Annotated in this window: 39 protein-coding genes (2 of these 39 cut by a window edge); 34 read left to right on the forward strand and 5 right to left on the reverse strand. The window is 75.0% G+C overall.

The genetic code is table 11. The annotated features are described in order from the left end of the window. The 4 genes from R2737_05285 to R2737_05300 all read left to right on the forward strand — a co-directional run. On the forward strand, window positions 1-318 hold the 3' end of the coding sequence (locus R2737_05285) for a primosome assembly protein PriA (protein MEZ5115667.1). The gene continues 1,812 nt to the left of window position 1, outside the view; 318 of the gene's 2,130 nt are visible here — the last part of the coding sequence; the start codon falls outside the window, past its left edge; its stop codon occupies window positions 316-318. A gap of 162 nt (window positions 319-480) precedes the next feature. Further along, window positions 481-1,026, forward strand: coding sequence for a peptide deformylase (gene def, locus R2737_05290; protein MEZ5115668.1), 546 nt, complete (start codon window positions 481-483; stop codon window positions 1,024-1,026). A 2-nt stretch (window positions 1,027-1,028) separates the two neighbouring features. Continuing rightward, window positions 1,029-1,967 carry a methionyl-tRNA formyltransferase gene (fmt, locus tag R2737_05295; protein ID MEZ5115669.1) on the forward strand — a complete coding sequence of 313 codons (939 nt, stop codon included), beginning with the start codon at window positions 1,029-1,031 and terminating at the stop codon, window positions 1,965-1,967. A gap of 5 nt (window positions 1,968-1,972) precedes the next feature. Further along, window positions 1,973-3,397, forward strand: a complete 1,425-nt coding sequence (locus tag R2737_05300; GenBank protein ID MEZ5115670.1) for a transcription antitermination factor NusB — start codon at window positions 1,973-1,975, stop codon at window positions 3,395-3,397. On the opposite strand, the gene R2737_05305 is transcribed toward R2737_05300, so the two are convergent. Continuing rightward, window positions 3,394-4,767 carry a diguanylate cyclase gene (locus R2737_05305; GenBank protein MEZ5115671.1) on the reverse strand — a complete coding sequence of 458 codons (1,374 nt, stop codon included), beginning with the start codon at window positions 4,765-4,767 and terminating at the stop codon, window positions 3,394-3,396. The genes R2737_05300 and R2737_05305 overlap by 4 nt on opposite strands. 95 nt (window positions 4,768-4,862) lie before the next feature. Between R2737_05305 and rpe the strand changes: the two genes are divergently transcribed. The 7 genes from rpe to hisG are packed head-to-tail and all read left to right on the forward strand — an operon-like array spanning window position 4,863 to window position 10,207. After that, window positions 4,863-5,546, forward strand: a complete 684-nt coding sequence (rpe, locus tag R2737_05310; protein MEZ5115672.1) for a ribulose-phosphate 3-epimerase — start codon at window positions 4,863-4,865, stop codon at window positions 5,544-5,546. Between the two features lie 58 nt (window positions 5,547-5,604). Then, window positions 5,605-6,642 (forward strand): bifunctional diaminohydroxyphosphoribosylaminopyrimidine deaminase/5-amino-6-(5-phosphoribosylamino)uracil reductase RibD, encoded by a 1,038-nt coding sequence (ribD, locus tag R2737_05315; protein ID MEZ5115673.1) that lies wholly within the window; start codon window positions 5,605-5,607, stop codon window positions 6,640-6,642. Next, window positions 6,639-7,274: a riboflavin synthase gene (locus R2737_05320; GenBank protein MEZ5115674.1), complete on the forward strand. Its 636-nt coding sequence runs from the start codon at window positions 6,639-6,641 to the stop codon at window positions 7,272-7,274. Before ribD ends, R2737_05320 begins: the two co-directional genes overlap by 4 nt. Continuing rightward, window positions 7,271-8,602, forward strand: coding sequence for a bifunctional 3,4-dihydroxy-2-butanone-4-phosphate synthase/GTP cyclohydrolase II (locus tag R2737_05325; protein ID MEZ5115675.1), 1,332 nt, complete (start codon window positions 7,271-7,273; stop codon window positions 8,600-8,602). Before R2737_05320 ends, R2737_05325 begins: the two co-directional genes overlap by 4 nt. Next, entirely contained in the window at window positions 8,599-9,084 is a 486-nt protein-coding gene (gene ribH / locus R2737_05330; GenBank protein ID MEZ5115676.1) for a 6,7-dimethyl-8-ribityllumazine synthase, read from the forward strand. Before R2737_05325 ends, ribH begins: the two co-directional genes overlap by 4 nt. 11 nt (window positions 9,085-9,095) lie before the next feature. Beyond that, the gene (locus tag R2737_05335; GenBank protein ID MEZ5115677.1) at window positions 9,096-9,362 is read left to right on the forward strand and encodes a phosphoribosyl-ATP diphosphatase; all 267 of its coding nucleotides are present in this window, start codon (window positions 9,096-9,098) and stop codon (window positions 9,360-9,362) included. Continuing rightward, complete coding sequence (gene hisG, locus R2737_05340; protein ID MEZ5115678.1) at window positions 9,362-10,207, forward strand: ATP phosphoribosyltransferase; 846 nt, start codon at window positions 9,362-9,364, stop codon at window positions 10,205-10,207. Before R2737_05335 ends, hisG begins: the two co-directional genes overlap by 1 nt. 35 nt (window positions 10,208-10,242) lie before the next feature. Here hisG and R2737_05345 read toward each other — a convergent pair whose 3' ends face one another. Then, window positions 10,243-11,460 (reverse strand): MFS transporter, encoded by a 1,218-nt coding sequence (locus R2737_05345; protein ID MEZ5115679.1) that lies wholly within the window; start codon window positions 11,458-11,460, stop codon window positions 10,243-10,245. A 44-nt stretch (window positions 11,461-11,504) separates the two neighbouring features. Here R2737_05345 and R2737_05350 point away from each other — a divergent pair, with 44 nt between their 5' ends. The 3 genes from R2737_05350 to R2737_05360 all read left to right on the forward strand — a co-directional run bounded on the left by R2737_05350 (window position 11,505) and on the right by R2737_05360 (window position 14,692). Further along, a complete protein-coding gene (locus R2737_05350; GenBank protein ID MEZ5115680.1) occupies window positions 11,505-13,064 on the forward strand; it encodes a carboxyl transferase domain-containing protein in 1,560 nt (519 codons plus the stop codon). Next, entirely contained in the window at window positions 13,061-13,825 is a 765-nt protein-coding gene (locus R2737_05355; protein MEZ5115681.1) for an SseB family protein, read from the forward strand. The genes R2737_05350 and R2737_05355 overlap by 4 nt, the downstream gene beginning before the upstream one ends. Window positions 13,826-13,948: 123 nt before the next feature. After that, entirely contained in the window at window positions 13,949-14,692 is a 744-nt protein-coding gene (locus R2737_05360; protein MEZ5115682.1) for an aquaporin, read from the forward strand. A 16-nt stretch (window positions 14,693-14,708) separates the two neighbouring features. Here R2737_05360 and R2737_05365 read toward each other — a convergent pair whose 3' ends face one another. After that, window positions 14,709-15,134, reverse strand: coding sequence for a DUF1844 domain-containing protein (locus tag R2737_05365; GenBank protein ID MEZ5115683.1), 426 nt, complete (start codon window positions 15,132-15,134; stop codon window positions 14,709-14,711). A 311-nt stretch (window positions 15,135-15,445) separates the two neighbouring features. On the opposite strand from R2737_05365, the gene infC reads away from it, so the two are divergent. From infC to pheT, 10 genes are all read left to right on the forward strand, one after another. After that, window positions 15,446-16,027, forward strand: coding sequence for a translation initiation factor IF-3 (gene infC, locus R2737_05370; GenBank protein ID MEZ5115684.1), 582 nt, complete (start codon window positions 15,446-15,448; stop codon window positions 16,025-16,027). Between the two features lie 142 nt (window positions 16,028-16,169). Then, entirely contained in the window at window positions 16,170-16,364 is a 195-nt protein-coding gene (gene rpmI, locus R2737_05375; protein MEZ5115685.1) for a 50S ribosomal protein L35, read from the forward strand. Window positions 16,365-16,448: 84 nt separating this feature from the next. After that, complete coding sequence (gene rplT, locus R2737_05380; GenBank protein MEZ5115686.1) at window positions 16,449-16,820, forward strand: 50S ribosomal protein L20; 372 nt, start codon at window positions 16,449-16,451, stop codon at window positions 16,818-16,820. Between the two features lie 41 nt (window positions 16,821-16,861). Then, window positions 16,862-17,713: an RNA methyltransferase gene (locus R2737_05385; GenBank protein ID MEZ5115687.1), complete on the forward strand. Its 852-nt coding sequence runs from the start codon at window positions 16,862-16,864 to the stop codon at window positions 17,711-17,713. A gap of 266 nt (window positions 17,714-17,979) precedes the next feature. Beyond that, window positions 17,980-18,747: an aspartyl/asparaginyl beta-hydroxylase domain-containing protein gene (locus R2737_05390; GenBank protein ID MEZ5115688.1), complete on the forward strand. Its 768-nt coding sequence runs from the start codon at window positions 17,980-17,982 to the stop codon at window positions 18,745-18,747. Between the two features lie 246 nt (window positions 18,748-18,993). Continuing rightward, window positions 18,994-19,803, forward strand: a complete 810-nt coding sequence (locus R2737_05395; protein ID MEZ5115689.1) for a hypothetical protein — start codon at window positions 18,994-18,996, stop codon at window positions 19,801-19,803. 103 nt (window positions 19,804-19,906) lie between these two features. After that, window positions 19,907-20,809, forward strand: coding sequence for a sulfate adenylyltransferase subunit CysD (gene cysD / locus R2737_05400; protein ID MEZ5115690.1), 903 nt, complete (start codon window positions 19,907-19,909; stop codon window positions 20,807-20,809). After that, entirely contained in the window at window positions 20,809-22,662 is a 1,854-nt protein-coding gene (gene cysC / locus R2737_05405; protein ID MEZ5115691.1) for an adenylyl-sulfate kinase, read from the forward strand. The genes cysD and cysC overlap by 1 nt, the downstream gene beginning before the upstream one ends. 4 nt (window positions 22,663-22,666) lie before the next feature. Continuing rightward, a complete protein-coding gene (pheS, locus tag R2737_05410) occupies window positions 22,667-23,776 on the forward strand; it encodes a phenylalanine--tRNA ligase subunit alpha (protein ID MEZ5115692.1) in 1,110 nt (369 codons plus the stop codon). Further along, window positions 23,776-26,292: a phenylalanine--tRNA ligase subunit beta gene (pheT, locus tag R2737_05415; GenBank protein ID MEZ5115693.1), complete on the forward strand. Its 2,517-nt coding sequence runs from the start codon at window positions 23,776-23,778 to the stop codon at window positions 26,290-26,292. Before pheS ends, pheT begins: the two co-directional genes overlap by 1 nt. Before the next feature lie 64 nt (window positions 26,293-26,356). On the opposite strand, the gene R2737_05420 is transcribed toward pheT, so the two are convergent. After that, window positions 26,357-30,268 (reverse strand): Ig-like domain-containing protein, encoded by a 3,912-nt coding sequence (locus tag R2737_05420; protein MEZ5115694.1) that lies wholly within the window; start codon window positions 30,266-30,268, stop codon window positions 26,357-26,359. Between the two features lie 120 nt (window positions 30,269-30,388). Continuing rightward, entirely contained in the window at window positions 30,389-31,069 is a 681-nt protein-coding gene (locus R2737_05425; protein MEZ5115695.1) for a hemerythrin domain-containing protein, read from the reverse strand. A 169-nt stretch (window positions 31,070-31,238) separates the two neighbouring features. On the opposite strand from R2737_05425, the gene R2737_05430 reads away from it, so the two are divergent. From R2737_05430 to tyrS, 10 genes are all read left to right on the forward strand, one after another. After that, entirely contained in the window at window positions 31,239-34,151 is a 2,913-nt protein-coding gene (locus R2737_05430) for a BTAD domain-containing putative transcriptional regulator (protein MEZ5115696.1), read from the forward strand. 11 nt (window positions 34,152-34,162) lie between these two features. Then, complete coding sequence (argC, locus tag R2737_05435) at window positions 34,163-35,194, forward strand: N-acetyl-gamma-glutamyl-phosphate reductase (GenBank protein ID MEZ5115697.1); 1,032 nt, start codon at window positions 34,163-34,165, stop codon at window positions 35,192-35,194. After that, window positions 35,191-36,342: a bifunctional glutamate N-acetyltransferase/amino-acid acetyltransferase ArgJ gene (gene argJ / locus R2737_05440; protein MEZ5115698.1), complete on the forward strand. Its 1,152-nt coding sequence runs from the start codon at window positions 35,191-35,193 to the stop codon at window positions 36,340-36,342. Before argC ends, argJ begins: the two co-directional genes overlap by 4 nt. Before the next feature lie 17 nt (window positions 36,343-36,359). Next, complete coding sequence (gene argB, locus R2737_05445) at window positions 36,360-37,268, forward strand: acetylglutamate kinase (GenBank protein ID MEZ5115699.1); 909 nt, start codon at window positions 36,360-36,362, stop codon at window positions 37,266-37,268. After that, entirely contained in the window at window positions 37,265-38,491 is a 1,227-nt protein-coding gene (locus R2737_05450) for an acetylornithine transaminase (GenBank protein MEZ5115700.1), read from the forward strand. Before argB ends, R2737_05450 begins: the two co-directional genes overlap by 4 nt. Next, window positions 38,488-39,009, forward strand: coding sequence for an arginine repressor (locus R2737_05455; GenBank protein MEZ5115701.1), 522 nt, complete (start codon window positions 38,488-38,490; stop codon window positions 39,007-39,009). Before R2737_05450 ends, R2737_05455 begins: the two co-directional genes overlap by 4 nt. A gap of 94 nt (window positions 39,010-39,103) precedes the next feature. Next, window positions 39,104-40,312 (forward strand): argininosuccinate synthase, encoded by a 1,209-nt coding sequence (locus R2737_05460; protein MEZ5115702.1) that lies wholly within the window; start codon window positions 39,104-39,106, stop codon window positions 40,310-40,312. Beyond that, window positions 40,305-41,783, forward strand: coding sequence for an argininosuccinate lyase (argH, locus tag R2737_05465; protein ID MEZ5115703.1), 1,479 nt, complete (start codon window positions 40,305-40,307; stop codon window positions 41,781-41,783). Before R2737_05460 ends, argH begins: the two co-directional genes overlap by 8 nt. 4 nt (window positions 41,784-41,787) lie before the next feature. After that, window positions 41,788-42,405: a DNA-3-methyladenine glycosylase gene (locus tag R2737_05470; GenBank protein MEZ5115704.1), complete on the forward strand. Its 618-nt coding sequence runs from the start codon at window positions 41,788-41,790 to the stop codon at window positions 42,403-42,405. Window positions 42,406-42,505: 100 nt separating this feature from the next. Continuing rightward, window positions 42,506-43,523: the 5' portion of a tyrosine--tRNA ligase gene (tyrS, locus tag R2737_05475; GenBank protein ID MEZ5115705.1), read on the forward strand. Its footprint extends 287 nt past the window's final position; only the first 1,018 of its 1,305 coding nucleotides appear in the window; its start codon is at window positions 42,506-42,508; its stop codon lies off the right edge, out of view.

Genomic DNA, 43,523 nt, shown 5'->3' on the forward strand with positions numbered 1-43,523 from the left:
CGCACCGCCGTCGGGTTCCCCCCGGCCCGGCGGATGGCCGCGCTCACCGGCGCGGGGCCCGCCGTCGCGGACCTGCTGGCCCTGGCCCGGCTGCCGGAGGGGACCCGCGTCCTCGGCCCGGTCCCGGTGCCGGCGCCGGCCGGGCCCGGCCCGGCGCCGGACCCGGCCGACGGGCCGCGGGTCCGCGCGCTGCTGACCGCAGCGCTGGCCGAGGGGTCGGCGCTCGCGACGGCGCTGCGGGAGGCCGCGGGGGTGCGCAGCGCCCGGCGGGCCCCCGGGCCGGTGGAGGTCCGGGTCGACCCGGTCGAGATCGGCTAGCCGTCCGGCTCCGCCGGACGGTCGAGATCGGCTCACCGTCCGGCTCCGCCGGACGGTCGAGATCGGCTCACCGTCCGGCTCCGCCGGACGGTCGAGATCGGCTGAAGGGCGCCGCCCTCCCTAGACTGCTGTCCCGTTCGCCCCCGACCCGATCGGAGCCTCGTGGCCGTCCAGCAGATCCGCCTGTTCGGCGACCCGGTCCTCACCACGCCCGCCGCCCCGGTGACCACCTTCGACAAGGAACTGCGCAAGCTGGTCCAGGACCTCACCGACACCATGCTCGACGCCCCCGGCGCCGGGCTGGCCGCCCCCCAGCTGGGCGTGTCGCTGCGCGTGTTCACGTACTGGGTCGACGACGAGGTGGGCCACCTGGTCAACCCCGACCTGGACCTGTCCGACGAGCTGCAGGAGGGCGAGGAGGGCTGCCTGTCGCTGCCGGGGCTGTCGTTCGAGACGCCGCGGGCGATGCGGGTCGTGGCCAAGGGCTGGAACATGTACGGCGACCCCGTGACGATCGAGGGCTCGGAGCTGCTGGCCCGTGCGGTCCAGCACGAGACCGACCACCTCGACGGGATCCTGTTCATCGACCGGCTCGACCCGCAGACCCGCAAGGCCGCGATGAAGGCCATCCGCGAGGCGGACTGGTTCGGCCAGCAGGCCCCCGAGGTGCGGGTCAGCCCGCACCCGGTGTCCTCGCGCTGGATGTAGTCGTGCGCGTGCTGTTCGCGGGCACCCCCGAGGTGGCCCTGCCCTCCCTGGACGCCCTGCTGGCGTCGGCCCACGAGGTCGTGGCCGTGCTCACCCGGCCCGACGCCCCCGCCGGCCGGGGCCGTCGCCTGGTCGCCAGCCCGGTCGCGGCCCGCGCCGAGGAGGCGGGGGTTCCGGTCCTGAAGTACGCGCGGCCGCGCGACCCGCAGTTCCTCGCGGAGCTGGCCGACCTGGCCCCCGACTGCGCGCCGATCGTGGCCTACGGCGGCCTGATCCCGGCCGAGGCGCTGCGCGTGCCCCGGTTCGGCTGGGTCAACCTGCACTTCTCGCTGCTGCCGGCCTGGCGCGGCGCCGCTCCGGTGCAGCACGCGGTCCTGCACGGCGACCAGGTGACCGGCGCCAGCACGTTCCTGCTGGAGGAGGGCCTGGACACCGGCCCGGTGTTCGGCGTGGTCACCGAGGAGGTCGGGCCGCGCGACACCAGCGGGGACCTGCTCTCCCGGCTGGCGCTCAGCGGCGCCGGCCTGCTCGTGGCGACCCTGGACGGCATCGAGGCCGGCGCCCTCGGCCCGGTCCCGCAGTCCGGGGACGACGTCTCGTACGCCCCGAAGATCACCGTGGACGATGCGCAGGTGGACTGGGCCACCCCGGCGATGCACGTGGACCGGCTGGTGCGCGCCTGCACCCCGGCGCCGGGGGCGTGGACGACGTTCCGCGGGGAGCGGCTGCGGCTGCTGCCGGTGGTGCCGCTGGAACCGGGCACGGGTCCGGACCCGGCACCGGGTCCCGGCGAGCTGGTCGTGGGCCGTCACGACGTGGTCGTCGGCACGCTGACCGCGCCGGTGCGCCTGGGCGAGGTCAAGGCGCAGGGCAAGCGGGCCATGCCCGCCGCCGACTGGGCCCGTGGCGTGCGCCCGGAGCCCGGCGAGCGGCTGGGCTGACGACGATGCCCCCCGCGCAGCGCCGTCGCCCCGACGGTCGCCGCACGGGCCGTCCCGGCGGCCGCCCGCGGCCGCGTCCGGGCGCGGTCGATCCGGCCCGCCGGGTGGCCTACGACCTGCTGCACGCCGTCGGCGCGGAGGACGCCTACGCCAACCTGGCCCTGCCCGGCCTGCTGCGCGACCGTGGCGTCTCCGGCCGCGACGCGGCGTTCGCCACCGAGCTCGCCTTCGGGACGCTGCGCTGGCGGGGCCTGTACGACGCGGTCCTCGGCGCCTGCCTGGACCGCCCGCTGGAGCGCATCGACCCCCCGGTGCGCGACCTGCTGCGGCTGGGCGCGCACCAGCTGCTGGGCATGCGCGTCCCCGACCACGCGGCCGTGGGGGAGACCGTCTCGGTGGCGCGGGACGTCGCGGGGGAGGGCCCGGCCCGACTGGTCAACGCCGTGCTGCGCAAAGTGGCCGCGCGCGACCGCGACTCCTGGGTCGCGGCCGTCGCTCCTGCGTACGACGACGACCCGACCGGCCACCTCGCCGTGGCGTGGTCGCACCCGCGCTGGATCGTCACCGCGCTGCGCGAGTCCCTCGGCGGGTCCTGGGACGAGACCCGGGAGCTGCTGGAGACCGACGACACCGCCGCCACGGTGACGCTGGTCGCCCGCCCCGACCGGATGCCGGTCGAGGAGCTGCTCGCGCTGGACGGCGTGGCGCCCGGCCGATGGTCGCCGTACGCCGGCCGGCTCGCCGCCGGGGCGCCGGGGGACATCGCGGCGGTGCGCGACGGACGCGCCGGCGTGCAGGACGAGGGCAGCCAGCTGGTCGCGCTGGCGCTGGCCCGGGCCGACGTGCGCGGACCGGACGAGCGCTGGGCGGACCTGTGCGCCGGCCCGGGCGGCAAGGCGGCACTGCTGGCCGGGCTCGCCGCGGCGGACGGCGCAGGGCTGCTGGCGGTCGAGCGGCAACCGCACCGGGCCGACCTGGTCCGCGCGGCGCTGCGCGGGTCCGCGGCCCGCCACGAGGTCGTGGTCGGCGACGCGGTCGAGGTCGCGGCCGCGCGCGGTCCCTTCGACCGGGTCCTGGTCGACGTCCCCTGCACCGGGCTCGGAGTCCTGCGGCGGCGGCCGGAGTCGCGCTGGCGCCGGTCGCCGGAAGACGTCGCCGCTCTGGCGCCACTGCAGCGCGGGCTGCTGTCAGCCGCCCTGGACGCCACCCGGCCCGGGGGCGTGGTCGCCTACACCACCTGCTCGCCGCACCTGGCCGAGACCGACCTCGTCGTCGACGACGTGCTGCGCGGCCGGGACGACGTGGTCCGGGACGACGCGACCGCGCTGCTGCCGGAGGTGGCCGACCTCGGGCCGGGCCCGGACGTGCGGCTGTGGCCGCACCGCCACGACACCGACGGGATGTACCTGGCGCTGCTGCGCCGCCGCTAGTCCCGGGCCGCCCGTCCGTCCGGCTCGGCCGCGCGGCCGTCGTCCTCGCGGTCATCGTCCTCGCGGTCATCGTCCTCGCCGAGCAGCTCGCCCAGCGACGGCAGCGCGGCGGCGGCCGGGACGACCCTGTTGCGGCCGGACCGCTTGGCCTCGTACATCCGCCGGTCCGCGTCGGAGACCAGGTCGGCCGGGTCGATGGGGTCGGCGGACCCGTCCGGAGCGCGCTCCGGCGGCGCGCCCGGGTCGGGCCAGACGGCCACACCGGCGCTCACGGTCACCCGGACGGTGCCCCCGCGGTCCGCCCCGTCCTCCGTGCGCAGGTCGACGCCCCGCCGCTCGATCCGGACCCGGACCCGCTCGGCGACGTCGACCGCGGCGGCGAGGTCGGTGTCCGGCATCAGCAGGGCGAACTCCTCCCCGCCCCAGCGGACCACGGTGTCCCCGCGCCGGGTCTCGTCGACGATCGCGTCCGCGACCCGGCGCAGCACCACGTCGCCGGCCGCGTGGCCGAGGGTGTCGTTGACGGCCTTGAAGTGGTCCAGGTCCACCATCGCGACGGACAGCGGCCGCCCGCTGCGCGCCGCGCGGGAGACCAGCCGGTCCAGCTCCTCGTCGGCGAACCGGCGGTTGTAGACGTCGGTCAGCGGGTCGCGCACCGACTGCTCGGCCAGCTCCGCGGTCAGCTGCTCCTGCCGGTCGAGTGCGAACGTGAGGTCGCGGGTGCGTTCCGCGACCCGCTCCTCCAGGTCGCGGTTCGCCACGGCCAGCTCGCGCGCGAGCGCGTCGGAGCGGTCCAGCGCCCGCTGCTGGCCGGTCACCCCCAGGAGCGCCGCGACCGAGGTCGCCAGGATGATGATCACCGCCGCGACGACGACCTCGCGGGCGGGGAGCGTCGTCGTGGTCGCCCCACCCGCCAGCGGGATCGCGGCCACCGCCAGGGCCACCGAGCCGAGGATCACCCAGCGGCTCTGGCGCAGGGGCAGCATCGCGGCCCCGATCGCGGCCGGGATCGCCAGGTAGACCGGGGTGAGCGCGAAGTCGTCCTGCAGCCACGGGCTGAGGATGTTGCCCACCGTGATCATGAGGAGCAGCAGCCAGATGCCCAGCGAGACCCGTCCGCGGCGCACCAGGGCGTAGCAGACCACCGCGACCAGCCAGACCCCGGAGGTGATGGCGAGCGGCACGCGGCTGGTGTCGGGAAGCAGCGCGAGGGCGAGCATGGCCACCAGCCCGACCGCCAGGATGCCGAGCATGACGACCGCCGCAGCCGCACCCCGGCGGCGCACCTCCGGGTCCGGGCTGTCGATCCGGACCAGCGAGCCCCACCAGCGCGTCGGCGCGCCCTGGTCCGCGTCCCCGGTCCCGGTCACGTGACGTCCCTCACCCCGCGCGGCGCCGCCCTCACGGCCGCCGCTGTCGGGGCACAGCCTCCCACGAGCGGCGCCGGAACCGTAGGCTCCCGGCCGTGGGAGTGCAGATCTCGCCCAGCCTGCTGTCGGCCGACTTCGCGGCCCTGGCCGCCGAGTGCGACCGGGTGGCGGCCTCGGCCGACTGGCTGCACGTGGACGTCATGGACAACCACTTCGTCCCGAACCTGACGCTGGGGCTCCCGGTCGTCGAGGCGCTGCTGCGGCACGTGCGCACCCCGGTCGACTGCCACCTGATGATCGAGGACCCCGACCGCTGGGCCCCCGCGTACGCCGAGGCCGGCGCCGCCAGCGTCACCTTCCACGTCGAGGCGGCCGACGCCCCGATCCGGTTGGCGCGGGACCTGCGCGCCGCCGGCGCCCGCGCCGGGATGGCGCTGAAGCCCGCCACCGCGGTGGAGCCGTACGCCGACCTGCTCCCCGAGCTGGACATGCTGCTGGTGATGACCGTCGAACCCGGGTTCGGCGGCCAGCCCTTCCTCGACGTGGTGCTGCCGAAGGTGCGCCGGGCCCGCGAGCTGGTGAAGGGGCGCGACCTCGACCTGTGGATCCAGGTGGACGGCGGGGTGTCCGCCGACACGATCGCCGCGTGCGCCGAGGCGGGCGCCGACGTGTTCGTGGCCGGGTCGGCCGTGTTCGGCGCCGACGACCCCGACGCCGCCGTGCGCGGGCTGCGCAGGCAGGCCGAGCAGGCCACCGGCTCCGCGTGGTGGTGCGGCTGAGGCGGGCCGCCCGGTCGGGCCGGTCGCGACCCGCCCTCGGGATGGGAGACTCACCGTCGTGGACGACGCCCGCGCGGTGACCGCCGCAGAGCAGGCGGCGATGTGGCGCGCGCTGGACATCGCCGGCACCCCGGGCGTCCCGCTGGGGCCCAACCCCCGGGTCGGGTGCGTGCTGCTCGACCCGGCGGGGGCGGTGCTCGCTGAGGGGTACCACCACGGCGCCGGGACCCCGCACGCGGAGGTGGAGGCGCTGTCCGCCGCCGGTGCCTCGGCCCGCGGGGCCACCGCGGTCGTCACCCTCGAGCCGTGCGCCCACACCGGCCGCACCGGCCCGTGCGCGCAGGCCCTCGTCGCGGCCGGCGTGGCCCGGGTGGTCTTCGCGCAGACCGACCCCAACCCGGTGGCGGCCGGCGGTGCCGAGGTGCTGCGGGGGGCCGGGGTGGACGTGGTCGCCGGGCTGATGGCCGAGGAGGCGCGCGCGCTCAACCGCGCCTGGACGTTCTCGGTGACCCACGGTCGGCCGTGGGTCACCTGGAAGGCGGCGGCGACGCTGGACGGGCGGGTCGCGGCCCAGGACGGCACCAGCCGCTGGATCACCTCCGCGGAGGCGCGCGCCGAGGTGCACGCCCTGCGGGACGAGGTCGACGCCGTCCTGGTCGGGACGGGGACCGCGCTGAAGGACGACCCGCACCTGACCGCCCGGCGCGGCGACGGGTCGCTGCGCGAGCGGCAGCCGCTGCGCGTCGTCATGGGCCGCACGGCCCTCCCGGCGACGCTGCGGGTGCTCGACGAGGCCGCCCCGACCCTGGTGCTGCCCACCCGCGACCCGGCCGAGGCGTTGGCGCAGCTGCACGACCTCGAGGTCCGGCACGTCCTCCTGGAGGGCGGTCCCCGGCTGGCCGGGGCGTTCGTCCGCGCCGGCCTGGTCGACCGGGTCGTCTGGTACGTCGCCCCCGCCCTGCTCGGGGCGGGCCCGGCCGCGCTGGCCGACGCGGGCATCACCACGGTGTCCGAGGCGTTGCGGTTGTCGGTGCAGGATGTGGTCCGGGTCGGACCCGACGTGCGGATCGACGCGACCGTCGACCGCGAGGCGTGAGAGGCGGCGAGGTGTTCACCGGGATCGTCGAGGAGCTCGGCGAGGTCGAGGCCGTCGAGGCGCTGGCCGACGAGGCGGCACGGCTGCGCATCCGCGGCCCGCTGGTGACCTCCGACGCCCGGCACGGGGACTCCATCGCCGTCAACGGCGTGTGCCTCACCGTGGTCGACGTCGCCGACGGGGCGTTCACCGCGGACGTGATGCGCGAGACGCTGCGGCGCACCGGGCTCGGGGCCCTGGCACCCGGCTCGCCGGTCAACCTGGAGCGCCCGGTCCGGCTGCAGGACCGCCTCGGCGGCCACCTGGTGCAGGGGCACGTGGACGGCACCGGCACCGTCGCCGCCCGCGAACCCAGCGAGCACTGGGAGGTCGTGCGCGTCACGGTCCCGGCGGACCTGACGCGCTACCTGGTCGAGAAGGGGTCGATCACCGTGGACGGCGTCTCCCTGACCGTCGTCGAGGTGCACGACCCGGCCGGTGAGGGCGACCCGGCCTGGTTCTCGGTGTCCCTCATCCCCACCACGCTGCAGGCCACCACGCTGGGCCGCAGGGTCGTGGGCGAGACGGTCAACCTGGAGGTCGACGTGCTCGCGAAGTACGTCGAGCGGCTGGTCGGAGGAGGTGCCCGGTGATCCCCGCCGAGGAGCTGCTCGAGGACGAGCCGGAGCGCCCCCGCCGCCGCTCGGGGCCGGCCCAGGTGCAGCCGGGGGAGACGATCGAGCCGGGCACGGCGTCCGGGGTCCGGCTGGACCCGGTGGCCGCGGCCGTCGACGCGCTCGCCGCCGGCCGTCCGGTCGTGGTCGTCGACGACGAGGACCGGGAGAACGAGGGCGACCTGATCTTCGCCGCCTCCCGGGCGACCCCGGACCTGGTCGGCTTCATGGTCCGCCACACCAGCGGCTTCATCTGCGTGGCCATGCGCGGCCGCGACCTCGACCGGCTCGGCCTGCCGCCGATGACGCGGGTCAACGAGGACCGCAAGGGCACCGCGTACGCGATCAGCGTCGACGCCCGCGACGTGGAGGCGACGGGCATCTCGGCGGCCGACCGGGCTCGCACCATCAAGGTCCTCAGCGACTCCGCGACCGAGCCGTGGGAGCTGACCCGGCCCGGGCACGTGATGCCCCTGCGCGCCGTCGACGGGGGGGTGCTGCAGCGCGCCGGGCACACCGAGGCGGCCGTGGACCTCGCCCGGCTCGCCGGCGTCACGCCAGCGGGTGCGCTGTGCGAGCTCGTCAACGACGACGGGTCGATGATGCGGGCGCCGGAGTGCCGCGCGTTCGCCGACGAGCACGGCCTGCCGATGGTGTCCATCGCGGACCTGATCGCCTACGTGCGCCGCACCGAGCGCCAGGTGGAGCGGGTGACCGACACCCGGCTGCCCACCGAGTACGGCGAGTTCCGCGCAGTCGGCTACCGCAGCACCATCGACGGCGTCGAGCACGTCGCGCTGGTGGCCGGCGACATCGGCGACGGCGAGGACCTGCTGGTCCGGGTGCACTCCGAGTGCCTGACCGGTGACGTCCTCGGCTCGCTGCGCTGCGACTGCGGGCCGCAGCTGCACGCGGCCATGCGCGCGGTCGCCGAGGAGGGCCGCGGCGTCGTCCTCTACGTACGCGGGCACGAGGGGCGGGGGATCGGCCTGCTGCACAAGCTGCAGGCCTACAACCTGCAGGACGGCGGCCGCGACACCGTGGACGCCAACCTCGACCTCGGCCTGCCCGCGGACGCGCGGGAGTACGGCACCGGCGCGCAGATCCTGGCCGACCTCGGGGTGCGCAGCATGCGGCTGCTCACCAACAACCCGGCGAAGCGCGCCGGGCTGGAGGGCTACGGCCTGTCCATCGTGGAGCGGGTCCCGCTGCGGATCACGCCCAACGACCACAACCTGGCCTACCTGCAGACCAAGGCCGAGCGGATGGGCCACGACCTGGCGGGGCCCGAGGGGAGCGCGACATGAGCGGCACCGGCGCGGCGCAGGTCGACACGTCCGGCGCCGCCGGGCTGCGGGTCGTCGTCGTCGCGGCGTCGTGGCACCAGACCGTGATGGACGGCCTGGTCGCGGGTGCCGAGGCCGCGTGCCGCGACGCCGGGGTGGAGGCGCAGGTCGTGCGCGTGCCCGGGTCGTTCGAGCTGCCGGTGGCCGCGCAGGCGGCGGCCCGCACGGGCGTCGACGCGGTGGTGGCACTCGGCGTCGTGATCCGCGGCGGGACGCCGCACTTCGAGTACGTGTGCGACGCGGCCACCTCCGGGCTGTCCCGGGTGGCGTTGGACACCGGGGTCCCGGTGGGGTTCGGCCTGCTCACCTGCGACACCGAGGACCAGGCCCTCGACCGCGCCGGACTGCCCGGGTCGCGGGAGGACAAGGGTCGCGAGGCGGCGGAGGCCGCGCTGGCCACGGCCGTGACCCTGCGCGCGCTGCGGGCGGCCCAGCGTCCGTAGGCTGTGCGTCCGTGAAGACGTTCGAGGAGCTCTACACCGAGCTCAGCAACAAGCTCGCGTACGCCGAGGAGTCCTCCGGCACCGTCCAGCGCCTCGCCCAGGAGGGCGTGCACGGCGTGGGCAAGAAGCTGATCGAGGAGGCCGCCGAGGCCTGGATGGCCGCGGAGTTCGAGGGCCCCGAGCGCACCGCGGAGGAGATCGCGCAGCTGATCTACTTCACCCAGGTGCTCATCCTCGCCAGCGGGCTGACGCTCACCGACGTCTACCGGCACCTGTGATGCTGCGGGTCGCGCTGCCCAACAAGGGGCAGCTGGCCGAGCCGGCGCGGGAGATGCTGCACGAGGCGGGCTACCTGCGCGCCTCAGGCCCGCGCGAGCTGGTCGTCCAGGACCCGGACAACGACGTCGAGTTCTTCTTCCTGCGACCCCGCGACATCGCCACGTACGTCGGCGCCGGCACCCTGCAGGTCGGGATCACCGGCCGGGACATGCTGCTGGACTCCGGAGCCGCGGCGGAGGAGGTCCTGGCGCTCGGCTTCGGCGGGTCGACCTTCCGGCTCGCGGTCCCCGCCGGTTCCGCGTCCGCGGTCGCCGACCTGTCCGGCCGTCGGATCGCCGCGTCGTACGCGGGCCTGCTCGACGCGTACCTCGAACGGCACGGCGTCACCGCCGAGGTCGTCCGGCTCGACGGCGCGGTGGAGAACGCGGTCCGGCTCGGGGTCGCCGACGCGGTCGCCGACGTCGTGGCCACCGGGACCACGCTGCGCCAGGCCGGGCTGGAGGTCGTCGGCGACCCGATCCTGGTCAGCGAGGCCATCGTCGTGCGGCCCGCCGGGGCGGCGACCGACCCGGCGGTGGACACGTTCGTCCGACGGCTGCAGGGCGTCATGGTGGCGCGCAGCTACGTGATGGTCGACTACGACATCCGGGCCGAGCTGGTCGAGCGGGCCTGCGCGATCACGCCCGGGATCGAGTCGCCCACCGTGTCGCCGTTGCACGAGGAGGGGTGGGTCGCGGTGCGGGCGATGGTGCCCCAGCGCGACGTGCACCGGGTCATGGACGACCTGTACGAACTGGGGGGCCGGGGCATCCTGGTCACGGCCATCGCGGCCTGCCGGCTCTAGCGGCGCGCGTCGGTGCCGGGGCGACCGGCGGCGGTTCAGGAGATCCGGATCCCGCGGCGCAGGAACGGCACGCACAGCAGCTGACCGGCGCACGCCACCGCGACCGCCGCGTACACCGCCGTCCACGAGCCGGTGGACTGCAGCAGCGCGCCGAGGGTCAGCGGGCCGAGCGCCCCGACCACGTACGTGACGAGGAACGCCATCGCGGTCAGCCGCCCGGATGCCCCGCCCGACACGGCGTACTCGCTGAGGAGGGACAGGCCGATCGCGAAGGTCCCGCCCAGCCCCAGCCCGAGCAGCAGCAGCGCGACCACGGTCCCCGCGGCGGGGGCGAGGCCGATCCAGACCAGCGTCGTGACCGAGGCGGTGACCAGCGCCGCCAGCAGCCAGCGCCGCTCCGGCAGCCGTTGGCCCAGCGCCGGCAGCACCAGCGCCGCTCCGACCTGGACGATCGTGAACGCCCCGAGCAGCAGCCCGCTCTCGGTCGCGCTCCAGCCGCGGTCACCGAACGAGGGCGCCAGCCAGGCGAGCAGCCCGTAGAACGCGAAGGCGTTGAGGGCGAGCAGCCCCGTCAGCGCCCAGGCCGACGGGTTGCGCCACGGCAGCCGGTGGTCGGTGTCGTCGGGTGCGGATGCGGATGCGGGTGCGGGTCGCGCGGCGTGCGGCGCGGCGTCCGGTGCGGCGAGGCTCTCGGCCCGCAGCCCCGCCGGCACCCAGACGATCCCGGCGGCCACGGCCAACAGCCCCCAGGACGCCAGGGCCGCCTGCCAGGAGCCGGTCACGCCCGCCAGCGGGACGGTGAGGGCCCCGGACACGGCCGCCCCGCCCATCATGGTCGCCGTCCACGCCCCGCCGACGGCACCGATCCGGCCCGGGAAGCGGTCGCGCACCAGCCACGGCAGGAGACCGCTGGCACCGGCGATCCCGATCCCGGCGACCAGGGCGGTGACGACCAGGACCCCGGGGACGGAGCCGGCCAGGCGCAGCCCGAGCGCGACCCCGATCAGCACCAGCGAGCCGAGCATGGTGACCGGCAGCCCGAGCCGCCGGGCGACCCGCGGGACCAGCGGCGCCGCCAGGCCCATGCACAGCACCGGCAGCGTCGTGAGCATCCCGACCCGGACCTCCGACCAGCCCAGGTCGCTCCGGATGTCCAGGGCGACGGGGGAGATGCTCGCGATCGCCGGGCGCAGGTTGGTGGCGACGAGCAGCAGGGCGAGCAGGCTCAGCCAGCCCGGCGGCCGTCGCGACATGGGGTGATCCTGCACCCGCACGGCCGGATCCCTAGCCTGGCGTCATGGCCAGGACCCCCGCGCGTGTCGTGCTGGAGGCGGTGCTGGACCCCGGTTCGTTCCGCTCGTGGGACACCCCGGCGCTCGACGTCGCCGCGGACCCGGGCTACGCGGAGGAGCTGAGGCGGGCCCGTGAGGCGACCGGCCTGGACGAGTCGCTGATCACCGGCGAGGGGACCATCGAGGGCCGCCGGGTCGCGGTAGCCGTGTGCGAGTTCGACTTCCTGGCCGGGTCCATCGGGGTGGCGGCCGCCGAGCGGTTCGTGGCCGCGGTCGAGCGCGCGACCCGGGAACGGCTGCCACTGGTCGCGTCGCCGACCTCGGGGGGCACCCGGATGCAGGAGGGCACGGTCGCGTTCCTGCAGATGGTCAAGATCTCCGCCGCGGTCATGCAGCACCGCCGCTCCGGGCTGCCGTACCTGGCCTACCTGCGCCACCCCACGACCGGCGGCGTGTTCGCCTCCTGGGGCTCGCTGGCGCACGTCACGGCCGCCGAGCCTGGTGCCCTGGTCGGCTTCCTCGGGCCGCGCGTCTACTCCGCGCTGTACGGGGAGGAGTTCCCCGCCGGGGTGCAGACGGCGGAGAACCTGTACGCCCACGGGCTGGTGGACGCGGTGATCCCGGTCGGCGGGCTGCGGGAGATCGCCGCCCGGGTCCTCACCGTGGTGTCCCCGACCTCTCGGCCGCCGTCGCCGGAGCACCTGCCGGCCGACGCCGAGGAGGACCTCGCCCGCGCCGACCTGCCCGCCTGGGACAGCGTGCTGGCCTCCCGGCGCCCGGACCGGCCCGGGGTCCGCGCGCTGCTCCGGGTGGCCGGCTACGACGTGACCCCGCTCAACGGGACCGGCCGGGGCGAGAGCGAGCCCGGGCTGCTGCTCGCGCTGGCCCGGTTCGGTGCCGCCTCGTGCGTGGTCCTCGGACAGGACCGCCGCGGCCAGGAGTACGCCCAGCCGCTGGGCCCCGGCGCGCTGCGCACCGCGCGGCGCGGCATGAAGCTCGCCGGCGAGCTGGGACTGCCCCTCGTCACGGTGGTGGACACGCAGGGGGCCGCCCTGAGCCGGGAGGCGGAGGAGGGCGGGCTGGCGGGTGAGATCGCGCGGTCGCTGGCCGACCTGGCGCTGCACCCGTCGGCGACGGTCTGCCTGCTGCTCGGGCAGGGCACCGGGGGCGGGGCGCTGGCGCTGCTGCCGGCGGACCGGGTCGTCGCGGCCCAGCACGCCTGGCTGTCCCCGCTGCCGCCGGAGGGCGCATCGGCGATCCTGCACCGCACCCCGGACCGGGCCGCCGAGATGGCCGAGCGGCAGGGGGTCCGCGCGTTGGACCTGCGCCGGCACGGCATCGTCGACCGGATCGTGCCCGAGCGTCCCGACGCCGCGGACGAGCCGCAGGCCTTCCTTCACCGGGTCGGCCTGGTCCTGGCGCACGAGCTGCTCGCCCTGGCCGACCGGCCGGACGAGGAGCGTCGCGCCGACCGGCTGGACCGGTTCCGCCGGCTCGGCCTGCCGGGCACCGTCGGCGAGCCCGGACCGGCCGACGCCTCCCGGGCCACGTCGGTGGCGCCGTGACCGGCCACGGCGAGGAGCGGCCGGACCCGGAGGGCCGGTTCGTCGGCAAGGTCGTCCCGGATCCCGGCTTCGCCGGCGACACCGGGGTGGCCGACCCGGTCCTGGCGGCCGCCCTGGCCGCGCGGGCCACGACCGGCCCGGCGGCGGACTACGACGTGGTGGCCGCGCTGGCGCCGACCCGCCTCCTGGTGCCGGTCGTGGCCGTGCTGGACGAGGCGGAGGTCAGCGCGACCGGCCACCGCACCGACAAGTCCAGTCACATGGCCTCGGTGTCGCTGACCGCCCCCGACGGGCGCCGCGGGCTGCTGGCCTTCACGTCCACGCAGGCGCTGGTCGCCTGGAACCCGCAGGCGCGGCCGGTCCCGGTCGGTGCCCGGCAGGCCGCCCTGGCCGCGGTGGAGGAGGGTGCCAGCGCCCTGCTGCTCGACGTGGCGGGACCGGTGCCGTTCCCGGTGGAGGGCCCCGCGCTGCGGGCCCTGGCCACGGGCCGGGACTGGGTGCCTCCGTACCACGACCCCGACGTGCGCGGTGCGATCGTGGCCGCGCTGGCGTCGCTGACCGCCGACGGCTGGGTGGACGTCCGCGTGGACCCGCCGCGCGAGGGGGCCGACCTGGTGGTCGTGCTGATGCTGCCGGGCGGCGCCCACCCCGACGGGCGCGGGCCGGAGGCACTGGCCCGCGCCGCGGCGGACCTGCTGTCCGGCGTCGCCGTGCTGCGGGAGCGGCTGGTCGCCGGGCTCGCGCTGGCGGTCGAGGCGTAGCCCTCGAACCCGGACCACGGCCGGGACCGCGCGCTTGGGGCGGTCGGGTTCCCGCTACCCTCACCCCGGCACCGGCGCCGGAGCAGGTGCCGGGACGAGAGCGCGGGAGACGAGATGGACGGCATGGGTCGCAAGCTGGTCGCGGAGTTCGTCGGGACCTTCCTGCTGGTGTTCCTGGCGGTCGGCGCCGCGGTGTTCGGCATCGGCGGGTTCGTCGGGGCCGCCGGCAACGGCCCGGCCAACGGCGTCGTCGGTGTCGCGCTGGCCTTCGGCCTGGTGCTGCTGGCGATCGCCTACGCGCTCGGGCCGGTGTCCGGCGCGCACGTCAACCCGGCGGTCACGCTGGCGATGCTGCTCGGCCGGCGGATGCCGGCCAACGAGGCCGTCGGCTACTGGATCGCCCAGTTCCTCGGGGGGATCGCCGGCGGTGCCCTGCTCAAGCTGTTCGTGTCGAGCTTTGGCGTGACCGACCAGTCCGGCGGCCTGGGCACGAACTCCTACGACAACGGCGCGATCAACATGGCCGGAGCGTTCGTGCTCGAGGTGGTGCTCACGGCCGCCTTCGTCGCGGTGATCCTGCTCGTGACGGAGCGGGTCGCCGCGCCGGGCTTCGCCGGCATCGCCATCGGCCTGGCCCTGACCACGGTCCACCTCGTGGGCATCCCGCTGGACGGCACCTCGGTGAACCCGGCCCGCTCCTTGGGCCCGGCGCTGTTCGCTGGCGGCGACGCGCTCGGCCAGGTGTGGCTGTTCATCGTCGCGCCGCTGATCGGTGGCGCCGTTGCCGTCGGGGTCTGGCTGCTGACCCGGGTGGAGCCCGCGGCCGAGGAGCCCGAGGCGCTGGTCGCCGGCTCCGAGCGGGAGTGACCCGACCGGGTCCGGCTCAGACGACCGGGCCGGTGAGGAGCTCGCCGGGACCCTCGCCGGCGGCGTCGGGGTAGGGGGAGGCCTCCCGGAACGCCCGCTGCAGCGCCTGCAGTCCGTCGCGCAGCGGGGCGGCGTGGAACGTCCCGAGATCGGGCGCCGCGGCGGTGACCAGGCCGGCCAGCGCGGTGATGAGCTTGCGCGCCTCGTCGAGGTCCTGTTCCTGCTCCGCCCCGGGGCCCTCGCCGAGCCCGCACTTGACCGCGGCCGCGCTCATCAGGTGCAGCGCGACGGTGGTGATGACCTCCACCGCGGGCACCTCGCCGATGTCGCGCTCCGCCCGCCGGGCCTCGTCGTACGGCTCAGGGTCATGAGGCTCAGGGTCGTAGGGCTCCGGGTCGGGGCCGGCGTCCCGCCGGTCGGGATTGGGTCCGGCCACGGTCATGCTGGTACCCTCGCAGACCGACCGACCCGGCCACGTGCCGGGTCCGCAAGCGGAGCCCTCGGCTCCCACCCGCCGTCCGCCGCCCTCCGGGGCACAGGTCGTCGGGTCCGGTCCCGCGGTGACGCGGCGGCGCTGGTGTGCCGTCGCTCCACCCGGAGGCGTGGACGCCCGTCCGCGCCTCGTACCGATCCGAGGCCTCCGCGCGCGCCGCGCCGGGGGCCTTCGTCGTGCAGGGGCACGACGGGAGCGACCGGTCGGGGTGACCGCACCAGCCCTGCGAGCAAGGAGGCGCCATCAGCGTCGAACCTCGGATCAACGAGCGGATCCGCGTCCCCGAAGTACGACTCGTCGGCCCCAACGGCGAGCAGGTCGGCATCGTGCGCATCGACGATGCGCTGCGCCTGGCCCAGGAGAGCGACCTCGACCTGGTCGAGGTGGCCCCGATGGCCAAGCCCCCGGTCTGCAAGCTGATGGACTACGGCAAGTTCAAGTACGAGTCCGCGATGAAGCAGCGTGAGGCCCGGAAGAACCAGGTCAACACGGTCATCAAGGAGATGAAGCTCCGCCCGAAGATCGATCCGCACGACTACGAGACCAAGAAGGGTCACGTCGTGCGGTTCCTCAAGGCCGGCGACAAGGTCAAGATCACGATCATGTTCCGCGGCCGGGAGCAGTCCCGGCCCGAGCTGGGCCTGCGGCTGCTGGCCCGCCTGGCCGAGGACGTGCAGGACCTCGGCTTCGTGGAGTCCGCGCCCAAGCAGGACGGCCGCAACATGATCATGGTCCTCGGCCCACACCGGAAGAAGGCCGAGGCCAAGGCCGCGATGGAGGCCGAGAAGGCCAAGGCGCGCGCCGACGCGGAGGCCGAGGCCGCCGAGGCTGCGGCCGAGTAGGAGACACCGAGGCTGCGGCCGAGTAGCAGACCCGAACGCACGCACCGGGGGCGCGAGCCCCCGGCCCCGAACCCGTCCGCCCCCCGGCGGAGCAGCAGTCGTCCGCCGCCAGCGGGCGGAACCGACGAGGAGACCAGTCGTCATGCCGAAGATGAAGACGCACAGCGGCACCAAGAAGCGGGTCAAGGTGACCGGCTCCGGCAAGCTCATGCGCGAGCAGGCCAACCGCCGCCACCTGCTGGAGGGCAAGTCCAGCCGCCGCACCCGTCGTCTGGCCGTGGACCAGCCGGTCTCCGCGTCCGACGCCAAGAAGGTCAAGCGCCTGCTCGGCATCTGACGCCGGACCGCACCGACCACCACCCCCCAGACCCCTTCCCCAGCAGCCCCCGCCAGGGGGCGACGACCCAGCAAGGAGCATCCCGTGGCACGCGTGAAGCGGGCGGTCAACGCCCACAAGAAGCGCCGCGAGGTCCTCGAGCGCGCCAGCGGCTACCGCGGTCAGCGTTCGCGGCTGTACCGCAAGGCCAAGGAGCAGGTCACCCACTCCCTCGTCTACGCGTACAACGACCGCAAGGACCGCAAGGGCAACTTCCGTCGGCTGTGGATCCAGCGGATCAACGCCGCTGCCCGCGCCAACGGCATGACCTACAACCGGTTCATCCAGGGCCTCAAGGCCGCCGACGTCGAGGTCGACCGCCGCATGCTGGCCGAGCTGGCCGTCAACGACCCCGGCGCGTTCACCGCGCTGGTGGACGTCGCGCGCGCCCACCTGCCCGAGCCGACCGCGGCCTGAGCCGCCCCCGGGCACACGGCCGCACCCCGGGACACCTCCGCGTGGCGGGCCCCGAACCCGAGCTGACGTCGACCCGGTCCGACCGGGTCGTCCGGGTCCGGCGGCTCGCCACGCGCGCGTTCCGGGAGAAGACCGGCGAGTTCGTCGTCGAGGGCCCGCAGGCGGTCCGCGAGGCGCTGGCCGTCGCCGGCTGCGTCCGTGAGCTGTACGTCACCCCCGAGGCCGCCGACCGGCACGCCGACCTGGTCGCCGCCGCGCACGGGGACGGCGCGCTGGTGATGACCGCGGCTCCCGAGGTGCTGGCCCGGATGGCCGACACGGTCCACCCGCAGGGCCTCGTGGGCGTCGCGGCGCGGGTCGACGTCCCGCTGGACCGCGCCCTGGCCACCGGCCCCGACGGCTCGCCGCCGCGGCTGGTCGCGGTGCTCGTCGACGCCCGCGACCCCGGCAACGCCGGCACGGTCCTGCGCACCGCCGACGCCGCCGGCGCCGACGCGGTGCTGCTGGCCGGCGACAGCGTGGACCCCCACAACGGCAAGTGCGTACGGGCCACGGCCGGCTCGCTGTTCCACCTGCCGGTCGCGACGGCCGGCTCGCTGGCCGAGGTCGTCGCAGCGCTGCGGGCGGCCGGGCTGTTGGTGCTGGCCGCCGACGGCGCCGGCGACGTGGACCTCGACCGTGCCGCCGACGACGGGCTGCTGGACCGGCCCACGGCCTGGCTGTTCGGCAACGAGGCCCGGGGACTGTCCGCCGAGCAGGCCGCGCTGGCCGACGCCGTGGTGCGGGTACCCCTGCACGGGCGGGCGGAGTCGCTCAACCTCGCGGCGGCCGCCGCCGTGTGCCTGTACGCCTCCGCCCGCGCCCACCGCCCCGTGGCGGGCCGAACCGACTGAGCCCGGACGCAGACGCCCCGGCGCACCCGTGCGCACCCCACACCCCACCCGCCCCCGCCGGTGGCACGTCTGGCCACGCACCCCTCGGCGTGTTGCGGGACGAACGTTCCACCGGGGAGTCAGGGGGAGGGGGATCCCGGAGGCCGACCGGGTCGAAGGTCCCGACGACACGGGACCTTCAGCGCCGCGGGAAGCGTGTGGGGCACCTCGACACTGGGTACCACCCGGACGTCCCCGCGTCCCCGCACCCCCACGAGGTTGCCCCGATGTCGCACTACCGCATGCAGATCCTTGAGGAGACCGGCTACGTCGTCCTGGACCGCTACGGCGAGCCGATCGACCCGCAGGAGTGGATGTCCCTGGAGTACGTGGACTGGAAGTCCTCCGGCGACACCCGGTTCGCGCCGCTGGCGTCCGCGTACGGCGACATCGAGTGCAACGGGTTCTGGCACTTCGACCCGCCGAAGGCCGACAAGGACGGGGTGTGGATCGACAGCCAGGTGGCCAAGGCCCCGACGCTGGTGGCCCGCGCCCAGGAGGTGGGCGCCAACGTCGGCCGTTGCCGGATCATCGAGCTGCAGCCCAACTCCTACGCCGACGCCCTGTACAACTCCCACCTCGACGACAACAACCGGCTCAACCCCGACGGCGAGGGCTGGGTGGTCCGCTGCTTCATGCAGCTGACCGACAACCCGGACACCTACATGGTGCTGCGCGAGGACATCGACGACCCCTCGACCGAGACCCGCATAGCCCTGCCCGCCGGCGCGCAGCTGGTCGTGGACTCCGAGCGGATGTGGCACTCGGTCTGGCACACCGGTGACGAGCCCCGCTACTGCCTGATCACGTCGTTCGAATCCGGCCCCGCGCTGGAGAAGTGGATCTTCGAGAACAACCCGGTGACCCACGTCGACAGCCCCGAGCTGGATGCCGACTACGCCGAGGCGCAGCGCGAGGAGGGCATGTCGCGTCGGGCCGCCCGCACCGCCTACTACGGCTACGACCCGACCCGGGTCATGAAGGACGAGGCCTGATCCGGCCCGATTCGAGCTGTTCCACCCGGCCCTGCGGGCCGGCGGCGGGGCCGGTTCCCCGCACCGAGCGAACCGGGCGAGTCCTCTCGGGTGATTCGCCCGGTTCGTCGCGTTCGGCGGCGACGCCACGATGGGGGACAATGGGCGCGCCCGCGCGTCCCGCCGGGCTGTCCGAGCACGCCCGCACGACCCGGCCCCCCAGACCGGCCCAGCCCAGAACCGCCCCCGGAAGGACCCCGCCGCGCCATGAGCTACGTGAAGCTCCCCATCTTCGACGAGACCGGCTACGTGGTCATCGACTCCTACGACCAGGCTGCCGACCCGCAGGAGTGGCTCGACGTGGAGTACGTCGACTGGAAGTCCTCCGGCGACACCCGGTTCGCGCCGCTGGCCTCCGCGTACGGCGACCTGGAGTGCGACGGGTTCTGGAACCACACCCCGCCCAAGACCGACAAGGACGGCGTCTGGGTCGAGGAGAACGTCGCCCGCGCCCCCCGGCTGAAGGCCCGCGCGGAGGAGCCCGGCGCCAACATCGGCCGCTGCCGCATCATCGAGCTGCAGCCCAACACTTACGCGGACGCGATCTACAACCTGCACCGCGACGACAACAACAGGCTCAACCCGGAGGGCACCGGCTGGATCGTGCGGGGGTTCTTCAACCTCACCGACGACCCCGACACGGTGATGATCCTGCGCGAGGACAAGGACGACCCGTCGACCGAGACGCGGATCCCGCTTCCCGCCGGAGCGCAGGCGATCATCGACACCCAGCGGCTCTACCACGCGGTGTGGCACCCCGGCCCCGAGCCGCGCTACTGCCTGATCACGTCGTGGGAGTCCGGCCCCGAGCTCGACGCCTACATCGCCGCGCGCAACCCGGTGACCCGGGTCGAGAGCCCGGCGCTGGAGCCCGGGACCACCGAGGCCGCGCAGGCCGCGGCCGACGCCAAGGCCGCCGCGCGCGCCGCTGCGCTCGCGGCCCAGGGCAAGGACCCCCGCTTCGGCGACGGCACGATGTCGTCCGGTCCCGCCATGGAGACGCTCTCCGAGGCCTGAGCCGCACCGGCTCACCTCGCCCCAGCCCCCGAACGTCCGCAACCCGCCGGCGCCTGCCGGCGCGCAGTGAGGAGTCCGACCCGTGACCGTGGTCGAACCGACCGTGCCGTACGACGCGGTCCTCGACGAGCTCGAGGCCGAGGCGATCCACGTCTTCCGTGAGACCGCCGCCGCCTTCCGCAACCCGGTGCTGCTCTACAGCATCGGCAAGGACTCCTCGGTGCTGCTGCACCTGGCGCTGAAGGCGTTCGCGCCCGCGCCGCTGCCGTTCCCGGTGATGCACATCGACACCACCTGGAAGTTCCGGGAGATGATCGAGTTCCGCGACCGTCGGGCCCGCGAGCTCGGTCTGGACCTGCGGATCGCCACCAACACCGAGGCGGTCGAGCAGGGCGTGTCGCCGTTCACCCACGGCACGCACGAGTACACCCGGATCATGAAGACCGTCGCCCTGCGCGACGGCATCGACCGCTACGGCTTCGACTGCGCCATCGGCGGCGCGCGCCGCGACGAGGAGCGCAGCCGCGCGAAGGAGCGGGTGTTCAGCCTGCGCGAGCCCGGCCACCGCTGGGACCCGCGCAAGCAGCGCCCGGAGTTCTGGCGCACCGCCAACACCACGCTGGCCCAGGGCCAGACCATGCGCTCGTTCCCGCTGTCCAACTGGACCGAGCTGGACATCTGGCGCTACATCCGCCGCGAGGGCATCGAGATCGTCGACCTGTACTTCTCGCAGCCCCGCCCGGTGGTCGAGCGCGACGGTGTGCTGATCATGGTCGACGACGAGCGGTTCCCGCTCCAGCCCGGCGAGGAACCGCAGCTGCGGTCGGTGCGGTTCCGCACCCTCGGCTGCTACCCGCTGTCCGGTGCCGTGGAGTCGTACGCGGCCGACCTCGACACCCTCATCGCCGAGATGGAGGAGTCCAAGATCTCCGAGCGGGCCGGCCGCCTCATCGACGGTGAAGGCGGCGGCTCGATGGAGGCCAAGAAGGCGGAGGGCTACTTCTGATGGCGGCGACCCACCCCAGCATCCCGGTCATCCACCTGGTCGCGTGCGGCTCGGTCGACGACGGCAAGTCCACGCTCATCGGCCGCCTGCTGGCCGAGACCGACTCGGTCCCGATCGACCAGCTGGAGTACGCCCGCCGCACCCGGCGCGGCGGATCCACGATCCCCGTCGGCGAGATCGACTTCAGCCTGCTCACCGACGGCCTGGAGGCCGAGCGCGAGCAGGGCATCACCATCGACGTCGCCTACCGGCACATGAACCTGCCCAACGGCCGTCGGGTGATCATCGCCGACGCGCCGGGCCACGAGCAGTACACCCGCAACATGGCGGTCGCCGCGTCCAACGGCGACGTCGCCGTGCTGCTGGTCGACGCCGCCCGCGGGCTGCGGCCCCAGACCCACCGGCACCTGACCGTGTCCGCGCTGATGGGCGTGAAGACCGTCATCGTCGCGGTCAACAAGATGGACCTCGTCGGCTACGAGCACGCGACGTTCGAGGAGCTCGTCGGCGGCGTGCGCGTGACCGCGGCGCGTCTCGACGTCCCCGAGGTCATTGCGATCCCGGTCAGCGCGGCCGTCGGCGACAACGTCACCGTGCCCAGCGACCAGATGCCCTGGTACGAGGGCCCGACGCTGCTGCAGGCGCTGGAGCGCTGGGAGCCGCGGATCGACGAGGGCGACCAGCCCTTCCGGATGCCGGTGCAGTACATCGTCCGCGCCGACGGCAACTTCCGCGGCTACGCCGGCACCGTCGTCTCCGGCACGGTGCGCCCCGGCGACCCGATCGTGGTCGCCGACTCCGGCGTGCCCGCCAAGGTCGACCGGCTGGTGACCTACGGCGGCGAGCTGGCCGAGGCCACCACCGGCCAGGCGGTCACGCTCACCACGACGCACGAGGTGGACGTCACCCGCGGCGACCTGCTCGGCTCGCCCGGCGCGGACGAGCCGCAGCCGGCCGACCGCTTCGCCGTCGACCTGGTGTGGCTGGGCGAGGAGCCGCTGGCGCACGGCCGCTCGTACCTGCTGGTCTCGGGCCCGCGGACGGTCCCGGCGACCGTCACCAACGTGCGCTACCGCCTCGACGTCGTCTCGGGGCACCAGCACGCCGCCCGGCTGCTGGAGATGAACGACGTGGGTCGCGCCGAGATCGCCACCGACAAGCCGGTCCCGCTCGACGCCTACGACCTGTGCCGCGACACCGGCGGGTTCCTGCTGGTCGACCGCGTCACCGCCGACACCGTGGCCGCCGGCCTGGTGCGGCACGCGATGCGCCGCGCGTTCAACGTGGTGCCGCACGCGTACGACGTGGACCGCGAGGCGCGCGAGCGCCTCATGGGACACCGGCCGCGCGTGGTGTGGCTGACCGGTCTGCCCGGCTCGGGCAAGTCCACGATCGCCGACGCGACCGTGCGCCGGCTGCACGCGATGGGCGTGCACACCTTCGTCCTCGACGGGGACAACGTGCGCACCGGTCTCAACAAGGACCTCGGCTTCACGGCGGAGGACCGCGCGGAGAACGTCCGCCGCGTCGCCGAGGTGTCCAAGCTGATGATGGACGCCGGCCTGGTCGTGTTCGTCGCCCTGGTGTCGCCCTACCGTGCCGACCGCCGCGCAGCTGCCGACCTGTTCGAGCCCGGTGAGTTCCTCGAGGTCTACGTCGACACCCCGGTCGAGGTGTGCGCCGAGCGCGACCCGAAGGGCCTGTACGCCAAGGCCGCCGCCGGCTCGCTGCCCAACATGACCGGCATGGGCCAGACGTACGAGGCGCCCGACGAGCCGGACCTGGTGCTGCACGGCACCGGCGACCTCGACGAGTCGGTCGCCGCGCTGGCCCGCACGATCCTGGGGGAGTGAGGCCGTGTCCGCGCCGAACAACTCGTTCGACCCGGTCGAGGTCGCATCCCTGAGCGAGGAGTCGGTGGCGGCCATGGTCGCCGACGCGCTCGCCGCCGTGGCGGCCGCCGGTGACCTCGACGCGCTCAAGGAGGCCCGTCTCGCGCACGCCGGCGACCGGTCCCCGCTGGCGCTGGCCAACCGTGAGATCGGTGCGCTGCCCCCGGCCGCCAAGGCCGAGGTGGGCAAGCGCATGGGTGCCGCCCGGGGCCGCGTCCGCGAGGCCCTCGAGGCCCGCCAGCAGGTGCTGGAGGAGGAGCGCGACGCGCGCGTGCTGGTGGAGGAGGCGGTCGACGTCACCCTGCCGTGGGACCGCGACCCGCGTGGCGCTCGGCATCCGCTGACGACCCTGATGGAGCGCATCGGCGACGTCTTCGTGGCGATGGGCTACGAGATCGCCGAGGGGCCCGAGGTCGAGACGGAGTGGTTCAACTTCGACGCGCTCAACCTCGGGCCGGACCACCCGGCGCGGTCGATGCAGGACACGTTCTTCGTCGGCTCCGCCGACAGCGGGGTGGTGCTGCGGACCCACACCTCGCCGGTGCAGATCCGGTCGCTGCTCGACCGCGACCTGCCGGTCTACGTGGTCTGTCCGGGCCGGGTGTTCCGTACCGACGAGCTCGACGCCACCCACACCCCGGTGTTCCACCAGGTCGAGGGCCTCGCCGTCGACGAGGGCATCACCATGGCCGACCTCAAGGGCACGCTGGACCACTTCGCCGCGGCGATGTTCGGCGAGGGCATCGTGACAAGGCTGCGGCCCTCGTACTTCCCGTTCACCGAGCCCAGCGCCGAGGTGGACCTGCAGTGCTTCGTGTGCCGCGGCGCCAGCGTCGGCGACCCGGACAACCCCTGCCGCACCTGCAGCAGCGAGGGCTGGATCGAGTGGGGCGGCTGCGGCATGGTCAACCCGCGCGTCCTGCAGGCGTGCGGTGTGGACCCGCAGCGCTACAGCGGGTTCGCCTTCGGCATGGGGATCGAGCGCACCCTGATGTTCCGGCACGGCGTCACCGACATGCGCGACATGGTCGAGGGCGACGTGCGGTTCACCCTGCCGTTCGGGCTGGAGGTCTGATGCGCGCCCCGCTGTCCTGGCTGCGCGAGTATGTCGACATCCCCGCCGACCAGACGGGGCGTGACGTCGCCGACCGGCTGATCGCCGCGGGCCTGGAGGTCGAGCGGGTCGAGACCGTCGCGGGCGACCTGGTGCCGCCGCTGGTGCTCGGCCGGGTCCTGGCGATCGACGAGCTCACCGAGTTCAAGAAGCCGATCCGTTTCTGCCGGGTCGAGGTCGGGCCTGCCCACGGCGGCGAGCGCGGGATCATCTGCGGCGCCAGCAACTTCGCGGTGGACGACCTGGTGGTCGTCGCGCTGCCGGGCGCGGTGCTGCCCGGCGGGTTCGAGATCACCGCACGCAAGACCTACGGCCACGTGTCCGACGGGATGATCTGCTCCGAGCGCGAGCTCGGCCTGGGCGAGGACCACGACGGGATCATGGTGCTCCCGCCGGACGCCGGCGTCCCCGGCGACGACGCCATGCCCGTGCTGGGCCTCGGCGACGAGGTCCTGGACATCGCGGTCACGCCCGACCGCGGCTACGCCCTCAGCATCCGCGGGATCGCCCGCGAGGCCGCCACGGCCTACGGACTGCCCCTGCTCGACCCGGGCCTGGAGCTGGTCGACCTGCCCGCCCCCGTCGCGGGCGCCGCGCCGCACCCGTGCGGGAGCGAGGACCTCGTCGCGTGCGACCTGTTCACGCTGCGCACGCTGGTCGGCTTCGACCCGCATGTCCCCACCCCGGTATGGATGCGCCGCCGCCTGACGGCGTGCGGCATGCGGTCGGTGTCCCTCGCGGTCGACGTGACCAACTACGTGATGCTCGAGACCGGTCAGCCGCTGCACGCCTTCGACCTGCGCAAGCTGCGCGGGCCGGTCGTGGCCCGGCGGGCCCGCCCCGGGGAGCAGCTGGAGACCCTGGACCACGTCGCCCGCACGCTCGACTCCGACGACATCGTCATCAGCGACGACCGCGGCGCGGTCGGCCTGGCCGGGACCATGGGCGGGCTGGAGACCGAGATCGACGACGACTCCACCGACATCGCGCTGGAGGCGGCGCACTTCTCGCCGTCCGGGGTGGCGCGGATGTCGCGGCGGCACAAGCTGTCCAGCGAGGCGTCACGCCGGTTCGAGCGCGGCGTCGACCGGGTGCTGGCCCCCTACGCGTCCGCCCGTGCGCTGGCGCTGCTGCAGCGGCTCGGGGGCGGCACCTACCTCGGGATGACCGCGGTGGAGGCGCCGTACGAGCCCGCGACCGTGGTGATGGCCGCGGGTCACCCGGCGGAGGTCGCCGGGATGACCATCCCGCGCGAGACCGTCGAACGGCACCTGCGCTCCGTCGGCTGCGAGGTGACGGCGGACGGTGACGGCGAGGACGCGCTGCTGCGCGTCGACCCGCCCTCCTGGCGCCCGGACCTGGTCGACCCGCAGGACCTGGTCGAGGAGATCGTCCGCCTGGTCGGCTACCAGAACCTGCCGGCCACGCTGCCGAAGGCCTCCGCCGGCTACGGCTGGACTGCCGGCCAGCGGGTGCGCCGACGCGTGGGCCTCGCGCTGGCGGGCGCCGGCTTCGTCGAGGTCCTCGACTACCCGTTCGTCGGCGCGGCCGAGCTGGACGCGCTCATGGTGCCGGCCGACGACCCGCGCCGGCGGATGCTCCTGCTGGCGAACCCGCTGTCCGACGAGCAGCCCGGCCTGCGCACCACGCTGCTGCCGGGCCTGCTCGCGGCGGTGCGCCGCAACGTGGGCCGCGGCAACGACGACATCGCCGTGTACGAGGTGGGCGCGGTCGTGCGGCTGCGCGACGGCCAGTCGCCCACGGGGATCAGCGATCCCCCACGCCCGGACGTGCACGACCGGCCCGAGGATGCCGAGCTGGCGGCGCTGGAGGCGCTCCTGCCCGACCAGCCGCGGCACCTGGCAGTCGCTCTCACGGGGTCCCGCGAGCCGGCCGGCTGGTGGGGCGCGGCGCGTCCGGCCGCCTGGGCCGACGCGGTCCAGGCCGCCCGGCTGGTGGCCGACACCGTGGGCGCCGGGCTGACGGTCCGTACGGGCAGCACCGCCCCGTTCCACCCGGGTCGCTGCGCCGAGCTCGTCGTCGGTGACGAGGTCGTCGGGCACGCGGGCGAGCTGCACCCCCGGGTAGTGGAGGCGTTCGGCCTGCCGGCCCGCACCGCGGCCATGGAGCTCGACCTCGACGCGCTCGTCGCGGCCGCCCGCGACGTGACACCCGCCCCGGCCGTGGTCACGATGCCGCTGGCCAAGGAGGACCTCGCGGTCGTGGTCGACGCCGACGTCCCCGCAGCCGACCTGGCGGCCGCCCTGGTCGACGGCGCCGGTGAGCTGCTGGAGTCGTTGCGGCTGTTCGACGTCTACACCGGCTCCCAGGTCGGAGAGGGTCGCAAGTCGCTCGCCTTCGCGTTGCGGTTCCGTGCCCCCGACCGGACGCTGTCCGCCGAGGAGACCGCGGCCGCGCGGGAGGCGGCGCTGGCCGAGGCCTCGCGCCGCCACGGCGCCGTGCTCCGCGGCGCCTGACCCACGCCCGACGCCCCGTCCGGCCGACCGTCGAGGGCCGAGCCGGACGGGGCGTCCGTGGTCGTCAGCGGTCGGACAGCAGCCGCCTCGCCGCCCACGGCAGGGACAGGATCCGCCGCTCCACGGAGACCAGCGTGTCCGCCGAGGTCGCGAAGACGGCCCGGTCGACCCCCGCGCCGCCGTCGAGCAGGTCGGCGCCGGCCCCGCCCCACAGCAGGTCGTTGCCGCCCCCGCCGCGCAGGACGTCGTCACCGCCCAGCCCGACCAGCACGTCGTCGCCCGCGAGTCCGCACACGACGTCGCGTCCCGGGGTTCCCACCAGGAGGTCGTTCCCCGAGGTTCCTGTCACGGTGCACTCCGGCTCCGCGGGCGGAGCCGCGGTCACCGTCACGGTGACATTCGCGGGGGAGGACCGCAGCTCCCCGTCGTCGGCGGCGTACGACACCACGTCGTCGCCGGCGAAGCCCGGCTGCGGCGTGTAGCGCAGCACCCCGTCGACGATCGCTGCGCTCCCGTGTGCGGGTTCGGTGAGGATCACCGCGGTGAGGGCGTCCCCGTCGACGTCGCCGTCGTTGGCCAGCACGTCCACGTCGACCGGAGCCCCGGAGTCGGACCGGGCCACGTCGTCCGCGGCCGTCGGGGCGTCGTTGACCGAGGCCAGCCGCACGGTCACCTCGGCCGTGGTCGGCGGGTTCGTCCCGTCGGTCACCCGGTAGGTGAACGTCACGTCCCCGTGGTCGTTCGGCGCCGGCACGTACGTCAGGCCTCCGTCCGGCGCCAGCGTCAGCTCTCCGCGGTCCGGCCCGGTGACGAGCCCGACGGTGAGGGGGTCGCCGTCGGGGTCGGAGTCGTTGGCCAGGACCCCCGGCGCGGGGACGTCCAGGGCCTGGTCCTCGACCGCGTCGAACGCGTCGTCCAGCGCCGTCGGGCCGGCGTTGGCCGGGGCGACCGGGACGGCGGGGGGCAGGTACTCCGGATCCAGGTCGAACCACGGGCCACGGGTCCGCAGCAGCACCCGCGGGTCCGAGCCGTCGGGTCCGACGGTGCGCAGGGCCGAGGAGTCCGTCTCGGTGGTGCTGTAGGCCAGCCGGGCTCCGTCCGCGGACCACGACGGGTGGTCCAGAAGGGCACCGCGGGCCACCACGCGCGGCCCCGTCCCGTCGGCCCCCATCACGACCAGGTCGCGCGGGGCGGTCTCGTCCAGCGGGTCCCACGCCACGTACGCGATCCGCGTCCCGTCGGGGGACCAGGCCGGGAACCGGGCGGTCCGAGCGCCGTCGGTCAGCCGGACCACGTCCGCGCCGTCGGGAGCGACAGTGGCGACGTACTGGCCCGCGGCGTCGCCATAGGAGAAGGCGATGCGGGACCCGTCGGGTGACCAGTCGGGGTCCATCCCCGACGGGTGCAGTGTCGTCTCCACACCGGTGTCGAGGTCGTACGCCACCAGCGGGACGTCGCTCTCGCCGGCGCGGGGGCGCCAGCGGGATGCCAGGTACCGCCCGTCCGGGGACCAGGTCAGGCCCTCGCGTGCGACGCCGGCGGGGCCATGCCGCTGCGGGTCCGACCCGTCGGCGTCCGCGGTCCACAGGTAGCCGCGGTCGAAGTACGCGACCCGGTTCCCGTCCGGTGACCAGGTGGGGTCGGGGTCGACCAGCGTCGAGGTCACCAGGCGACGCCGGGTGCCGTCGGCGTTCATCCGGTACACCCCGTCCGGTCCGCCCACGGTGATCAGGTCCGGGCGGCCGATCCGCACCTCCCGGTAGGCCAGCGGGCCGCTGCGCCCGGACGGGTTCACCGCGCGTGCGGACACGTCGTGGTCGCCGTCGCCGGACAGGACGATCTCGTCGCCCGGCGCGACCGTGCGCGGCTGGCCGTCGACCATCACCTGGAGGCCGCCGGCACTGCCGTCCGGCGCGGCCGGCCGGTCGACGCGGACGGTGACCGGGCCGTCGTACCACAGCGTGCCGCCGCGCTGCCCGGCCACGACCTCGACGGCCGGTCGCGGGGCCGGAGCGGTGTCGACCCGCACCTCGAACCGCTGCGAGGCCGACACCCCGTACCAGTCGGTGGCGGTGAACTCCAGGGTGTGCACGCCCTGGGGCAGGACCACGTGCCACTCGTAGGTCCGCGGGTCGAGCTGGCGCGTCCCCTGACAGCTCGACGCGGCCGCGCAACCGTCGGCCCCGTCGATCGTGAACGCGACCCGGCCCAGGCCGTTGTCCAGGTAGGTGCGGCCCGGCGGGGTGCTCGAGGTCGCACGCACCGTCAGCCAAGGCTGCTCCAGGACCCATCCGTCGTCGCCGTAGCGGAAGTCCGAGGTGTCGACCGTGACGGTCGGCGCGTCGGGACGCGCCTGGTCGACGGCGAGCAGTGGCCACAGGTTCGACACGATCCGGGTGGCGTACATCGCGTGCCCGTCGGCGTTCGGGTGCAGCGTGCCCGTGGTGTCCTTGTTGACCCCCGCGAACTCCAGCGGACCGATCGGCCCCTGGACCCGGGTGGAGTCCTCGGCGCGGCGCATGTAGCCGTGTTCGGTGACGCAGTAGCCGTGACCCCAGAACGCCTTCGCGATCCCGTCGACGTAGCGCCAGCCGTGCTTGTCGGCGGCGCGCTGAACCCGGCCGTTGATGCTGGGAAGCACCGTCTCCGCGGCCCAGCGGACCTCGTCGCCGTCCATCATCAGCGGCTCGGTGACGCCCGCCAGCAGCACGTTGAGCAGCCCTCCGCTGACGGCGTACGCGAGCGCGTGCAGCAACGGGCCGGTGTTGATGACGTCCTCGAGCATCGACGGGCACAGCTGCCCGTCGGCCGTCCGGCGGGTGGAGTCCGGGTACTCCGTGAGGTAGACGCCGCGCACGTCCAGGCCGTGCGCGTCGGTCGCCGCCTGGAGCTGCTGGGAGAGCCGGTCGTAGCCCCGGTCGATGTTGTCGAGGTCGGCCTGGAAGCGCGCCTGCAGCGACGTGGGCGACGAGTCGTCGCCCACGTACGCATGCTCGCAGTCCGCGGCCAGCACGCAGGTGGCGGCGATGAGGCTGAAGCCCGCGTCGTTCCCTCCACCGGACACCACGAGGGCGTCGACCGGGCGGTCGCCGACCGCCGACACCATCTGGTCCACCTGGGACGCCAGCGGCTGCGCGCCCGCGGGTGGCTCCACGCCCAGGTACGGGCCGGTAATGCCGGTCCCGGCGCTCGTCCCCGGCTTGGTCGGGCCGTACGGGTCGAGGAAGTCCGACGACGCGTCCCATGCGGTGACCAGCGTGGCGCCGGAGCAGGCGAAGGACAGGAAGGTGACGGACGTGTGCGGGTCCAGCGACTCCAGCCGACGGGCCGCCTGGTAGGAGCCCGCGTTGGCGGAGCGATGGCAGCGCTCGTCCAGCCAGTCGGCGCCGCGCACGGCGTCCCCGGCGGGGCCGACCACCTGGGGCACGTCCGGCGCGCTCTCCCCGGACCCGTAGGAGTCGCCGAGGGACACGATGAGCAGGTCCCGCACGGTGACCGGCTGCTCGAACGAGCCCACGACGGCGCCGTCGGCGTCGGTGACCGTCAGGGTGACGGGGTACGTCGCCTGCTCGGGGAACAGGTGGCGCACCTCGCAGCTGCGTCCCGACACCTCCACGCCGCCGATGTCCCAGGCGTAGGTGAGCCGGGTGGGGGCGCCGGCCCGCTGGGCGGCGTCGTCCTCGGCGTCCGCGCAGCCGCGCAGGGTCGCCCACCATCCGTCGGGGTGCACGTACGCCGGGTCGTAGGTCTCGGGCGGACCGTCGAACCGCGGCGGCTCGTTCAGCTCGTTCCACACGTCGGTGCGGTAGCGGGAGTCCAGTGCCCACTCGAACCCCTCGGGAGAGGGCACGAACGGCACCGGGAGCGTGGTCCCGCCGCCCTCGGGTGGCGGCACGTCCGGGGTCTGCGCCGAGGCGGGTCCCGCCGGCAGGCCGAGCAGAGGGGCGAGGCCGGCCAGGGCGGCGGCGATCGCCACGGCTCTGACCCGGACGCAGGCCCGTCGACGGGGGTGGTGTCGACGGGGGTGTGATGGTGTGCGCACGGTGTCGTCTCCAGGGGTGAGGCGGGCGCGGGGCGAGCCGCGACGCGCGACGGGTCAGGCAGCGGGCTCGGTCGTGGCGCGCAGCCGGGCGACGTGGGCGGCGTAGTCCTCGTGGCCCGTCGACCGCCACATCAGCCGGACCTCCAGCGGCATCCCCGCGAGCATCGCCTCGGTCTCGGCGGCGTCGGCGTCCTCGAGGATCAGGCCGAGGGCGAGGGTGAGCTGCTGGGGCGGGATGCCGGCGGCGCCGTTGCGCCCCACGGCCTCCCACTCCGCGACGCTCAGGTGCTCCTCGACGAGCGGCAGCACCCGGGACTCCTCGAGGTCGAGGTGCTCCAGCAGTGCCGTCCGCAGCCGGTCCAGGGTGTCGGCCAGCACGGCGCGGGCCGGGCCGTCGGGGGCGATGCGCCAGTCCTGGACCAGGGTCAGCGCGGTGGTGAGCAGCCCGTTCACCGCCTGGTGCTGGTGCTCCATGGTGGTGACCAGGTCGTCGTGCAGGGGGGCACGCTGGTGCAGCAGCGGCCACACCAGGTCGTCCTCGCCCTCGTGGTGGTGGTGCAGCAGGTTCAGGACGAAGTCGGCGGTGTCGGCGACCAGTCCGACGCGCGCGGCATCGGACGAGGGCACGGCGCGGACGAGGTCGGGCAGCAGCCGCAGCTCGCGCCGGAACACCCGGTGCACCACGACCATGTCGTGGGTGTCGGGGCGGGCGGCGGTGTCGGTCGGTGCGGTCATGGGGGGCTCCTCTGGGTCGGGGCCCGCCGGCGGCGGGCGCATCTTGGATCGGTGCCCGCCGGCGGCGGGCGCATCGGGAGCGAGGGTGGGGCCGCCGGCTTGGAGAACCCTGGGAAGCCGCTGGGAGCACCGGCCGGACGGGACGTACGCTCCGGCGCGGAGGTGGGACGTGACCGCGCGCTACCGCGTGCTCGGGCCGGTCGGGCTGGAGGTCGACGGCGCCGAGGCCGATCTCGGGGGTCCGCTGCCGCGACGGCTGCTGTGCGTGCTGCTCGAGGCGCGTGGCCGAGCGGTGCCCGTGGAGGTCCTCGTCGACGAGCTGTGGGACCTGGACCCGCCCGGTCGGCCACAGGCCTCGATCCAGGGCTACGTCTCCGGGCTGCGCCGGGCGCTGGGGCCGCACCGCGGTGACCTGTCACACGGGCCGGGCGGCTACCGGCTGCGGGTGGCGGAGGGGGCCCTCGACGCCGACGCGTTCGCCGCCGAGGTCGAGCGCGGCCGGGTGACGCTCGCGGCCGGAGACGCCGGCGGCGCGGCGGACGAGTTCCGGACCGCCCTGGGCCGGTGGCGTGGCCGCCCGTACGACGAGCTCCTCCCGGGCCGGGGGGAGTCCGAGCGGACCCGGTTGGCCGACCTGCGCGCCGGGGCCGAGGAGGACCTGCTCGAGGCCCGGCTGGCCCTGGGCGAGGCGGCCGCGGTGGCGGCGGAGGCGGAGGCGCTGATCGAGCGCGCACCCCTGCGGGAGCGCCGGTGGGCGCTGCTGGCCCTGGCGACCTACCGGGACGGTCGACAGGGGGACGCCCTGGGCTGCCTGCGGCAGGTCCGGCGGCTGCTGGCGGACCGGTTGGGGATCGACCCCGGACCGGCGCTGCAGGACCTCGAGCGCCGGATCCTGGCCCAGGATCCGGCGCTGTTGGCGAGCGCCTCCGCACCCGAGGTTCCCCGGGCGGCCGACGGCGGCGGCGAGGCTCCGCCGCCGCCCACCGCACTCACCAGCTTCGTGGGACGCTCGGCGGAGCTGGCCGAGCTGGACCGGCTGCTGGCCGCCGACCGGCGGCTGGTGACCGTCGTGGGCCCCGGCGGGGCGGGCAAGACCCGGCTGGCGCTGGAGTGGGTGTCGGCGGACCGGGACCGCCGGGAGACGGTGTGGTGGCTGCGCGCCGGCGACGTCCAGGACGCCGACCTGGTGGGTGTCAGCCTGGTCCAGGCCACCGGGCAGGCGGCCCTGTCCGAGGATCCGGTCGCCGCGGTGCGCTCCGCCCTGACCGGTGGCTCCGCGGTGCTCGTCGTCGACAACGCCGAGCACCTGGTGGAGCCGCTGGCCGCGATGGTGACCCGGCTGCTCGCCGGGTGTCCCCGGCTGCGGGTGCTGGTGACCAGCCGCGAGCCGCTCGGGGTGGACGGGGAGGCGCTGCTGCCGCTGGGGCCGCTGCCCGTGGACGCGGCCCTGCCCGGTGCCGGCCCGAGCCGGTCCGACGCGGTCCGCCTGCTGCTGGACCGGGTCGCGGCGCAGCGCCCGGGCTGGGAGCCGGACGCCGCCGACCTGCACACCGCCGACCTGCTGGTGCGCCGGCTGGACGGCATGCCGCTGGCGGTGGAGCTGGCCGCCTCGCGGGCCCGGGTGCTGTCCCTGGCCGACCTGCTGAGGATGCTCGACGAGCGGGTCGACGTGCTGGGCGCCGTGCCGCGCTCCGACGTGGTGCGGCACGCGAGCCTGGAGGACGCGATCGCCTGGAGCGTGGACCCGCTGGCGGCGCCCGAGCGGGACCTGCTGCTGCGGCTGTGGCCGTTCGAGGGCGGGTTTCCCCTCGACGCGGCCGAGGCGGTGACCGCGCAACCCGACCGCACGCTGCTGGACCTGTCCACGCTGGTCACCCGATCGCTGGTGCTGGCCGACACCTCGGTCAGCCCGACCCGGTTCCGCCTGCTGGAGACGGTGCGGGCCTACTGCCGCACCCGTGACGACGGGCCGGACCCGGATGAGGTGCGGGCCGCGCACGCCGCCTGGGTGGAGGCGCTCACCGCCGACGCCGATGCCGACCTGCGTGGCCCGCACGCCGGACGGGTGCTGGTCCGGTTCGAGCAGGAGCTCGGGAACGTGCGCGCGGCCCTCGCCCACGACCTGCCACACGATCCGCGTCGGGCCCTGCGGGTCGCCGGGCGACTGGGCTGGTTCTGGTACCGGCGCGGGCACGTGGCCGAGGGCCTGCGCTGGCTGGACCGCGCGCTCGAGGCGGCCGCGCCACTCGCGGCCGGCGCGCCGGCTGCGGACGAGGTGCGCGCCCGGGAGGCCCGCGCGGCGCTGCTCTACCTGGACGGGCGGCTGCCCGAGTCGGGCGAGGAGATCGACCGGGCGGTGCGGCTGGCCGAGACCGGACCCGAGGTCCCGGACTGGCTGCGCGGTCTGGCGCACGCCCGGCGGGGCTACTTCCGGGTGCTCGACCTCGACGGACCCGGCGCCCTGGCGGACGCCGCAGCCGCGCAGGACCTGGCCCTGGCCGGGTCGGTCGACTGGCTGGCCGCCGACGCCGTCCAGGTACGGGGGCCCGCGCTCGCGCTCACGGGGGACCTCGCGGGCGCGGAGTCGGCGTTGCGGGCGGCCGCGCGCGCGGCGGAGGCCTGCGGCTACCGCTGGTGCGCGTCCTCCTCGGAGTGGATCCTCGGCACCCTGCTGCTGATGTCCGGCCGGGCACCGGAGGTGCCGTCCCTGCTGGCCGGCGCGACGCTGCGGCTGGTCCCCGAGCACGACCGCAGCGCCGTGCTCGCGTGCGCGATCTCGCTGGCCGGGGCCTGGGCGGCCACCGGTCGGGTGGACGACGGGCTGGCGCTGGTGGCGGCGGCCGGCGAGCAGGGCTCCCGGATCGGGTACTCGCCGCAGCGGATGGATCCGCGCAGCATGCAGCTGGCGGAGGCCCTGCTGGACGCCGCCGTCGCCGCCGAGGGCGTCGGCGCGGACCGCCGGGCGGCTGCGGAGGCACGCGGTCGCGGCTGGGACTGGGACGCCATGGTGGCGGCCATGACCGCGGACGCCCCGGGCCGCGCGGGGGCCCCCGGGGCGACAAGTACGCGTATATACGTATAGTCTCCCGCCCCATGGGACTCACCGTCGCGGTCGCCGGCGCCTCCGGGTACGCCGGCGGCGAGCTCCTCCGGCTGCTGCTGGGCCACCCCGACCTCGAGGTCGGGCCGGTGGCCGCCGGCGGCAAGGCCGGCCAGCCGGTCGCCGCCGTGCACCCGCACCTGCCGGGGCTGGCCGGGCGCACCCTGGTCGCGGCCGACGCCGACGCGCTGGCCGAGGCCGACCTGGTCTTCCTGGCGCTCCCGCACGGGGAGTCCGCCGCGCTGGTGTCCCGGCTGCCGCAGGACCTCCCGGTCGTCGACCTCGGGGCCGACTTCCGGCTGGCCGACCCGCAGGCGTGGGAGACGTTCTACGGCAGCGGACACGCCGGCACCTGGGTCTACGGCCTGCCCGAGCTGCCCGGCACCCGGACCCGGGTGGCCGAGTCCACCCGGGTGGCCAACCCCGGCTGCTACCCCACCTCGGTGGCGCTCGGGCTCGCCCCGCTGCTCGCGGCCGGGCTGGTCGAGCCGCGCGACGTCGTGGTGGTGGCCGCCTCGGGGACGTCCGGTGCGGGTCGCAAGCCCAGCGACACCCTGCTGGCCACCGAGGTGATGGGGTCGATGTCGGCGTACAAGGCTGGCGGCACGCACCAGCACACCCCGGAGATGGAGCAGACCCTGTCCGAGGCGGCCGGCAGCGAGGTCCGGCTGTCCTTCACCCCGATGCTGGCGCCGATGCCGCGCGGCATCCTCGCGACCTGCTCCGCCCCCCTGCCCGAGGGGGTCACGACCGAGCTGCTGAACGAGGCCCTGCACGGTGCCTACGACCCCGAGCCGTTCGTCCACGTGCTGGCCGAGGGCTCCTGGCCGCGCACGTCCAGCACGGTGGGCAGCAACGCGGCGCAGCTGCAGGTCGCGGCTGACCGGCACGCCGGTCGCGCTGTGGTCGTGGTGGCGATCGACAACCTCGGCAAGGGCGCGGCCGGGCAGGCGGTGCAGAACGCCAACCTCATGCTCGGCCTCGCCGAGACGGCCGGCCTCAGCGCGGAGGGGGTCGCCCCGTGAGCGTCACTGCGGCACAAGGCTTTCGGGCGGCGGGCGTCACCGCCGGCATCAAGGCGTCGGGGCGACCCGATGTGGCGCTGGTCGTCAACGACGGTCCGCTGCAGGCAGCCGCGGGGGTGTTCACCACCAACCGGGTCAAGGCGGCGCCGGTCGTGTGGACCCAGCAGTGCATCACCACCGGCGAACTGCACGCGGTCGTCCTCAACTCCGGCGGTGCCAATGCCTGCACCGGGCCGGACGGCTTCGCCGACACCCACCGCACCGCCGAGCACGTCGCGGGCCTGCTCGGGGTGGGCCCGATCGAGGTCGCCGTCTGCTCCACCGGCCTGATCGGCGAGCGCCTGCCGATGGGGCTGCTGCTCCCCGGGGTCGACGCCGCCGCCGCCTCGCTGTCCGCCGACGGTGGCGGCGACGCGGCCGTCGCCATCATGACGACCGACACCGTGAGCAAGCAGGTGACCGTCGCCGGGGACGGCTTCGTGGTCGGCGGGATGGCCAAGGGCGCGGGGATGCTCGCGCCGGGCCTGGCGACGATGCTCGTGGTCCTGACCACCGATGCGGTCGTGGACCCCGACGACCTCGACACGATCCTGCGCGGCGCGACCCGGCGGACGTTCGACCGCGTGGACTCCGACGGCTGCATGTCGACCAACGACACCGTGCTGCTGCTGGCGTCCGGCGCATCGGGGGTCCGGCCGCAGTACGACGACCTGGCGGCTGCCGTCGAGGAGGTGTGCGGCCGGCTGGCGCGGATGCTCATCGGCGACGCCGAGGGCGCGAGCAAGGACATCCGGATCGACGTGGTCGGCGCCACCAGCGAGGACGACGCGGTCGAGGCGGGCCGCGCGGTGGCTCGCAGCAACCTCCTCAAGTGCGCGATCCACGGCGAGGACCCGAACTGGGGCCGGGTGCTGTCCGCGGTCGGCACCACCGACGCCGCGTTCGACGCCGACGCCCTGGACGTGGCCATCAACGGCGTGTGGGTGTGCCGGGCGGGTGCGCCGGGGGAGGACCGGGCGCTGGTCGACATGTCCGGGCGCGAGGTGACCATCACGGTCGACCTGCACGCCGGCACCCAGAGCGCGACGGTGTGGACCAACGACCTCACCGCGGCGTACGTGCACGAGAACTCCGCCTACTCCACCTGACCCGACGGGACCCGCGAATGCCCACCCTGCGCACGATCGACCCGGCGGCAGCCGCGGAGAAGGCGCACGTCCTCGCCGAGGCGCTGCCCTGGCTGGAGCGCTTCCACGGCGCGACGGTCGTGCTGAAGTACGGCGGCAACGCGATGGTCGACGACGACCTCAAGCGCGCGTTCGCCGAGGACGTCGTGTTCCTGCGGCTGGCCGGGCTGCGGCCGGTGGTGGTCCACGGCGGCGGCCCGCAGATCACGTCCATGCTCGCCCGGCTGGGGGTCGAGACGGAGTTCCGCGGCGGCCTGCGCGTGACCACGCCGGAGGCCATGGACGTGGTCCGGATGGTGCTGACGGGGCAGGTCCAGCGCGAGGTGGTCGGCCTCATCAACGCGCACGGCCCGCACGCGGTCGGGCTGTCCGGGGAGGACGCGCACACGTTCACCGCCGAGCGCCGGCACGTCGTCGTCGACGGCCTGCCGGTGGACGTCGGCCAGGTCGGCGACGTGATCCGGGTACGCCCGGACTTCGTGCAGGACCTGCTCGACGACGGGCTCATCCCCGTGGTGTCCAGCATCGGCGTCGGCGAGGACGGCCTGATCTACAACGTCAACGCGGACACCGCCGCCGCCGCGCTCGCGGTCGCGGTCGGCGCGCAGAAGCTGGTCATGCTCACCGACGTCCCCGGCCTGTACGCGGACTGGCCGCACAGCGACGAGATCGTCCGCACCCTGCACGCCACCGAGCTGACCGCGCTGCTGCCCCGGCTGGAGAGCGGCATGGCGCCGAAGATGGAGGCCTGCCTGCGGGCGGTCCTCGGAGGGGTCGCCCGCGCCCACGTCATCGACGGACGCGTCGCCCACTCGGTGCTGGTCGAGGTCTTCACCGACGAGGGGGTCGGCACGATGGTGCTGCCCGACGGGGCGGTGGACGCATGACCGCCGCAGGGGCCGGCCCGGCGACGACGGCGCTGCGGGACCGCTGGGCCGCGGTGATGATGGCCAACTACGGCGTGCCGCCGCTGGCCCTGACGCACGGCTCCGGGACGCAGGTGTGGGACGCCGACGGCCGGGAGTACGTCGACCTGGTGGCGGGCATCGCGGTGTCCACGCTCGGCCACGCCCACCCGGCGGTCGCGGCTGCCGTCGCCGAGCAGGCGACCCGGCTGGTGCACACCAGCAACCTGTACGTGCACGAGGTGGGCGTGTCCCTCGCCGAGCGGCTGCTGGGACTGCTGGGCGCCGAGGGCCGGGTCTTCTTCAGCCAGGACGGTGCGACGGCCAACGAGGCGGCCTACAAGCTGGCGCGACGGCACGGCCGCACCCTCGACCCTGACGGCGGCCGGCTGGAGATCGTCGCCATGCACGGCGGCTTCCACGGCCGGACGATGGGCGCGCTGTCGGTCACCGGCAACCCGCCCAAGCGGGAGCCGTTCGCGCCGCTGCCCGGCCCGGTCACGTTCGTGCCGTACGGCGACGCCGACGCGCTGCGGGCCGCGGTCGGGCCGCAGACGGCCGCGGTCTTCGTCGAGCCGGTCCAGGGCGAAGGCGGCGTGGTTCCCCCACCCGCGGGATACCTCGAGCAGGTGCGCGAGATCTGCGACGAGAGCGGCGCGCTCATGGTCGTCGACGAGGTGCAGTCGGGCATCGGCCGGACGGGTGCCTGGTTCGCCAGCACCGACCAGGGCGTCGTGCCCGACGTCCTGACGCTGGCCAAGGGCCTGGCCGGCGGGCTCCCGCTCGGCGCCTGCATCGGGGTCGGGTCGGCGGGGGACCTGTTCCGCCCCGGCGACCACGGCACCACGTTCGGCGGCAACCCGCTGTCCTGCGCCGCGGCGCACGCGGTCATCGACACCGTCGAGTCCGAGGGCCTGCTCGAGCACGTGCGCACGCTGGGCGACCGGTGGGCGCAGGAGCTCGCCGCGGTGGACCACCCGCTGCTCGCCGGCCAGCGCGGCGTCGGCCTGTGGCGGGCGCTGGTCCTCAGCGAGCCGAAGGCCCCCGCCGTCGAGGCCGCGGCCCGCGAGGCCGGCTTCCTGGTCAACGCCGTTCAGCCGGACGCGGTCCGGCTGGCGCCGCCGCTGGTGCTCTCGGACGCGGACGCGGATGCGTTCGTGGCCGCGCTGCCGGGGATCCTGGCCGCGGCCGAGGGGGGTGCGTGACGTTGCGGTCCCCCCGTACCAAGGCGGCCCGGCACATGCGCATCGTCGAGCTGCTGGCCCAGGAGGCGGTGCGCTCGCAGGCCGAGCTCGGCGAGCTGCTCGCCGAGGACGGCTTCGTCGTGACCCAGGCGACGCTGTCCCGCGACCTGGACGACCTGCGCGCGGTCAAGGTCGTCGGACCCGACGGCGAGCTGGTCTACGCGGTTCCCGAGGACGGCGGGGACCCCACTCCCCGGCCGGTCGACCTCGACGCCGCCAGCGGCGTGCGGCTGGCCCGGCTGGCCGAGGAGCTGCTGGTGACGGTGGACCACTCGGCCAACATCGTGGTGGTCCGCACCCCGCCCGGCGCCGCGCAGTTCCTGGCCTCCGCGATCGACCACGCGGTGCTGCCGACGGTCATCGGCACCGTCGCCGGGGACGACACGATCTTCATGGTGACCCGCGACCCGGACGGCGGCGCCGAGGTCGCTGCCGCCCTGCTGGAGATCGTCGACGCCCGACGACGCAGCCCGGGCTGAGCCCGGGACCCGCCGCAGACCCCGTACCGCAGCAAGGGAAGACTGACCACAGACCACCGCACCCCGGCCGGGGTGCCGAGCAGGGAGAAGAACAGTGACCGAGCGCGTCGTCCTCGCCTACTCCGGAGGACTGGACACCTCCGTCGCCATCGGCTGGATCGCCGAGCAGACCGGGGCCGAGGTGATCGCCGTGGCGGCGGACGTCGGCCAGGGCGGCGAGGACATGGAGGTCATCCGCAAGCGCGCCCTCGCGTGCGGTGCGGTCGAGTCCGAGGTGATGGACGTCAAGGACGAGTTCGCCGACGACTACTGCCTCCCGGCCCTGAAGGCCAACGCCCTCTACATGGACCGGTACCCGCTGGTCTCGGCGCTGTCGCGGCCGGTGATCGTCAAGCACCTGGTGCACGCCGCCCGCAAGTTCGGCGCGACGACGGTCGCCCACGGCTGCACCGGCAAGGGCAACGACCAGGTGCGGTTCGAGGTGGGCATCAACAACCTGGCCCCCGACATGAAGTGCCTGGCCCCGGTGCGCGACCTGGCCATGACGCGGGACAAGGCGATCGAGTTCGCCGAGCGCGACGACCTGCCCATCGACGTCACCAAGAAGTCCCCGTACTCCATCGACCAGAACGTGTGGGGCCGCGCGGTCGAGACCGGGTTCCTCGAGGACGTGTGGAACGGGCCGATCGAGGACGTCTACTCCTACACCTCGGACCCGACCGTCCCGCGCGAGCCGGACGAGGTCGTCATCACCTTCGACCAGGGCCGTCCGGTGGCCATCGACGGTCACCCGGTCACGATGCTGCAGGCGATCCAGGAGCTGAACCGTCGCGCCGGTGCGCAGGGGGTCGGCCGGCTCGACATGGTCGAGGACCGCCTGGTCGGCATCAAGAGCCGCGAGGTCTACGAGGCCCCCGGCGCCATCGCGCTGCTGACCGCGCACGAGGAGCTGATGAACGTCACCACCGAGCGCGACCTGGCCCGCTTCACCCGGGGCGTGTCGCAGCGGTGGAGCGAGCTGGTCTACGACGGCCTGTGGTTCAGCCCGCTCAAGCGAGCGTTGGACGGCTTCCTCGACGACGTCAACGCCACGATCTCCGGTGACATCCGGATGACTCTGCACGGCGGTCGCGCGGTGGTGACCGGACGCCGCAGCGAGGACTCGCTGTACGACTACCACCTGGCCACGTACGACACCGGCGACACCTTCGACCAGTCGCTGGCCAAGGGATTCGTCCAGCTGTGGGGACTTCCCAGCACGATGGCGTCGGCGCGCGACCAGCGCCGGTCGTCCGGTGCCTGACGCGGTGCCCGCGGGCGAGCGGCCGGCCGGGCCGGGGGAGTCCGGCGGGCCGACCCGGCTGTGGGGCGGCCGGTTCGAGGGCGGGCCGTCCGACGCGCTCGCGGCGCTGTCGCTGTCGGTCCACTTCGACTGGCGGCTGGCGCCGTACGACATCCTGCAGACCCGCGCGCACGCGGGGGTCCTGCACCGCGCCGGCCTGCTCGACGACGACGAGCTGGCCGAGGTGCTGGCGGCGCTGGACGGGCTGGCCGCGGACGTTGCGTCCGGTGCGTTCCTGCCGACCGAGCAGGACGAGGACGTCCACACCGCCGTGGAGCGCGGGCTGCTGGAGCGGCTCGGCCCGCTCGGCGGCAAGCTGCGTGCCGGGCGCAGCCGCAACGACCAGGTGGCCACCGACTTCCGGCTGTACCTGCGTGACCGGGCGCGAGCGATCGCCGCGGAGGTCGTGGCACTGCAGGGTGCCCTGCTGGAGCAGGCCGAGCGGCACGTGGACACCGCGGCGCCGGGCTTCACCCACCTGCAGCACGCGCAGCCGGTCTCGTTCGGGCACGAGCTCGCCAAGCACGTGCACGCCCTCGCGCGCGACCTCGACCGGCTGATGGACTGGGACGACAGGGCCGCGCTGTCGCCGCTGGGTGCCGGCGCACTGGCCGGCTCCAGCCTCGGCCTGGACCCGCTGGCGGTCGCCGCCGAGCTCGGGTTCCGCGGGGCGCTGGCCAACTCCATCGACGCGGTGAGCGACCGCGACTGGGTCGCGGAGTTCCTCTTCGTCGCGGCGATGATCGGCGTCCACCTCTCCCGGCTGGGTGAGGAGGTCGTGCTGTGGACCTCGCGCGAGTTCCGCTGGGCCCGCCTCGACGACGCCTGGGCCACGGGTTCGTCGATCATGCCGCAGAAGAAGAACCCCGACATCGCCGAGCTGGTCCGGGGCAAGTCCGGGCGCCTGATCGGCGACCTCACCGGGCTGCTGGCGACGTTGAAGGGCCTGCCGTACGCCTACAACCGGGACCTGCAGGAGGACAAGGAGCCGGTCTTCGACGCCGTCGAGCAGCTGCTGCTGGTGCTGCCTGCCGTGACCGGGATGGTCGCGACCCTGCAGTTCGACGTGGACCGGATGGAGGCCGCGGCGCCGGAGGGCTACGCGCTGGCCACCGACATCGCGGAGTGGCTGGTCCGCCGGGGCGTGCCGTTCCGCGAGGCGCACGAGGTCGCCGGCGCCTGCGTGCGCCGCGCGGAGTCGCGCGGCGTCGAGCTGTGGGACCTGTCCGACGAGGACCTGCTGGAGGTCTCCGACCACCTGACCCGCGAGGTCAGGGGCGTCCTCACCGTGCGCGGGGCGCTGGACTCGCGCGCCGGCTACGGCGGGACCGCGCCGCAGCGCGTCCGCGAGCAGCTCGCCGACGTCGCGGTCGTCGTGCGCCAGGCCGGTGACTGGGCCGCCACGCAGCCCGTGCCCGGGCTGCGCTCCTAGCGGCGTGTCCCGCGCCGCCGCCCGTCGGCTGCTGGCCGGTGCGGCGCACGAGGTGGCACCGCGCCTGCTCGGCGCCGTGCTCGAGTCGCGGGTCGGCGGCGACCCGGTGGCGGTGCGCATCACCGAGGTGGAGGCGTACGCCGGAGTGGGCGGCGACCCGGCGTCGCACGCGCACCGGGGCCGGACCCGCCGCAACGCGGCCATGTTCGGACACCCGGGACACGCGTACGTCTACTTCACGTACGGCATGCACTGGTGCCTTAACGTCGTCACCGGGACCGAGGGGGACGCCGCCGCCGTCCTGGTGCGCGCGGGCGAGGTGGTCCGGGGGGTCGACGCCGCCCGGCGGCGTCGGCCGGCCGCGCGGACCGACCGGGACCTGGCCCGCGGGCCGGCCCGGCTCGCGGCGGCCCTCGGAGTGACGGCGGACCTGGACGGGGCTGACCTGCTGGGCGACGGACCGCTGACCCTGGCCGTGGGCGCGCCGCCGGCCGCCGCGCGGGTCCGGACCGGGCCGCGGGTCGGGGTACGCGGCGGCGCGACCACCCCGTGGCGGTACTGGCTGGCCGACGAGCCGACGGTCAGCGCCTACCGGCCGGCGTCGCAGCGGCCGCGCCGCTGACGGGCGGGGCACTGACCCAGCACTGACCCAGCACTGACCCACCACTGACCCAGCACGCCGCTGACGGCGGGGTACTCGCCGTACGGGAGGATGTGCGCTCGTGAACGCCCTCCTCGACGACCTGCGGTGGCGCGGCCTGGTCGCGCAGAGCACCGACATCGACGCCCTCGCCGCCGACCTGGATGCTGGTCCCCTCACCCTGTACTGCGGGTTCGACCCGACCGCCCCGAGCCTGCACCTGGGCAACCTGGTCCAGATCCTCACCGTGCGCCGGTTCCAGCAGGCGGGACACCGCCCACTGGCACTGGTCGGCGGTGCCACCGGGCTCATCGGCGACCCGAAGGAGACCGGGGAGCGCACCCTCAACGCCACCGACGTCGTCGAGGGCTGGGTGGCGCGGATCCGCGGCCAGCTCGAGCGGTTCTTCGACTTCGAGGGCGACAACGCGGCGGTGATGGTCAACAACTACGACTGGACCGAGCCGGTCGGCGTGATCGAGTTCCTGCGCGACGTCGGCAAGCACTTCAGCGTCAACCGGATGCTGGACCGGGAGGCGGTCGCTGCCCGGCTGGCCGGCGGCGGCATCTCCTTCACCGAGTTCAGCTACCAGCTGCTGCAGTCGCACGACTACGTCCAGCTGCACCGCCGGTACGGCTGCACGCTGCAGACCGGCGGGTCCGACCAGTGGGGCAACATCACCGCGGGCGTGGACCTGGTGCGCCGGATGGACGGTGCCTCCGTGCACGCGCTGACGACGCCGCTGATGACGAAGGCCGACGGGACCAAGTTCGGCAAGACCGAGAGCGGCACGGTCTGGCTGGACCCGCAGCTGACGTCCCCGTACGCGTTCTACCAGTTCTGGGTCAACTCCGACGACCGGGACGTGAGCGGCCTGCTGCGGACCTTCAGCTTCCGTGGCCACGACGAGATCGAGGCCCTCGAGCGGGCGGTGCAGGAGCGGCCGGCGGCCCGGGAGGCCCAGCGGGCCCTGGCCGAGGAGCTCACCACGCTCGTGCACGGAGCCGACCAGTGCAGCGCCGCGATCGCGGCGGCCCGGGCCCTGTTCGGTCAGGGCGACCTCGCCGAGCTGGACGAGGCCACGCTCACCGATGCGTTGC

Source organism: Candidatus Nanopelagicales bacterium (assembly GCA_041393815.1).
Taxonomy (GTDB): Bacteria; Actinomycetota; Actinomycetes; order S36-B12; family JAWKJK01; genus JAWKJK01.

What these genes read in the sequence shown, in the direction of transcription:
- R2737_05300 (MEZ5115670.1), top strand. Translation starts at nt 1,973, where the DNA reads ATGCCCCCCGCGCAGCGCCGTCGCCCCGACGGTCGCCGCACGGGCCGT.
- ribH (MEZ5115676.1), top strand. Translation starts at nt 8,599, where the DNA reads ATGAGCGGCACCGGCGCGGCGCAGGTCGACACGTCCGGCGCCGCCGGG.
- hisG (MEZ5115678.1), top strand. Translation starts at nt 9,362, where the DNA reads ATGCTGCGGGTCGCGCTGCCCAACAAGGGGCAGCTGGCCGAGCCGGCG.
- R2737_05345 (MEZ5115679.1), bottom strand. Translation starts at nt 11,460, where the DNA reads ATGTCGCGACGGCCGCCGGGCTGGCTGAGCCTGCTCGCCCTGCTGCTC.
- R2737_05350 (MEZ5115680.1), top strand. Translation starts at nt 11,505, where the DNA reads ATGGCCAGGACCCCCGCGCGTGTCGTGCTGGAGGCGGTGCTGGACCCC.
- R2737_05360 (MEZ5115682.1), top strand. Translation starts at nt 13,949, where the DNA reads ATGGGTCGCAAGCTGGTCGCGGAGTTCGTCGGGACCTTCCTGCTGGTG.
- R2737_05365 (MEZ5115683.1), bottom strand. Translation starts at nt 15,134, where the DNA reads ATGACCGTGGCCGGACCCAATCCCGACCGGCGGGACGCCGGCCCCGAC.
- rpmI (MEZ5115685.1), top strand. Translation starts at nt 16,170, where the DNA reads ATGCCGAAGATGAAGACGCACAGCGGCACCAAGAAGCGGGTCAAGGTG.
- R2737_05390 (MEZ5115688.1), top strand. Translation starts at nt 17,980, where the DNA reads ATGTCGCACTACCGCATGCAGATCCTTGAGGAGACCGGCTACGTCGTC.
- R2737_05395 (MEZ5115689.1), top strand. Translation starts at nt 18,994, where the DNA reads ATGAGCTACGTGAAGCTCCCCATCTTCGACGAGACCGGCTACGTGGTC.
- cysC (MEZ5115691.1), top strand. Translation starts at nt 20,809, where the DNA reads ATGGCGGCGACCCACCCCAGCATCCCGGTCATCCACCTGGTCGCGTGC.
- pheT (MEZ5115693.1), top strand. Translation starts at nt 23,776, where the DNA reads ATGCGCGCCCCGCTGTCCTGGCTGCGCGAGTATGTCGACATCCCCGCC.
- R2737_05425 (MEZ5115695.1), bottom strand. Translation starts at nt 31,069, where the DNA reads ATGACCGCACCGACCGACACCGCCGCCCGCCCCGACACCCACGACATG.
- argC (MEZ5115697.1), top strand. Translation starts at nt 34,163, where the DNA reads ATGGGACTCACCGTCGCGGTCGCCGGCGCCTCCGGGTACGCCGGCGGC.
- argB (MEZ5115699.1), top strand. Translation starts at nt 36,360, where the DNA reads ATGCCCACCCTGCGCACGATCGACCCGGCGGCAGCCGCGGAGAAGGCG.
- R2737_05450 (MEZ5115700.1), top strand. Translation starts at nt 37,265, where the DNA reads ATGACCGCCGCAGGGGCCGGCCCGGCGACGACGGCGCTGCGGGACCGC.